Source organism: Pseudomonas sp. CG7 (genome assembly GCF_023701885.1).
GTDB classification, from domain to species: domain Bacteria; phylum Pseudomonadota; class Gammaproteobacteria; order Pseudomonadales; family Pseudomonadaceae; genus Aquipseudomonas; species Aquipseudomonas zanjanensis.
In genome coordinates this window covers 1-57,671 of sequence record NZ_JABAEE010000036.1, presented here as the reverse complement: position 1 = coordinate 57,671, position 57,671 = coordinate 1, and the positions used below count along the sequence as shown (strand labels likewise).

Annotated in this window: 37 protein-coding genes and 1 pseudogene (1 of these 38 running past the window's edge); 22 read left to right on the top strand and 16 right to left on the bottom strand. The window is 64.3% G+C overall.

Annotation, left to right across the window (positions count from 1 at the left end):
* Positions 1 to 405 carry the 5' end (the start) of a type VI secretion system Vgr family protein gene (locus HGO40_RS16225; protein ID WP_250963840.1) on the bottom strand. 1,821 nt of this gene lie to the left of the window's left edge, so the window shows 405 of its 2,226 coding nt (coding positions 1-405); the start codon lies at positions 403 to 405; the stop codon falls past the left edge of the window.
* A 418-nt stretch (positions 406 to 823) separates the two neighbouring features.
* On the opposite strand from HGO40_RS16225, the gene HGO40_RS16220 reads away from it, so the two are divergent.
* The 7 genes from HGO40_RS16220 (at position 824) to HGO40_RS16190 (ending at position 7,100) form a co-directional block, all read left to right on the top strand.
* Entirely contained in the window at positions 824 to 1,096 is a 273-nt protein-coding gene (locus HGO40_RS16220; protein ID WP_250963839.1) for a CopG family transcriptional regulator, read from the top strand.
* A gap of 218 nt (positions 1,097 to 1,314) precedes the next feature.
* Positions 1,315 to 2,019 carry a heavy metal response regulator transcription factor gene (locus HGO40_RS16215; RefSeq protein ID WP_250963838.1) on the top strand — a complete coding sequence of 235 codons (705 nt, stop codon included), beginning with the start codon at positions 1,315 to 1,317 and terminating at the stop codon, positions 2,017 to 2,019.
* On the top strand, positions 2,019 to 3,398 hold the full coding sequence (locus tag HGO40_RS16210; protein ID WP_250963837.1) for a heavy metal sensor histidine kinase: 1,380 nt from the start codon (positions 2,019 to 2,021) through the stop codon (positions 3,396 to 3,398). The genes HGO40_RS16215 and HGO40_RS16210 overlap by 1 nt, the downstream gene beginning before the upstream one ends.
* Positions 3,399 to 3,776: 378 nt before the next feature.
* Complete coding sequence (locus HGO40_RS16205) at positions 3,777 to 4,037, top strand: DUF2790 domain-containing protein (RefSeq protein ID WP_250963836.1); 261 nt, start codon at positions 3,777 to 3,779, stop codon at positions 4,035 to 4,037.
* 45 nt (positions 4,038 to 4,082) lie between these two features.
* Positions 4,083 to 5,138 carry an oxidoreductase gene (locus HGO40_RS16200; RefSeq protein WP_250963835.1) on the top strand — a complete coding sequence of 352 codons (1,056 nt, stop codon included), beginning with the start codon at positions 4,083 to 4,085 and terminating at the stop codon, positions 5,136 to 5,138.
* Between the two features lie 67 nt (positions 5,139 to 5,205).
* Entirely contained in the window at positions 5,206 to 6,594 is a 1,389-nt protein-coding gene (locus HGO40_RS16195; protein WP_250963834.1) for an NTP/NDP exchange transporter, read from the top strand.
* A 5-nt stretch (positions 6,595 to 6,599) separates the two neighbouring features.
* A complete protein-coding gene (locus HGO40_RS16190; RefSeq protein WP_250963833.1) occupies positions 6,600 to 7,100 on the top strand; it encodes a lipocalin-like domain-containing protein in 501 nt (166 codons plus the stop codon).
* A 210-nt stretch (positions 7,101 to 7,310) separates the two neighbouring features.
* Here HGO40_RS16190 and HGO40_RS16185 read toward each other — a convergent pair whose 3' ends face one another.
* From HGO40_RS16185 to HGO40_RS16125, 13 genes are read right to left on the bottom strand one after another with little or no spacing between them, the layout of a single operon-like run.
* Entirely contained in the window at positions 7,311 to 8,672 is a 1,362-nt protein-coding gene (locus HGO40_RS16185; protein ID WP_250963832.1) for an isochorismate synthase, read from the bottom strand.
* Entirely contained in the window at positions 8,669 to 8,977 is a 309-nt protein-coding gene (locus tag HGO40_RS16180) for an isochorismate lyase (protein ID WP_250963831.1), read from the bottom strand. Before HGO40_RS16180 ends, HGO40_RS16185 begins: the two co-directional genes overlap by 4 nt.
* A complete protein-coding gene (locus tag HGO40_RS16175) occupies positions 8,974 to 9,732 on the bottom strand; it encodes a thioesterase II family protein (RefSeq protein WP_502943302.1) in 759 nt (252 codons plus the stop codon). The genes HGO40_RS16180 and HGO40_RS16175 overlap by 4 nt, the downstream gene beginning before the upstream one ends.
* The gene (locus HGO40_RS16170; RefSeq protein ID WP_250963829.1) at positions 9,729 to 11,327 is read right to left on the bottom strand and encodes a (2,3-dihydroxybenzoyl)adenylate synthase; all 1,599 of its coding nucleotides are present in this window, start codon (positions 11,325 to 11,327) and stop codon (positions 9,729 to 9,731) included. The genes HGO40_RS16175 and HGO40_RS16170 overlap by 4 nt, the downstream gene beginning before the upstream one ends.
* Positions 11,320 to 12,039 carry a VOC family protein gene (locus HGO40_RS16165; RefSeq protein ID WP_250963828.1) on the bottom strand — a complete coding sequence of 240 codons (720 nt, stop codon included), beginning with the start codon at positions 12,037 to 12,039 and terminating at the stop codon, positions 11,320 to 11,322. Before HGO40_RS16165 ends, HGO40_RS16170 begins: the two co-directional genes overlap by 8 nt.
* Positions 12,036 to 13,181 (bottom strand): Gfo/Idh/MocA family oxidoreductase, encoded by a 1,146-nt coding sequence (locus HGO40_RS16160; RefSeq protein WP_250963827.1) that lies wholly within the window; start codon positions 13,179 to 13,181, stop codon positions 12,036 to 12,038. The genes HGO40_RS16165 and HGO40_RS16160 overlap by 4 nt, the downstream gene beginning before the upstream one ends.
* On the bottom strand, positions 13,178 to 14,890 hold the full coding sequence (locus HGO40_RS16155) for a class I SAM-dependent methyltransferase (protein WP_250963826.1): 1,713 nt from the start codon (positions 14,888 to 14,890) through the stop codon (positions 13,178 to 13,180). Before HGO40_RS16155 ends, HGO40_RS16160 begins: the two co-directional genes overlap by 4 nt.
* Entirely contained in the window at positions 14,890 to 15,921 is a 1,032-nt protein-coding gene (locus tag HGO40_RS16150) for a class I SAM-dependent methyltransferase (protein WP_250963825.1), read from the bottom strand. Before HGO40_RS16150 ends, HGO40_RS16155 begins: the two co-directional genes overlap by 1 nt.
* A complete protein-coding gene (locus HGO40_RS16145) occupies positions 15,918 to 17,021 on the bottom strand; it encodes a saccharopine dehydrogenase NADP-binding domain-containing protein (protein ID WP_250963824.1) in 1,104 nt (367 codons plus the stop codon). The genes HGO40_RS16150 and HGO40_RS16145 overlap by 4 nt, the downstream gene beginning before the upstream one ends.
* A complete protein-coding gene (locus HGO40_RS16140) occupies positions 17,015 to 18,760 on the bottom strand; it encodes an ABC transporter ATP-binding protein (RefSeq protein ID WP_250963823.1) in 1,746 nt (581 codons plus the stop codon). The genes HGO40_RS16145 and HGO40_RS16140 overlap by 7 nt, the downstream gene beginning before the upstream one ends.
* The gene (locus HGO40_RS16135; RefSeq protein ID WP_250963822.1) at positions 18,757 to 20,496 is read right to left on the bottom strand and encodes an ABC transporter ATP-binding protein; all 1,740 of its coding nucleotides are present in this window, start codon (positions 20,494 to 20,496) and stop codon (positions 18,757 to 18,759) included. The genes HGO40_RS16140 and HGO40_RS16135 overlap by 4 nt, the downstream gene beginning before the upstream one ends.
* On the bottom strand, positions 20,493 to 25,967 hold the full coding sequence (locus HGO40_RS16130; RefSeq protein ID WP_250963821.1) for a non-ribosomal peptide synthetase: 5,475 nt from the start codon (positions 25,965 to 25,967) through the stop codon (positions 20,493 to 20,495). The genes HGO40_RS16135 and HGO40_RS16130 overlap by 4 nt, the downstream gene beginning before the upstream one ends.
* Positions 25,968 to 26,003: 36 nt before the next feature.
* The gene (locus tag HGO40_RS16125) at positions 26,004 to 32,441 is read right to left on the bottom strand and encodes a non-ribosomal peptide synthetase (protein ID WP_250963820.1); all 6,438 of its coding nucleotides are present in this window, start codon (positions 32,439 to 32,441) and stop codon (positions 26,004 to 26,006) included.
* 326 nt (positions 32,442 to 32,767) lie between these two features.
* Between HGO40_RS16125 and HGO40_RS16120 the strand changes: the two genes are divergently transcribed.
* The 4 genes from HGO40_RS16120 to HGO40_RS16105 are packed head-to-tail and all read left to right on the top strand — an operon-like array spanning position 32,768 to position 38,901.
* Entirely contained in the window at positions 32,768 to 33,628 is an 861-nt protein-coding gene (locus HGO40_RS16120) for an ABC transporter ATP-binding protein (protein WP_250963819.1), read from the top strand.
* Complete coding sequence (locus HGO40_RS16115) at positions 33,625 to 35,613, top strand: hypothetical protein (RefSeq protein WP_250963818.1); 1,989 nt, start codon at positions 33,625 to 33,627, stop codon at positions 35,611 to 35,613. Before HGO40_RS16120 ends, HGO40_RS16115 begins: the two co-directional genes overlap by 4 nt.
* Positions 35,614 to 35,634: 21 nt before the next feature.
* Positions 35,635 to 36,720 (top strand): hypothetical protein, encoded by a 1,086-nt coding sequence (locus tag HGO40_RS16110; RefSeq protein ID WP_250963817.1) that lies wholly within the window; start codon positions 35,635 to 35,637, stop codon positions 36,718 to 36,720.
* Between the two features lie 33 nt (positions 36,721 to 36,753).
* A complete protein-coding gene (locus tag HGO40_RS16105) occupies positions 36,754 to 38,901 on the top strand; it encodes a TonB-dependent receptor (protein ID WP_250963816.1) in 2,148 nt (715 codons plus the stop codon).
* Positions 38,902 to 38,925: 24 nt separating this feature from the next.
* Here HGO40_RS16105 and HGO40_RS16100 read toward each other — a convergent pair whose 3' ends face one another.
* Positions 38,926 to 40,896, bottom strand: coding sequence for a TonB-dependent receptor (locus HGO40_RS16100; RefSeq protein WP_250963815.1), 1,971 nt, complete (start codon positions 40,894 to 40,896; stop codon positions 38,926 to 38,928).
* Between the two features lie 312 nt (positions 40,897 to 41,208).
* Between HGO40_RS16100 and HGO40_RS16095 the strand changes: the two genes are divergently transcribed.
* The gene (locus tag HGO40_RS16095) at positions 41,209 to 42,186 is read left to right on the top strand and encodes a helix-turn-helix transcriptional regulator (RefSeq protein WP_250963814.1); all 978 of its coding nucleotides are present in this window, start codon (positions 41,209 to 41,211) and stop codon (positions 42,184 to 42,186) included.
* Here the strand turns inward: HGO40_RS16095 and HGO40_RS16090 are convergent.
* Complete coding sequence (locus HGO40_RS16090) at positions 42,175 to 43,653, bottom strand: aldehyde dehydrogenase family protein (RefSeq protein WP_250963813.1); 1,479 nt, start codon at positions 43,651 to 43,653, stop codon at positions 42,175 to 42,177. The genes HGO40_RS16095 and HGO40_RS16090 overlap by 12 nt on opposite strands.
* A gap of 798 nt (positions 43,654 to 44,451) precedes the next feature.
* On the opposite strand from HGO40_RS16090, the gene HGO40_RS16085 reads away from it, so the two are divergent.
* The 10 genes and pseudogenes from HGO40_RS16085 to HGO40_RS16040 all read left to right on the top strand — a co-directional run bounded on the left by HGO40_RS16085 (position 44,452) and on the right by HGO40_RS16040 (position 57,426).
* Complete coding sequence (locus HGO40_RS16085; protein WP_250963812.1) at positions 44,452 to 45,777, top strand: NAD(P)/FAD-dependent oxidoreductase; 1,326 nt, start codon at positions 44,452 to 44,454, stop codon at positions 45,775 to 45,777.
* 370 nt (positions 45,778 to 46,147) lie between these two features.
* Complete coding sequence (locus HGO40_RS16080) at positions 46,148 to 46,816, top strand: haloacid dehalogenase type II (RefSeq protein ID WP_250963811.1); 669 nt, start codon at positions 46,148 to 46,150, stop codon at positions 46,814 to 46,816.
* Between the two features lie 36 nt (positions 46,817 to 46,852).
* On the top strand, positions 46,853 to 48,127 hold the full coding sequence (locus tag HGO40_RS16075; RefSeq protein WP_250963810.1) for an NAD(P)/FAD-dependent oxidoreductase: 1,275 nt from the start codon (positions 46,853 to 46,855) through the stop codon (positions 48,125 to 48,127).
* Between the two features lie 83 nt (positions 48,128 to 48,210).
* Positions 48,211 to 49,857: pseudogene (locus HGO40_RS16070) on the top strand (ABC transporter substrate-binding protein).
* A gap of 40 nt (positions 49,858 to 49,897) precedes the next feature.
* Positions 49,898 to 50,854, top strand: a complete 957-nt coding sequence (locus HGO40_RS16065; RefSeq protein ID WP_186728398.1) for an ABC transporter permease — start codon at positions 49,898 to 49,900, stop codon at positions 50,852 to 50,854.
* Positions 50,851 to 51,726 carry an ABC transporter permease gene (locus HGO40_RS16060; RefSeq protein WP_250963809.1) on the top strand — a complete coding sequence of 292 codons (876 nt, stop codon included), beginning with the start codon at positions 50,851 to 50,853 and terminating at the stop codon, positions 51,724 to 51,726. Before HGO40_RS16065 ends, HGO40_RS16060 begins: the two co-directional genes overlap by 4 nt.
* Position 51,727: 1 nt before the next feature.
* Entirely contained in the window at positions 51,728 to 53,569 is a 1,842-nt protein-coding gene (locus tag HGO40_RS16055) for an ABC transporter ATP-binding protein (protein WP_250963808.1), read from the top strand.
* A complete protein-coding gene (argE, locus tag HGO40_RS16050) occupies positions 53,566 to 54,723 on the top strand; it encodes an acetylornithine deacetylase (RefSeq protein ID WP_250963807.1) in 1,158 nt (385 codons plus the stop codon). The genes HGO40_RS16055 and argE overlap by 4 nt, the downstream gene beginning before the upstream one ends.
* A gap of 131 nt (positions 54,724 to 54,854) precedes the next feature.
* Positions 54,855 to 56,312 carry an NAD-dependent succinate-semialdehyde dehydrogenase gene (locus HGO40_RS16045; RefSeq protein WP_250963806.1) on the top strand — a complete coding sequence of 486 codons (1,458 nt, stop codon included), beginning with the start codon at positions 54,855 to 54,857 and terminating at the stop codon, positions 56,310 to 56,312.
* 34 nt (positions 56,313 to 56,346) lie between these two features.
* Positions 56,347 to 57,426, top strand: a complete 1,080-nt coding sequence (locus HGO40_RS16040) for a tartrate dehydrogenase (protein WP_250963805.1) — start codon at positions 56,347 to 56,349, stop codon at positions 57,424 to 57,426.
* The last annotated feature ends 245 nt before the right edge of the window (positions 57,427 to 57,671 follow it).

Sequence of the window (57,671 nt, the reverse complement as noted above, 5' to 3'; positions counted from 1 at the left end):
GTCTTCGAAATCGGAGAAGCCGAGGTCGCGGAACACCTGCTTGATGATGTCCGGCACCGTCTTGTTCTGGAAAATCCGGCAATCGGAGGTGCGCGTGAGCAGCCAGAACCAGGGGCGCAGGCTGACGCGGTAGCCAGCGAATTGACCGTGCCCGGTCAACTGCCGACAACTGCAGACGATGCCGTGGAAGTAGCGTTTGCCGCCGTCATACAGTTCCAGGGTCAGGCCCATCGGCTTGCCCAGCAATTGATCGAACGTGATCGCCCGATCTTCGGACGTCAGGTCCAATTCGTAGTGAAACAACCGCCCCAGTTCTTCGCTGCCTTCCATGCCCTGCAGCACCAGGACATCGCCGCCGAGCGGACTGTCGACCTGCACCAGACGGCTGTTTTGCGTGATTGCCATGAACGACTTCCTTTGGCTCTTGTTTGGGTGTCAGTGGGCCGTTGCAAGGAAGGTGGCGCCGTAAGGGTCGTCGCCAGGGGAGATGCCAGGGGAAATTGAATCCAATGATTGCTGTACATCCACCACAGGGGTGATCTCCTTATCGGTCTTGCGGTTTTCAATCAATGTGAACGTACGAGCGGATCCGTATCCTGCGGATGAACGTTGGTCCGGCGCCGTTTGATGGCGCCTCTGGGCCGTTGGGTAACGTTCCGGCGTCAGCCAGATTGGCAGATATTGAGGTCAAGATAGGTGACTGAAAGGTCATTTGCTTAGTTTCGTTAGCTATATCAATAATTCTAAATTCGAATAAAGAACGATGAACATGGCGATCCGCAGCTACACGAGGTGACTCAAATGAAAAATGGAGAGGCCAAGCATGACTACGTCGATCAAAACTGATGAGGATCTGACATCCCGTACCCAGCAATTGCCGAACACCCAGCAACGTTCAGTGCGCTGCTGTATGCGAGAAGTTCTTCCTCGGCTTGTAGCGCGAGAGGTAGTGCGGAAAAGCTTCAAGCGTGAGGCGTTGGTTTCGTGGAACGCCTACAAAGAAACGGGCGAGCATTTGACTGGTGCTGAGATTAGAAGTTGGCTGAAAACATGGGGAACTGAGGTAGCGTCGGATCTTCCTCCATTTCACGATTGATTGTTATCACTTGTGTCCGGGTCAAGGGGAGTACGGGTTATTGATAAGGCAGACGATTATTCCTGGAGCTTGCTCCGTCAACTCTGGCACGCCCCCCTGAGAGTGGTTAACAGTCTCTGAATGACTTTCTGACAAAAATGTCAGGAAGCCGTCAGCCTCCAGACACCTTCACTGCCTAGACTCACTGGGTTGCCTTGCTTCCGTAGAGGAGTCACCTGATGCGCCTGCTCATTGTCGAGGATGAAGAAAAAACCTCCTCCTACGTCCATCGTGGCTTGACCGAGCTCGGCTACATCGTCGACGTTGCCACTAATGGCATCGATGGCCTGCATTACGCGCTGGAATGGGATTACGACGTGGTGATCCTGGATGTGATGCTGCCGGGCAAGGACGGCTACGACGTGCTGCAAGGGCTGCGCCTGCACAAGAAAACCCCGGTCATCATGTTGTCCGCCAGGGGAACCGTGGATGACCGCATTCGAGGGTTACGCGAGGGCGCCGATGATTACCTGGGCAAACCATTTTCATTTGCCGAACTGGTCGCGCGCGTCCAGGCCTTGATCCGTCGCCGCGCCGGTGACACGGCCGACCTGACGCATTTGCGCATCGACGATCTGGAGGTCGACCTGCAAGCACGCAAGGTGACCCGGGGTGGGCTGAGGCTGGACCTGACGGCCAAGGAGTTCTGTCTGTTGAGCCTGTTGGCGCGACATCAGGGCGAGATTCTGTCCAAGCTGATGATTGCCGAGCAGGTCTGGGACATGAATTTCGACAGCGACGCCAATGTGGTGGAGGTCGCGATCAAGCGCGTGCGCGCCAAGGTGGACGCGCCGTATCCGCGCAAGCTGCTGCATACCGTCCGCGGCATGGGGTATGTGCTGGAAAGCCGGGAAGAACCTGGCAGGCAAAGTGGTGCGTCGTGATGAAGATTTCCATCGCCAAGCGGCTGGCCCTGATGTTTGCCCTCGCTGTCCTGCTGATCATGTCGATCAGCGCGACACTGCTGCGTTCGTCCTTGAAGCAATCGCTCGATGAACAGATGCAGAACGAACTGGTCCTGCGCCATTCGGTGCTGGACCCGGTGCTGGCGAAATACGATTCGCCGACGTTCTGGGTCGGCTTGCGCCAGAAGCTCGACGGCCTGACGCCCGCGGATGAACGGGTCCGTTATTGGATTCTGGTGGATAACCCGGCCTTCAGCTATGGCGGGGCGATGCCGGACGGCCAGGATTGGTCCAAGCGCGCCGATGGACTCTTCAGCCTCCAATTGCCTGGGCGAGAGCGTGAGTGCCCCATGATGGTTTTGCTCAAGACCATTCCCGCCATGGGCAATCGCCCGGAGCTGCGCTTCATCGTGGGATTGGACTCGACGCCGTTCAGGAAGACCCTGAACCATTTCACCAAGATACTGATCTTGACCTCGGCGTTGGGCATCGGCCTGGTTGCGCTGCTCGGTTACTGGATCGCGCGTTTCGGCCTCGGGCCGGTGCGGCGCTTGAGCCGTCAGGCCAATAGCCTGCCGCCGGGGGATTCGAAGCAGCGGCTGGACACTGAGGCGTTGCCCGCGGAATTGCAGGAATTGGCGGTGTCGTTCAACGGCGCCCTGGCGCGCCAGGAAGCGGCGTGGTGTCAGCTCGAAGGGTTCAACGCCAATGTCGCCCACGAGTTGCGGACACCCCTGACCAACCTGATCGGCCAGACCCAGGTGGCCTTGGCCCATGGACGAGATGTGGGTGAGCTCCAGGACTTGCTGCAATCGAACCTCGAAGAGCTGGAACGGATGGGCGGCATCGTCAACGACATGTTGTTCCTCGCCGGGGCGGAAAGCGGGCAGCGGGCCACCGAACTCAGTGATGTCTCGCTGTATGAAGAGGCGTCGAAGACGGTGGAGTACCTGGAGCCGGTGCTGCACGACAAACAACTGAGCGTGGTGATCGAAGGCGACATGCGCGTGAGCATCGACCGACGCCTTTTTCACCGTTCCCTGGCCAATTTGATACAGAACGCGGCGCGCCATGCGGTGCCGGCCAGCACCATCCAGGTCAGCCTGGTTGGCGACGGCACGCAGGTCGAGGTGAGCGTTTCCAATGCCGGCGAGCCCATCGACACGGTGCACCTGGAGCGTTTGTTCGAGCGTTTCTATCGCGCCGACGCCGCCCGGGCGCGAAGCGATGCGCACCATGGCCTGGGCCTTTCCATCGTGCGAGCGGTGGCGTCCATGCACGGCGGGCGTGTGTTCGCCCACAGCGAAAATGGCTTCAATACCTTCGGCTTTTCCTTGATGAACCAGGCGGCGCCTTAGTCGTCGCCCCCCGCGAGTAAAAGCCCGCTCGCGTTTGCAAGGCTGTTCTCTTAAGGCAATCGACAAACCCGTGGCGAGGGAGCTTGCTCCCGCTGGGCTCTGTAGGAGCTGGCGAAGGCTCGGGCCGCGTTCGGACGATCTTTTGATCTTTCGCTTGAGGTTCAAGTGTCTGGAAAAAGATCGCAGCCTCGCTCCGCTCGACAGCTCCTACAGGCCGAGCGGGAGCAATCTCTGGCCACAGGTCCATCATTTTTCTTAAGTGAACAGCATTGCGCCCGCGTTGACATCTTCCCGTCAGCCAGCAGTCACCTTGACGTCAGTCGCCCCCTCCTAGAGTGCTACGACCATCCCAACGAGGACCGTGTCGTGGAGCCCACTATGAATATTCGAAACCTGTCGATTGCCGGCCTGCTGGCCGTCATCTCCTTGAGCGGCTCGCCGCTGCTCGCCAAAGAACAAACGCAGATTCCGGCCTACGAATATGGCATGCCGCTGGACATCGCCAGGGTCATCCATATCGAGGAGGCGACATCGCCGGTGTGCGAGGTCGTGCAAGCCAAGATGACCTATTTGAACAGCCAAGGCATCAAGAAGCACGTCAGCTTTCTGCAGTTGGCCGAGGCGTGCTCCAAACAGTGACCGTCCGGCGATGCCGGTTCATTTCTTCAGAAAGGGACTATCACCATGTGGAATAACACAACAACACCCACCCTCGGCCGCGTGAGTGACAAGGGCCGGCTGGCGAGACGGGCGAGAACCCTTGCCGCCGGCATCGCGCTGCTCGCTTCAGTGAGTGTCGAGGCGTCCGATCGCGTAGCACCGAAACCGGACTGGTCGACCCATGACATGCCGTCCCAGAAAGGCCGGATTGTCCTGGTCACCGGCGGCACCAGTGGCATGGGCTACGAGGACGCGCTGGCGTTGGCACGTGCCGGCGCCGAGGTCATCATCGCCGCGCGCAACCCGGAGCGCGGCGCCCAGGCCATCGCGCGTATCCGTGAGTCCGTACCCGACGCCAAGGTGCAGTTCGAGAACGTGGACCTGGCCGATCTTTCATCGGTGCGCGACCTGGCCCAGCGTCTCAATCAGCGGCTGCCGCGCCTCGACGTGTTGATCAACAACGCCGCCGTCATGGCGCCGCCCGAGCGGGGCACGTCCGCCGATGGCTTTGAGCTTCAGTTGGCCACCAACTACCTGGGGCATTTCGCACTGACCGGCCTGCTGGTGCCGCTCTTGCGTCAAAGCCAGGATGCCCGCGTGGTGAGCCTGTCCAGCATTGCTGCGACCCGGGGCACGATGAACCTCGATGACCTGCAGAGCGAGCAGAAATACGACCCTTATGCGGCCTACGCGCAATCGAAACTGGCGGTCCTGCACTGGGCCTTTGCCTTGCAGCGGCGCAGTGACGCTGAAAATTGGGGCATTCGCAGCATCGCGGCGCACCCCGGCGTGGCGGTCACCGAGTTGGTCGAACGCGGCCCTGGCCTGGACAGCGAGTTCGGTCGGCGCTGGGCCAAGGACCGCGACGCGTATCACTCAGCGGCTCAAGGGGCGTTGCCGACGTTGTACGCCGCCACGGCTGCGCAAGCCGTGGGCGGAGCGTATTACGGCCCGACCGGGGACGCTGAAAGACGCGGTCCGTTGGGCTTCGCCAAGACGCCGCCCGCCGCAAGCGCGCAGGCGGATGCCGAGCGGCTCTGGGCCGTCTCCGAGCGCCTCACCGGCGTGACCTATCGCTGATGCGAGCCTGGGCGCGGGCGTCCGTCCCGCGCTTGACCTTTCTTATTGCCGTCTCCCTGGAGTCCCTATGAGTGCGCCTTCCTATTTGCACCGGCTGAGCCTCGCCCTCAACGCCCGCGACGGCGAGTTGCGTCCGGCGCTGTGCGGGTTCCTGCTGTTCCTTTGCCTCTTCACCGGTTACTTCATGCTGCGCCCGATCCGTGAATCGATGGGCATCGCGGCGGGAGTGGAGAATTTGCAATGGCTGTTTACCGCGACCTTCCTGGTCATGCTGGCGGCCGTGCCATTGTTCGCCTGGCTCAGTGCCCGAGTGCCACGCCTGCGCCTGATCGACTGGGTGTACGGCTTCTTCGGCTTCAACCTGCTGATGTTCGTCGAGCTGTTCCAGTTCCAGCCGGACAGCGTCTGGCTGGCCCGGGTCTTTTATGTCTGGATCTCGGTCTATAACTTGTTCGTCGTCTCCGTGGCCTGGAGCCTGATGGCGGATGTATTCGACAGCGAGCAGGCCAAGCGTCTGTTTGCCTTCATCGCCGCAGGCGCCAGCGTCGGCGGCCTGTTGGGGCCGGCCCTGAGCGCGTTGCTCATCGGTGCGCTCGGCGCTTCGGGGTTGATGTTTCTGGCGGCCTTGTTGCTCGGCGTCACGCTGGTGTTGAAACGGGCGTTGATGGCATGGCGCGAAAAGGGCGGGGCTGGCCGTCTTGGCGCCGCGCCGACGCAAAATCCCCGGCAGCCCTTGCAGGGCAACCCGTTCAGCGGTTTGACGGCCGTGCTCGGGTCGCCTTACCTGTTGGGCATTGCCGGGTTTGTCGTGTTGTTGGCGACGGTCAGCACTTTTCTCTATTTCGAGCAGGCGCGCCTGGTGGCCGAGCATTATCCGGATCGCGAAGCGCAAGTGCGCATCTTCGGCACCATCGACATCGTCGTGCAGGCCGGGGCGTTGCTGTCCCAGCTGTTCATCACCGGCCGTATCGCGCCGAAGCTGGGGGTGCGCGCCTTGCTGGCCATCGTGCCGCTGCTGATGTGCATCGGCTTCCTGGGCCTGGCGTTGGCGCCGGGGTTCGCGCTGCTGGTGGCGCTGATGATCGTGCGGCGGATCGGCGAGTACGCGTTCGTCCGACCGGGCCGGGAAATGCTGTTCGCGCCACTGGATGCCGAGAGTAAATACAAGGCCAAGAACTTCATCGCCACCGTGGTCTATCGCGCGGGTGACGCCATGAGCGGCTGGATCAAGAGTCTGCTTGACCTGCTGGGGCAAGGCGCCGGCCCGGTCGCTGTGGTGGGCGCGGGTTGCGCGTTGCTGTGGGGCTACTTGGGTTGGCAACTGGGACGACAGGCCGATTATGCCGCTTCCAGGGAACAGCGCTTGGCGGTCATCGCGGCCAGGGATAAAGACCGAGCCGACCAGGAGGAATCCCACTCTATTGTCCATGGCGTTGTTGCGGCGAGTGAAAGGTGATGCGGATGAGTGTGAAAGATAAGGTACTGGCAGTCGGTGCGATCGTTGCCTTATCGGCATGCTCCAGCGTGTTTACGGGCAAAGAAAACGCTTTGGTCGGGACATGGCGCATGGTCAGTGCAACCGTTGAGAGCCAGGGCAGCAAGGCCGATGCTTACGGCCCCGACCCTCATGGCTGGCTCGTCTTCACCCCAGAGCTGACGTTTGTCGAAGTGCTCACTGACCCCCGCGTGCCGGTGTTTCGTTCCAATGTGCGTGGTGAAGGCACCGATGAGGAAAACCGGGCAGCGATGGCGGGGAGCATCGGTTTCTTCGGGCGATATACCGTCGACCAGAACGGTGATTTCTCAGGCAACATTGTCAAAGGGTCTACGTTCCCGAACTGGGTGGGCGCTGTGCGTACCCGGGATGACCTGCAGTTGAAGGTCGACGGCGACCGGATGGTGGAAGACTTTCGCCGTCCCGATGGGGCGAAGGTGCACATCGTCTTTGAGCGTGTACGGTAACGCTGTTCACTTAAGGCAATCGACAAACCCGTGGCCAGGGATTGCTCCCGCTGGGCCTGTAGGCGCTGTCGAGCGAAGCGAGGCTGCGATCTTTCCCCCGGCACTTGAGTCTCAAGGGAAAGATCAAAATCAAAAGATCGCAGGCTTCGCCAGCTCCTACGGAACCCAGCGGGAGCAATCTCTGGCAACCGGTTCATCATTGGCTCGCCGTTAGCGTGGAGCGAGGTGCAAGGCCTGCTCCATGCTCGCCAGTTTGATTTGGGTTTCCTCGTATTCATCGGCCGGTCGAGACCCCTGGACAATCCCGCAGCCTGCGAACAAGTGGCAATGCAAAGGCGTCATCAGTGCCGAACGCAGGGCCACCAGGAAATCGCCGTTGCCCCGGGAGTCCAGCCAACCCACGGGCGCGGCGTACCAGCCGCGGTCGAAGCCCTCGTGCCGGCGAATGAAGCCCATGGCCGTCGCCCCTGGCAAACCTCCAACCGCTGGGGTGGGGTGCAAGGCCTGGATGCCGTCCAGCAAACCACACCCCTCTACAAGCCGGGCGCTGATCGGGCTGCTCAGATGCTGCACCGTGGCCAGTTTCAGCAGTTCGGGTCGGGTGGCCGCTTGCAGGTCGCTGACGATGCCACTCAAGCCTTGCAGGATGGTCTGCACCACCAATTGATGTTCATGCAGTTCCTTGGGGTCCGCCAACAAGCCTGCGCCCACTTGCTGGTCTTCCTCGGGCGTTGGGGCGCGGCGCGCGCTACCGGCGAGGGCATGGGTGCTCAGGTGGCCTTCCCGACAACTGAGCAGCCGCTCCGGGGTGGCCCCCATGAAACAGCTGCCTGCGCGGTGCAAGGCGAACAGATGGGATGAGTTGCGCCGCTCGTGCAGCCGGCGCATGACGGCGCCGCTATCGAGGGCGGCGTCCAGCTGATATTCGATATGGCGGGCGAGCACCACTTTGCTCAGCTCGCCGCTGTCGATGGCCTGCAAGGCGTTGGCGACCTTGGCGTGCCACTGGGGCGCGGGCAATGCGGTGCGCTCGATCACCTCCGGGTGCGATGCGAGCGAGCGTGGCGACGCGAAAAGCTGTTGGTGCGCCGCCAGGCTGGCGCGCGCCAATGCAGCCGGATCGCTGCCGGGTTCCACCACGCATTGGCAACGCAGCCAGCGGCCGTCACCGTCCTCGCTGAGCAGCCATTGGGCCAGGTGAAAGCTGGCATCGGCGAATGGCGCCCAATGCGGCGCGCAAGGTTGTTGCGTGTCGAAACGCATGCCGCCCAGCAGCAGCGGTGGATGGCGGCCGGCGATCACCGCGTCGGCACACAGCGCGAACCATTGGCGGTTCACCTCGGCCAATCGCAGGGGGCCCGTGGCTTCGAGCTGCCAGGCGCAGCCCAGACCGAACAGAGCCAGGTCCGGCGAGTGAGCACGCCAGAAACAGCCCTGCCGGTGCGTTTCGTAAAGCGCCAACGGATCAAGGTACGGTGCGGGGCGCGAACTCACGGCGACAACGGGCCGCTGATGCTTCAGGGCGAGCTGGTGCGCAGCTTCGAACACACTCATTAAGGCTGCTTCGATCATACGGCCGCGCTCTTTTTTTGCAGCCAGAACGCCGTTTGTTCCGCGATGTACCAGTGGATGACCTGATTGAACAGACCCTCGACGAATTCACCGTCCAGCCCGGCCTCCTGCGCCCACTGCCGGCGCTGTGGCAACATCGCCGCGACGCGGTCCGGTGCGGCGATACTGGCCTGGTCGGGTTTGAACGACGAGGCCGCCTTGACGTACTGCATGCGCAGCCCCAGGGCATCGATGATCTGCCGGTCGAGGGTGTCGATGGCGTGGCGAATGTCCGGCAGGCCGGTGCAGTGTTCCGGGGTGTTCATACCGTGTCTCCTTGAAGGTAGGCCGTGCGTCGCAGCAAGTGATGGATCACGGGGCGCGGCTGTTGCTTGAGGTAAAAATGATCGCCGTCGAACTGGCGGATATCCGGGGTGTGTTCGCTCAGGTCCGCCCAGGCCCGGGCCTGGTCAAGGCTGACATCGGTGTCGGCCCGGGCCAGCAGTACGTCGATGGGTGCCGCCAAACGGTCAAGCCGCGCCGGTTGCCAGGTTTCGATGGCCTGGTAATCGCTGCGCAGGGTCGGCAGGAACAACCCGCGCAGTTGCGGGTTGCCCCATAGGCTCGTGGCCTCGGCGTCCTGGCGCAGGATGTCGGCGATCAGTGCGGCATCGTCCTGGCGGTGCAGGTCACTGGTTGGTTGCCGGTGCGGAGGCGGGTGGGCCGAGACAAACACATGCTCGGCACCGACGCCTGCCGCCTCCAACTGCACACCGACGGCGTAGGCCAGCGCCGCGCCCATGCTGTGGCCAAACAGCCACAGCGGGCGGGAGGGCAAACTCAACAGGGCCTGGCTGATGTGTTCAGCCAGGCGGGCCAGGCAGGCAATACGCGTCTCGTTGAACCGTTCTTCTCGTCCGGGATATTGCACGGCCAGCAAGTCGATATCCCCCGGCAGGTGCGTCAGCCACGGACGGAAGAAACTCGCGCTGCCTCCGGCGTGGGGCAGGCACACCAGGCGGGCCCGGGGTTGGTCGCCCTGACGCAGCACGCGTAACCACGGTGACATTTCGCTGCTCATAAGGCCTGCACCTGTTCCGCCAGGGCCTTGCGGTTGACCTTGCCCAGGCGCGTCAGCGGGAACTCGCGCAGCACCTGCAAGCGGTCCGGCAGTTTGTAGGCGGCCAGTCCACGCTCGCGCAGCCAGGCGTTGATCGTGCCCAGTTCGACCTGTTCGCCATGGGCCAGCACACAGGCGCAACTGCGCTCACCCAGCAGCTCATCGGCCAAGGCCACCAGGGCGACATCGCGAATCAACGGATGGCCCAGCAACAGATTCTCGATTTCCTCCACCGGAATTTTCTCGCCGCCGCGATTGATCACATCCTTGGTCCGCCCCTCGACGATCAAATGGCCCTCGGGCAAACGCCGCACTAGATCGCCGCTGCGGTAGAAACCGTCGGCGGTGAAGGCGCGCAGATTCTGTTCGGCGGCGTTGTAGTAACCGCGAATGGTGTAGGGGCCGCGCACCAGCAGTTCGCCCACGGCGCCTGGGGCGACTGGCACGTCATCGGCGTCGACGATGCGGATCTCATCGTCGGCGGTGAGCGGCAGGCCCTGGGTTTCGAAGATGCGTGCTTGTGGATCATCCAGCGGCGTGAAGCACAGCAACCCTTCGGCCATGCCGTAGACCTGTTGCAGGCCACAGCCCAGGGTCGGGCCGATACGCGCGGCGATCTCGGCCTTGAGCCGCGCGCCACCGACCGGTAACCATTGCAGGCTGCTCAGGTCGTGTTCGGACCATTGCGCCATTTCCAGCCACAGCAGGACCAGCGGCGGAATCAACGCGGTGTGGGTGATGCGTTCGCCTTCGATCAGTTCGAAGGTGGTGTCCGGGCTGGGCTCCGGCGCCAGCACGAGGGTGGCGCCGCCACTGAACACCCCGAACGCGCCGGGTGAGGCCAAGGGGAAGTTATGGGCCACGGGCAACGCCGCCAGGTAGCGGGTGTGGCTGTCGAAGCCGCAGGCGCGGGCTGCCAGGCGCGCGTTGCAGGCATAGTCGTCATGAGTGCGCGGGATCAGCTTGGGCAGGCCGGTGGTGCCACCGGACAGCAGCAGCACGGCGACTTCCCGTGAGTCTGGCGCCGGCAGCGGACGCGGGTCGGCAACGCAGTCGCCCAGGGCGACGAACGCCTCGGCCGCCCCGACCACAAAGACCTGTTGCAGGCTCGGCGCTTGTTTACACAGGGCCCGTGCCAGCGGTCGATAGTCGAAGCCCAGGTGTCGATCGACAATCACATAGGCCACGGCCTGGCTCAGATGGGCCAAGTGGACCAGTTCATGTTCGCGATGGGCCGGCAGGGCGAACACCGGAATCACGCCCAGGCGCAACAGGGCGAACGTCAGGCTGAAAAATTCAGCGATGTTGGGCAGTTGCACCAATACCCGTTGGCCAGCGCGCAGGCCTCGGTCGGCGAGCCCGGCGGCCAAGCGGTCGGCCTGCAGATCGAGCTCGGCGTAACGCCAACGTCGATGGCCATCCACCAGCGCCTCTTTGTGCGGCGTGCGCAGCGCCTGCTCGCGCAACAGCTGGCCCAGGGGCACGCCTTGCCAATAACCGTGTTCGCGATAGCGGCGAATGAAGTCGTCGGGCCAGTCGGTGCATCCATCAAGCATGGCAATCTCCTTGAACGGTCGGGCAACCCAGTAAACGGGCGCCGTGCAGAATCAGCGGGTGCGCCAGGCCGGCGATTCGCACCGCCTGTACGCCGGTGTATTCGGCCGCCTGGATACGCAGCAACGGGTCGTCGCCGGTCAGCAAGCTGAGGGCGGTGTGGTCGGCGGGATGGACGCCCATGTGGATTGCCGCCAGGCCCGTGGCGCCGTTGGGGTGAATCATTTGGGGCGGATGCTGGGCCGGCTCATAGGGCGTGACCAGGAAGGGCAGGCGGTCGTGGCGTGGATAGACGAAACGAAATCGGGTCTGGCGGCCATCCACGCAGGTACGCCGCCAGCTCACCGTGCGACCCATGGCCACGCCGCAGCCCGCCAGGCCCTTGAGGCGCAGCGCCAGGGCCGGGGTGTCGCACAGCAGCGCCAGGTCGCAGAACCCTTCGCCCTGGGCGGCCCAGCGCAACATCCGCCGCCCGGCGCCACGGCCGGCCAGGCAGTCGATGGGCCACTTGAACAGCCAGGCGTGACGCGGTGTGGTGAGCAACTCGATGATCGGCCCCTGGCTGAACCAGATGTGCGCGTGTTGCGCGCGCGCCTCGGCAGTGGCGTAGGTGACTTCGAAACCGGCGGCGCGAAAATTCGCCACGGCCTGGTGCAAGTCGCGCACCCACAGCAACACGTGGCTGCAATTGGACAAAGGTTGGGCAGTGTTCAAAACGGCAGCGCTCCGAGCAGTTGGGCGGTGTCGTCACCGCAAGGGGGTTGCACGGCGTCGACCAGCGCCTGGAGTTCGGCCAGGGGCAGCGCGCGGGGCACGGGTGGCTCGATCAAGGTGGGCATGCCGATCAGGTTGTTCATTTCGCGCCAGGCCATGGACACCTCGGTGGCCCAGACGCCGCTGTGCAGGCGCCGCGAAGGTTCGTCGATGTCGCGGCATAACGCGTCCAAGGCGACGCTGACCGCGTCGGGCCAGACCTGGTTGAACACCTGCCGGTAGCTCAGGGGCACCTGCGGATCGAGCAGCACCATCGTTGGCCCGGCCAGCCGTTCGCTGCCGGGGCCGGCCATGATCAGTCGGGCAGTGCTGTCCCTCGGTGCGTGCAGGCGCGGATTCCACAGCACAGGGCCGTGGGTGTCCCCCAGGCTCAGCACCCCGGCTTCGCAGCCGACTTCGAGGCGATGCAGCAGGAACGAGTGGGTGTCCGGGTCCTTGGGGTGCACCTGGTTCTGTATTCGCAAGCTGATGGGGACGCCATTGAAACGGGCATCGAGCCGGGTGAACGGATGTTCCCCGGCCGTAGGGGCCGGGGCCGCGAACGACCAGGGCCGTAGCCCACCGGCCAGGCGCCCGAGAATATCCAGCAGCGGGTAGGCGACCTGGCTGTTGCAAGCGGCTTCGATGTACGCCAGCCCCTGTTGATCGCGCAGGTAGGCGGCCACGGCGAGAAAGCGCCGGATCGCCAGAATATTCGGGTACAGCGTGTTCACTGCATAGGCGGCCTGGCCCTGGCGCGCGGCCTGCATGCACGCGGCGATTTCGCGGTGGTGCACCGGATGCTCCTGCAACACATGGATGCCGCGGCGCAAAAACTGTTGAGCCAAGTCACCGCCGGCGCCCCCGGTTGCCCCGGAGCGCACCACCACGCAGGCGATATCGACCTCATCCGGCACCTGTTCGACGGTCTCGTACAGCGCCACCCCGTAATGCTCGGCGCAAGCTTTCGAGTAGGCGTTGCCGCGGGACAGGATGCCCACCAGTTGGTAGCGATCGTGGGCGCGGGCCAGGGCTTGCAGGTAGATGCGGCCGAACGCGGTGCCGGCCACGATCACGCGTTTGCGCGCAGGGGCGCTGTTCATGGGCAAGTCTCCGGGAGGCGAGCCCACTGGGCCAGCGTAGGGTCGTCGGGCAATTGGTCGAGTAGTTCAAGACCCAAGACCGGCTCTTCAAGGTGCGCGGCCAGTGCCGCGCGGCTCAGGCGATGGGTGGGTACCTGGGCGACGAAGACGCGATGGCCCAGGCGCGCCAGTGGGTGTCCGACGGCGGGCAGGCTGCGCTTGCCGTGGAATCCGCTCCTGGCCAGCGCGGTTTGCCACTGGGTGAGGTTCAGGAAGGTGGTGCTGCTGACCTGACGTTCATCGTCGGCCTGGTTGAGCATGAAGGCCTGGGAGGCCATCACCCAGAATTCCTCTTGCGTGGGTTCGCTGAATACCAGCCAGCCGCCTGGCTTGAGCAGGACGAGCAGGTTCGCCAGGGAGCGCTCGGTATCGCGAGCGGCATTGAGCACGCCTCCGGCGATGATCAGGTCCCACTCCTGGCTGCGGTAACCCTGGGCCAGGGCAGGGCGGTCGATGTCGAACACGCCGTGGCGAACCCACGGCCAGTCTTGCAGGCGCTCGGCGGCCTGCTCGCTGAAATAGCGCGACACGTCGGTGCACAGGTAGTCCACCGGAGCATCGGCCAAGGCCGGCAACACCGCCTGGGTGGTGGACCCGGTGCCGGCACCGACTTCGAGCACGCGCAACGGCACATCGGCGCTCTGGCGTGCGGCCCAGGCGCCAACCCAATGGGCTACGGCGCGATGCTGGTACTGGGCCGCCAGGCTTTCGCGGTACAACGCTGCCGCGCGTTCGGTGCGCCCCTCGGGAAACAACAGGTGCACCGCCGCGCAGTCGCCGCGCATCAGCGCCGGTAATTGACGGGCATTGTCCCGTGCATAGTCGAGGGTGCCGCTGCCGCCGGTGTTGCGCGCCCAGTCCAGGGTCAGTTGCGTCCAGATGCCTTCGAGGGCTTCGTCGCTCCAGGCGCTGGTGTCGAGGGTCGGGTGCAGGCGGGTGCCTTGGCGGCGCAACAGACCTTGCCCCTGCAACACGTCCAGCCAGCGCGCGATCAACGGCCGATGACCCGGCGCGATGCCCCCATGGGCCAGCCCCTGGGCGACATCGTTCAACGGGGCGGGCAACAGACCACAATGGTCCAGGCCGTTGAGCATCGACAGCAACGCGGCGTGGCCCAGCCGATCATTGAGCCGTACCGCTTCGACGAGTTGCTCGCTGGAAAACTGCAGGTCGAGGGCCGCTTCGGTCGCATCGAGGTGATCCTCGACCCAGGTGGCCTCGCAAGGGTGAGGCACGGCGAACAAGGTCTGGCCGTGCAGCGCGACACTGCTCACGTCGGGATGCCCGAGGGCCCGCTCGCGCCAACGTTGATGTTCGAGCTTGACGCTGGCCAGGTCGCGCCATTCGCCGAGGGCATCCGTAAACCCCTGGACGCCGCAATTGAGCTGTGCCGCCGCCCGCTCGGCCAGTTGCCAGTCGCCCGGTTGCGCCGTGATGAACAGCACCTGTTCCAGGTAGCTCAGGTCGGTCAATGGCAACGCGGGGAAGTCCAGCAGCCGTTCCAGCTGTTCGGCGTTCATGACCGCCACGGCGGGGCGTTGGCGTTCGATCACCGCCATCAGGCGTGCCGGGGAGCGCTGATGTATGCCCAGGTCCGTCAGGGCCGGTAAATGCCAGGGAAATGCGCCGGCGGGTAGCTCGATCAGCAGGATGTCAACGTGCAGCGTCATCATGAAACTCCTACGGCGTGAAACAAACGTTGCCCGGCGGCCGCCAGCGGGTCGGTGGCCGCGGGCCAAACTTCGAGTAATTGGAAACCCTGGGCCTGCAAGGCCTGGCGCCATGCATCAGGCGGGATGAACACTTCATCGGCACTGCGCAACGGCGCACCGGCGGGCGGCGACAGCAGCAGGTGCATGAAGGTCAGCATCGCCGGGTTGTCCGCGATGGACTCACTGAACAACAAGCTCCCGCCGTCCCGCAGGCAGGCGCGTATCCGCCCGAGGCTGCGGGGCAAGTCACGGGCGTTGTGCAGGACGTTGCCAGCGCCCACCAGGTCCTGGCTGCGGGCCTCGATGCCTTGCTCGGCGAAGTCCCGGACCAGGTCGAGCAAACCGACGTGCATCCCCGGTGCCCGGCGAAACTCCCGCTGGGCTGCCCCGGTGAAACGCGAACTGATGTCGGTAAAGCGATAGTCCTTTTCCCGCGCTGGCACCGCTGCCAGCACGGCGCGGGTGGTGCAGGCCGCGCCACCGCCCAACTCCAGCACCCGCAGTACATCGCCGAGGGCACGGACTTCGCTTGCCCGTGCGGCGAGGGCTTGATTGATCGCCGCGGTGAAGTGGTTGCGCTGGTAGGCGCCCAGCACCGCGACGGGGTCACCCGATTGCACCAACAACGGTGCCAGGGCGAGTTGGTCGCGCAGCAGGTCGGGCAGGCACTCGATGACCTGGCGGTGCAGGGGCGCCATGCTGGCCGGGAAGCCCAGTTCGGCGTACAGCCCGGGCAAGTTTTCGACCGCGGCCGGGGGTGGCGTGCCTTGCCAGGCGAGGCGTCCGGCGTCTTCGCGCAGCGCACCGGCGCGGGTCAGCGCCGCCAGCCAGCGCCGCACGATCCAGGCATGGCGGGGCGCCGTGCCCAAGGCCTGGTTGATCTGATCGGCGCTGCGCCAGACTTGCACCGGCAAAGCCTGGGTGTGCAGCAACACCTGGGCCATCCCCCCCAGGCTCACGTGTTCGAGTTCATTCAGGGCGCTGTTCATAGGCAACCTTCTTCAACGGTGTGCAGGTGATCGAGCGGGCCGGGCAGCAGATTCAGGGCACGGATCGCCGAGGTGCGTTGCAGGCGTTCAAGGCTGGCGGCGGGTGGCAACACCTGGGCGGCGTAATGGCAGCCAGTGCTGATCTCACCGTTCGCCACGCTGACCACCGTGGCGGCGGCCTTTGCTCCGGTCAGCGACGCGTTGCCTGTGCCGCTGAGCACCAGGCTGCGGGTGCGTGCCTGCCCGTCCCACACCCCGTCGAGTTGCAGCAGCAACGTGACGAAAGGGGCCTGGCCACTGAGGTCCAGCCGGCTGGCCTCGCACAACCGCTGCACCGCATCGGCGCGCGGCAGGCTGTGGGCCAGGTCCAGGGCCTTGAGCACATGTCCATCAGTGATCACGTTGAACCAATGGCCGACGTCCAGGCGCAGGTCCATGGCCAGGCATTCGCCTTCCCGATTCAAATAGGGCAGCAAGTGAACCTGGCCGGGGAAACACGGCAGCAGCACATCCCGGCTGCGGCGCAGCGCCCGACTGCAACGTCCGTTGCGCCAGGCCGCCAGGGGTTCGCTGGTGCCGTCCACCGCCCCTTGCAGGAAGTCGTCGGCGGCCACGGCGGTGAATTGGTCACGCAGGCCGAAATAGCTGGTCAGTCCCTGGACCCCAGAGAAAGCCTGCTGGGCCAGCCAACGGGGCAGCAACCCGGTAAGCCCTGGTTGCAGGCCGGCTCCGAGGACGGCGCAACGGTTGTGCCACTGGCTCGGCTCAAGTGCCACCTCGCCGGCGGCATCCACGTAGTGCGCATCGGTTTGCAACGCCGCCCGGGCGGCCCGATCTTCCAATCGCCAAGAAGGACCGGCGCAGTTGAGCATTACGTCGCAGCCATGGGCGAACCCGGCCAGGGCAGCCGCATCATTGAAGTCCACCGCGGTCCAGTGCAGGCGCGCGTCGGGCCATTGCTGCTGGAGCGATGCCAGGCAGCGGGCCCCGTTGCGGGCGTCACGCCCGCCCAGGCGCAGTTCGTTCACGCCCAAGCTCAACAGCGCCCGAGCGCTGGCCAGACCGACATCGCCACTGGCACCCAGCACCCCGATCAGCATGGCTGGGCCTGCGCATTCAGGCGCCAGCCGCCGGCACGTTGGCGATCACGCCAGAACCCGGCGTAACGCCCATCGAGGGCCAGCAGTTGCGAGTGAGTGCCTGATTCCACCAGGCGGCCCTGGTCCAGCACCAGAATCTGCTCGGCGGCCATGATGGTCGGCAGGCGATGGGCGATGACCAATACGGTCGAGCTTTGCTTCAGGCTACGAATCGCCGCTTGTACAAAGGCTTCGTTCTGGGGATCCAGGGCGGCAGTGGCTTCATCCAGCAGCACGATTGGGGCGCGCTTGAGCAAGGCCCTGGCCAGGGACACCCGCTGGCGTTCCCCGCCGGACAGTGAAGCGCCGCCTTCTCCCACCGGGGTGCGCCAGCCCTGGGGCAGGCGCGCGACGATTTCATCGACGCCGGCCAGTCGCGCCGCTTCAGCCACCTGCTGCGCACTGGCGTCCGGCCTGCCGACACGGATGTTGGCTTCGAGGCTGTCGTCGAACAGGTAGACGTCCTGCATCACCAGCGACAATTGCGCCATCAACGCTTCGTTGGACAGTTCGCGCACATCGACGCCGCCGACCTTGACCCTGCCTTCGATCGCATCGAAAAACCGCATGAGCAGGCGCGTGACGGTGGTCTTGCCCGAGCCCGAGGCGCCGACAATCGCCGTCATCGAATGGGCCGGTGCAGTGAAGCTCAGGTCGCGCAGCACCGTCGGGCCGCTGGCGTAGGCGAAGCTGACGTGTTCGAAGGCAAAGCTGCCGGGGGCGGTCAACGGCTGACTGACAGTGGGTTGCGGCAATGGCGACTCGCGCAGGATGCCGACCAGTTGCTCCAGGTCATTACCGGCCATGCGCAGCAGGCCGCTGCGCGCCGCTGCCTCGGCCAGTGGCCCGACAAAACGGGCCGCCAGGGCCAGCAACGCGACCAGTTGAATGGCGTCGATGTCACCGCGAACGGCCAGGGCGACGCCCACACCCACCAGCAGCGCAAAGGCCAATTGCACGGGCAGGCCGCCGGCCAGCAGTTTGGGAAAGGTCTGGGCCAACATCGAACCACCGGCCTGTTTCTGCGCCAGGTTGGCTGCCTGCAAGGGCGCGTAGCCATCCTGGGTCCGGCCAAAGGCGCGCTGCACTTGCTGGTAGCGGGCGAACTCGCCCACGCGGTTACCGGCCACGGTCGCGGCGGCTTCGACCCGGGCGTCGTTATTGCCGAGGGCGGCAGCGGACCAGTGGGGGGTGAAGTAGATCAGCGGCGCGCACAGCACCGCGGTCAGGCCCAGGCGCCAGTCGAAGATGAACAAGGTCAGCGCGACTGTGGCCGGCACCACCACTCCGGACACCACCGGCCCCAGGTAATGGGCGAACAGGCCGGTGACCATCAACGTGCCGCTGGTGGCACTGCGCGACAGGCGGCCGATTTTTTCCGAATTGAACCAGCCCAGGGGCAGGCTGGCCAGGTGTTGGCCGAGGCGATCATGTAGGGTGGTCAGCACCACCAGCGCCAGGGCAAAGCCCTTCATCGCCTGCTGGTAATGGGCGATGCAGGTCAGCACGGCCATCGCCGCCAGGCCGGCCAGCCAAGCCAGCGCCGTGGCTGGATCACCGGCAAACAGCGCGCGCAGGATCGGCACCAGGAAAGCCACGGCCAGGCCTTGCAGCACGGCGCTGGTCACCAGCCACGCGAGGTATCGGTAAAGGCGGGCGGCATGCGCCGGCCCCAGTAACGTGACAAGACTGCGGATCACAGGGACATCTCCAACTCGGGGACGGAGTGCTTGGCGCCGGCGCGCCACAGCTGGGCATAGGCGCCGTTGGCTTGGAGCAGGGATTCATGGCGACCGCTTTCAAGCACGCGGCCCTGATCGAGGACGACGATCTGGTCCACGCCGCTGATGCTGGCCAGGCGGTGGGCGATCACCAGCACCGTACGGCCCCGGGCCAGGGCCGACAGGGCGTCCTGGATCAACGCTTCGGATTCGGGGTCGGCGTGGGAAGTGGCCTCGTCGAGGATCAGCACCGGCGTGTCGGCCAGCAGCGTGCGGGCGATGGACAGGCGTTGCGCTTCACCGCCAGAGAAAATCGCATCCTCGCCGATCACCGACTGATAGCCACGGGGCAGGGCCTCGATGCGCAGGTGAATCTGCGCCGAGCGGGCCGCCATCTCCACCTCCGCGTCGCTGGCCTCGGGGCGGCCCAGGCGCAGGTTGTCGGCCACCGTCCCATGCACCAGTTGCGCGTCCTGCAAGACGAAACCGACCTGCCGATACAGCTGGCGCGGATCGATGTCCCGCACATCGACGCCGCCCACCCGCACGCAGCCAGCCTTGACGTCGTGAAAGCGCGGCACCAGTTTGGCCAGGGTCGACTTGCCCGCACCGGACGCACCGACCAGGGCGGTCACGCTGCCAGCCGGACAGTGCAGGTCGACACCGTTGAGGATCGGGTGCTCGGGGTCGTAGCCGAACTGCACATGTTCAAAGGTGATGTCACTGCCCTGGGGCTGCTGGCCGACTTTCGGCGCGGGCAGTTCTTCGACCTTGAGCAGTACTTCGATGCGGTCGGCGGCCGCCAGGGCGGTGCGTTGGGCGGTCAGGCTTTGATTGATCACCACCAGCGACTGCGGAATCACCACCGCCACCAAGGTCTCGGCGAACACTTGCAGCGGCGTGATCCAGCCTTTGGCCAACAGCAAGGTGCCCACCCCCAGGCTCACCAGCAGAATCACCGGGACGCTCAAGGCCATCGAGGAAAACGCCTCCAGGCGCAGCAGCGGTCTGACCCAACCGGCGTATTGCTCGCTGAACTGGTTGACCGCCTGCTGATAGCTGCGATGGGCCTGGCCCACCTGGCCGAACGCCTTGACCACGGCAATGCCATGGACAAACTCGACGATGGCGGCGCTGACCCGGCTCATGCTCTTGTCCAGCAACTGCATTTTCGCGCCGAAGCCGCGCATCATCAGGGCGTAGGCCAGCGCATACACCGGCAAGGTCAGTACCGCCAGCAGCGCCAGGCGCCAGTTCAGCGTGACCAGCCACACCAGCCCCGCCACGGGCATGACGATGGCCGCGGTAAGTTCCACCGCGTGGTGGGCGACCAGGTGATGCAGGTCTTCCAGATCGTCCTGCACCACTTTGCGCACCGCGCCCGAGGTGGTGTCGGTGTACCAGCCCAGGGGCACGCGTCCCAGTTTGCGCACCATGGCTTCGCGCAGGCTGGCTTGCAGGCGGTGGTCCGCCAGGTGGGTCAACCACAGGGCCACGCCGTTGGCCACCCAGCCCAGGCTCAAGGCGATCACCACCAGCGCCGCCCAGCGCCACAAGGCTTGAGTGTCGACGCCACCGGCCAGCAGCAACCGGCCCAGCTCGGTCAGGCCGATGAAGGGCACCAGGTTGACCAGTGCGCCGACCGCGGCAAACGCTACGCCTAAGTGAATCAGGCGGTTGACCGGACGTTTCAGGGTATCCAGAGCGGCGGTCATGAGTTTTTCCGTAGGGCGTCCAGCAGGTGCGCGGTGACGGTGTGGACGTGAGGCGGTTCGATCACGCTGAAGTGATTGCCCGGCACATCGATCAAGTCGAATCGTCCCAGGCACGCGTCTTCCCAGAACGGTGCCGCCAGGTGGCCAACGCCGCCGGTGATGCCGAACGATTGCTGCTCCAGGCAGCGCAGGTAGGTCATGTTGCCGAGGAACGGCGGCGGGTCGAACCGTGCCGCGCGCATGCTGTGGCGGCAGACGCGAAACAACGTCGGCACCAGCTCCGGGCCGATGGGCACCCCGGCCTGGCCCGACGCCAGGCGCGCATATTCGGCCAGGCGTTGTTCCTGGCTGCGCGCCGATTGTTGTCTCACCGCCAGCGCCAGGGCTTCAAGGCCCGGGTCGCCGCTCAAGGAAGCCATGGCCCCGGCGGGCACGCGGCGATTGTCACGGGCCATCAGCAGATCGATGGCGCGGTACACGTCATAGTCTTCGATGTGCGGGCCGAACACGGTTTTCACCGGATCCAGGTTCAGGTTGGGCACGAAGATCGCCTCGTAGGCCAGCTCTTCGTCGGTGTCGATGAACATCGGAATGCTGTCGATCAGGCTCAGGTCCACCACGTCCATGCCCCGTTCAAGCAAGCGCCGGGCGACCTCGGTGGCGAGCAGCCCGCCCAGGCAGTAACCAATCAGCTGGAAGCGCTGGTGACCGTCGGCGATCAAGCGTTCTGCGTAATCCTGGGCCACGCTTTCGATCAGGCGCTTGGGCTCCAGGGCCAGGTAACGCTCGGTGTCGGCCACGGCAAAGCCGATCACCGGGCCGGCCTGTTGCTCGGCCAGGGCGCGCCCCAAATGCTGGAAGTAATCCAAGGTGCCGAGGGCGGCGTGGAACATCACCCGCACCGGGCCGACCTCGCCACCGCCAAACGGCACCACCAACGCATTGCTGCTGGAGGCACGCTGGGCTTCGCCGCCCGCCGCCGTGGGCACTGGCGCGGCTTCGCCGTGGGTGCGCCGGCGCGCCAGGGCGGTGACAGTCGGCTCGTTGAGCATCTGCCGCAGCAGCGTGTCGTAACTCAAGGCCTGGGCCTGGGGCAGTTGTTCACGCAGTTGACCGGCGACACGGGCGAGGATCAGTGAATCGGCGCCTTTTTCGTAGAAGCTGTCGTCGACGCCAATTTGCGTCAATCCCAAGGCCTCGGCCCACAGCCGGCACAGCTCGGCGGTGAGGGGATCGGTCGGCGTCGCCTGGCCCGCGGACACGTGGGCATCAACGGCGGGGCGCAAGCCGGCCAGGGTCTTGCGGTCGACCTTGCCATTGGCGGTCAGTGGCAAGCGGTCGAGCACTTGCAGGTGCGCCGGCAGCATGTATTCCGGCAAGCGCTGGGCCAGGGCGCGGCGCAGGCTGTCGACGTCCAGGCGCTGGAACCCGGCCTTGAAACGGGCGGCGAACACCTGCATGCCGAGGGCCGCCAGCGGGTGATCGGCCGGGGGCAGGGCGGGCAGGCATTCACCGCCCAACGCCTGGATTCGCGCCTGCCAGGTCTGTGCGTCGCGTAGCCCGCTACGGCCCAGGTCGTGGTCGTCGTTGACCGGGGTCATCATGAAGCCCTGGGTCAACAGGATCGGCGGCCATTCGCCGGTGGGTTCGCTGAACACCAACCAGCCCCCGGGGCTGAGCAGCTCGGGGATTTGGCCGAGGGCTTTGTCGATGTCCTTGACGCTGTTGAGCATGCCGGCACACAACACGACATCGACGCTGTTGCTGGCCAGCCCTTGGGGGCGGATGTCCTGCTCAATATCGAGCACGCCGTAGCGCACCCAGGCGTGCTCGGCAAACCGTTGCTTGGCCGCCGGCAAGAAAAAAGCGGTCATGTCGGTGAACAGGTAATCGACGTCCAGGCCATCGAGCAGGCCGATCACTGGCGCGCTGGTGGCCCCGGTGCCGGCGCCGATCTCCAGGATGCGCAGCGGCCCGTCGCCTTCATGGTGGGTGGCGAGGCGGTTGATCAGGGCCGCGATGCTGTGATTGTTGTAGCGCGAGACGGCGTCCCCGCCGTACAGCTGCAATGCCAGATCCTGTTGGCCTTGGGGAAACAGCAGGTCGAACGGGTTGACCTCGCCCTTGAGCAACGGCGGCAATTGCCAGACGTGGTTGAGTTGATAGTCGAACAGCGCCTGGCTGCACAGCCCCGAGGCGACGGCCTGTTCCACCCGGCCCCAGGCCCGCGCCGGCTCGGGTGCCGGTTGCGCCAGGCGATAGCGCGATTGTTCGAGTTGCAGCAGGCCCGCCTCGCACAGCGCGCCCAACCAGCGGCGCACCAGCCAGTGATGGCGCGGCTGTGCCTGCAACGCGTGGAGAATGGCCGGGGCATCGGGTTCAGCCAGCTCGCCGCTGAACAAGCCGGCCTTGAGCATCACCTCCAGCATCGAGCTCAACGCCGCGGCACTCAGGTCTGCCTGGTATTCGCCAACCTGTTGGGCGTCAAAGGCGCCGACCTGGTTGTCGGCATAACGATTGATCGTCGTGAGCAAGGACGCGTCCGGCAACGGTGTTGGCGATGTCCGCGCGGCAGTGACAAAGGCCAGCAGGCTGCGCTCCCCGGTGGCTTCGCCGGTGACCAGGCTGATTGCGTTGTCCACGCCGGGGATGGCGAGCAATGCAGCGTCGATTTCACCCAGTTCAACGCGATGCCCACGGATTTTCACCTGGCCGTCTTCACGGCCGAGGAACTCCAGTTCGCCGCCGGGCAGGTAGCGACCCCGATCGCCGGTGCGATACAGGCGCTGGCCATCCACGGGATGGGCGAAGAACCGCGCGTCGCTCAGTGCCTGGTCGCCAAGGTAACCGTTGGCCAGGCCGCCCCCTGTGATGTACAGGTCGCCAGGCACCCAGGTCGGGGCGTCGCGCCATTGGCTGTCGAGCACGCGAAAGCCCTGGTTGGCCAAGGGCAGGCCATAGGGAATGCTGCGCCAGGCCGGGTCAATCTCGTCGATCGGGTGCAGGTTGGACCAGATCGAGGCTTCGGTCGCGCCACCGAGACCCACCAGGGCCAGGCCGGGCAAGAGATGTTGGAGTTGCGGCGGCAGGATGAGCGGGATCCAGTCACCGGACAACAACGCCAGGCGCAGGCTGTCCAGTGGCCGGGGCTCGGCATGCAGGTAGTGGGCGAGCATGTGCAGTTGCGCAGGCACCGAGTTCCACAGCGTCACCTGATGCCGCTGCACCAGTTCGGCCCAGTGCGACGGGTCGGCGCCGCGTGCCGGGTCGGGCAGCACCAGCGCGCCGCCCACGGCGAGGGGGCCGAAGAGGTCGTACACCGACAGGTCGAAACTCAACTGTGCCAACCCCAGCACGCGATCCTTGGCGTTGACGTGAAAACGCCGGTTGATGTCTTGCACGGTATTGAGGGCTGCGCGATGGCTGATCATCACGCCTTTGGGGTCGCCCGTGGAACCAGAGGTGAAAATTACGTAGGCGAGGTCATCGGGGTTACTGTCAACCGCTTGGAAGTCGGCCGCTGCTGGCGCCAGACAATCCACCGCATGCCAGTGCAACCCATCGGGCAGCGGCGTATCGGGCAGGCTCTGGGACTGGCCAAGTACATGACGCACCTGGGCGCTGCGCAGCACGCGGTCGCGGCGGGCGGCCGGGGCATTGCTATCGAGTGGCAGGTAGGCGGCCCCGGCAAGTAATACACCGTAGGCCGCCACGACCTGGTCGAGGCCTTTGGGCATGAGGATCGCCACCGGTTCCTGGGCGCCGCAACCGGCCTGGCACAGGGTGGCAGCGACGGCCAACGCGCGCTCGACGAGCGCGGCATAGGTCAGGCTGCCGTTGGCATCGATCACCGCCAACGCTTGCGGATGTGCCTTGGCCATGGCCAGCAGACCGTCGTGCAAGCGACCGGTGGGCAGCGGCGCGGCGGTGGCATTCGCCGCCAGGCGCTCTCGCTGTTGCCAGGCCGGCAGCGGCACCTGCATGGGTTGTTCCCAGGCGGCCGGGTCCAGGGCCAATCGCTGCAACTGCGCCAGGAACGCCTGCTGCATGTCGTTGACCAAGCCGTCGGGGAACACGCCTTGGCGCACGTCCCAATGGATGTGCAAACCATGACGGTCATCCATCACCTGGCAGTCGAGGGTGACTTGCGGGGTCTGGGTAATGCCGTGGCCCACCCGGCGCTGGCTGGCCGCCAGGGGTTCGATCGCCAGGCCGATGGCGCTGGTGAACACCACCGGCATGGCCGCCGCTTCACGGCCACGACGGCGGCCGATTTCACGCATCACTTCAATGCCGGAAAACAGCCGGTGCACCAGGTCGGCGAACAGTTGGCTGCCCAGTTGCCGGGCCTGCCGGGTGAAGTCCTGGCCTTGAGGATCGTTGACCTGGAGCAGGCTCACGGAGGTGAAGTCCCCCACCAGCCGATCCACTTGCGGGTGCAGTGGCAAGCGGTTGAGCAGCGTCAGGTTGAGGCTGAAGGCAGGGCGCTGGCTCCAGCGTTGCAAGGTTCCGACGTAGGCGGCGAGGACCGCAATGGAAGGGGTCAGGCCGCGTTCGTTGGCGGCTTTTTTCAGGGCGTTCCATGGCTGCTGATCGAGCTGGGCCGAATGCCGCTGGAAGCGCGGCGGGGCCGTGTCTTCACCGCTCAGGGGCGCCGGCAGTTGCGGCGCGGCGGGCAAGTCATCGACGCGCCCCAGCCAATACTCACGGTCGCGTTGGTGGCGGCTGCCTTCGAGCAAGCCACGCTCCGCCAGCAGGTAGTCGCGGAAGGTGAGGTCCAGGGGCGGCAGGGTGGCCTGGGGATCGTCCAGCAACTGTTCCAACTCGTTGAACAACAACTGTGCGCTGGCCCAGTCGGCAATCAGCGAATCCATGGAGAAATGCAGGGTGTCGCCGCTGTCGCTGCGGCTCATGCGCAATTCGAACAGCGGCCATTGATCGGTGGGGTAGAGCTTCTGCTCCATGGCCTGGCGGATCTGTTGCACGCCGTGCCGGTGCTGTTCAGCCGTGACGCCGCGCAAGTCCGCGACGGCCAGCGAGTAGTGGGCAACATTGACCAGGACGCATTGGGAACCCTCGCTGGCGATCACCGCGCGCAGCATGTCGTGACGCTCGATCAGACGGTTCCACGCCTGTTCCACCCCCTGCGGATCGAGCCGCGGCCAACTCAGTTCCAGATAACCGTGGCAGGCGACGTTGCCGTAGCCAAAGGAAGATTGGCGGCCCAGGAGGTAAGCGTTCTGCACGTCGGTGAGCGGGAAGGGCGCGTGGTGGTTCGCCGGGTCAGCCTGTACCAGTGGCCGTTCCTGTGTTTCGAGCAGGTGCAGGATCTGTTCTTTGTGCTCACGCAGTTGTGCCAGGCGCTCGGCATTGAGCAGGCCTTGGGGTGCGCGGAATTTCAGTTGTCCGTCCTGGGGCCAGAGTTCAACGCCCAGGGACTTGAGTTCACTTAGCAGTTTGGCGGCGGGCATGGGTACAGCTCCTGGAGAAAAGAGGGGTTGTGGGCATCAGATGACGCCCTCTTCAACGGTGTCCGAGGCAGGTTGGCGCTCAAGGATCTGCGCCACCTCCGTCAAGGTGGCGGCGCCGAACAACTGGCCCATGGGCAGTTCAAGGCCCACACGGCTACGCAGCATTTCGAGAAAACGCGTGGCCAGGAGGCTGTCGCCCCCGAGGCGGAAAAAGTTGTCGTGACGCGACACGCTCGGCACGTTGAGCAATTGCTGCCAGAGCTCGGCGATCAGTTGTTCTTCCGGGCGCAGCGGTTGCTCGTCCGCCACCGGGCGCGACTGGGCGGCGTCGGCCAATCGCGCCTGCAATGCCCGGCGATCGATCTTGCCGTTGCTGCTCAGGGGCAAGTGTTCCAGCACCAGGACGTGTTCCGGGCGCATGTACCCCGGCAAGCACTGCTCCAGGTGTCGTGCCAAGACCTCTGCGTCGGTGCTGGCCGTCACGGCGGCCATCAGCCGGTTGTCGGTGACCAGCGCCACGGCCCTGGTGACGCAGGGGTGGCGAGCGAGGGCTGCCTCGATTTCGCCCAGTTCGATGCGATGGCCACCAATCTTCACCTGGCTGTCGGCGCGCCCGTGAAACTCCAGCAGGCCATCGGGGTGGTAGCGACCCAGGTCGCCGGTGCGGTACCAGCCGTCGACAAAGCGCTCGGCATTCAACTGTGGCGCGTGGCGATAGCCGCGGGCGACGCCGGCGCCACCAATCCACAGCTCACCGGTGCCCCAATCCGGACAGTCGCGGCCCAGGGCGTCGACCACTCGGTAAGCCTGGTTGGCCAGTGGCACACCGTAGGGGATCGAGCGCCAACCCGGCAGCGCTTGCTCCACCGGGTAATGGTTCGACCAGATCGCCGCTTCGGTGGCGCCGCCCAGGGCGATAAAACGACAGTCAGGGGCCTGTTGCCGCAGGCGCTGGGGCAGGTCGAGGCCAATCCAGTCGCCCGACAGCAACGCCACGTTCAGGCCCAGTGGCTGGCGGTCATGGGCATTGGCTTCCAGCAGCATGTCCAGCAAGGCCGGCACGCTGTTCCACAGAGTCACGCGATGGTGTTGCAACGCGTTGAGCCAGGCCCGGGCATCGCGGCGCTGGTCCTCCTCGATCAAGACCAGCGCACCGCCCACCGACAGCAGGCCGAACAGGTCGTACACCGACAGGTCGAAATCCAGCGCTGACAAGGCCAGCGTGCGGTCGCTGGCGTCGATTCCATAGCAGCGATTGATCTCGGCCACGGTGTTCATCGCGGCGCGGTGGGTGATTTCCACACCCTTGGGCTGGCCCGTGGAGCCGGACGTGTAGATCACGTAGGCCAGCTCCGCGGCCGAGACGGCGAGCGGCGCCGAGAGCGGTTCAGCGTCCAGCGCGTGGAGCGGGTCGAGGTGTTTGACGCTGGGCAATTGCGGGTCATGCCCGGCCAGGATCAGGGTGACGCCGGCCTGCTGCAGGATGCGCTGGCAACGCTGCAGCGGTTGGGCGACCCCGCCCGGCAAGTACGCGGCACCCGCGGCCAGGATGCCCAGCACGCTGGCGATCTGTCGTGGCCCCTTGGCCAGGGACACCGCCACCAGGTCGCCCGGCACCACGCCGGCGTCCACCAGGCTGCGGGCAATGCGCAGCGCCTGCTCGGCCAACTCGCCATAGCTGAGCATGTCGTGCTCACCCCACAACAATGCCGGGCATTGGGGCGCTTGGCGTGCCTGTTCGAAGAAGCCCTGGTGCAAGGTCGGGTCACCCGGCACGCTCGGGCCCGGGGCATTGAGCTGGGCGCGCAACTGCGCCTGGGCTTGGGGCAGCAGGTCGGGAGGTGGGTTGTCCCAGGTGTGCTCGGCCAGCCAGTTCAAGCTGTACAAGTAGGCATCGAACATCGCTTCGACCAGGCCTTCAGGAAACAGACCGACCACGTAGTCCCAGTTCAAGGCGATGCCGCCGTTGGCTTCCACCACCTGATGGTCGAGCCAGACCTGCGGGGTTTGGGTCAGGCCAAAGACTTGCCGGGCAAACGGCCCGTCCACCGGCGCGGCCGTGCCATCCGGGACCCCGAGCGCACTGGTGAACACCACGGGCATGCTCACCTGTTGCTCGCCATTGCCCCGGGCCAGCTGGCGCAACAGGCTGACCGAGCCAAGGCAACGATGCTCCAGTGCCTCGCCCAGGGTGCGCTGGGTGCGCCGGGCGCGGTCGACCCAGCGTTCGCCGGGCAGCGGAACATAACCGAGCAGCGTCAGGGAGGTGAAATCCCCCATGACCTGATCGATCTGGGGATGCAGCGCCCGACGATCGAACAGCGTGAGGTTGAGGCTGAGGTCGGGGCGTGCACTCCAGCGGCCGAGGGTTTCGGCAAACGCGCAGAGCAGTACGGCCGAGGCGGTGAGGCCCTGTTGTTGGGCCTTGGCCAGGATCGCCCGCCAGGCTTGGGCGTCGATTTGCCCTTGCAGGCGTTCGAAGCGCGGTTGACCCAGGCTGGCGGGGTCAACCGCCAGCGGCAGTTGCGGGTGCGGCGGCAACTCGGGCAGACGTTCTTGCCAGAAGTGTTGCGCGGCTTGCAGCTCGTCCGCGTCCACGGCGGATTGCAGTTGATAGTCGCGGAACGACAGTTCCAGCGGCACCAGCGTCAACCCAGGGTCACGGTAAATGGCATCGAGTTCTGCGTAGAAGCGCAGGATGCTCAGGGCATCGAGGATCAGGTTGTCCAGGCTGATGGCCAGCCGTGTGCAGCGGCCATGAGTCACGGCCTGCACATCGAACAGCGGCCACTGGCCCGGATCGAACACGCGATGGGCGCAGTGTTCGCGCAAGTCGTCGAGGTGGGTGTAGCCCTGGCCGATTTCAAAGGACGGCAGCTGTTGCAGGGGCAGGATGCGCGCCTGGCCGCATTGATCGAATACGGCGCGGAGCATTTCGTGGCGCTCGATCAAGCGCTCCAGCGCGGCCTGCAGGCGCGGCAGGTCGAGGTCCTCGACGTCGTACTCGCGATAGAAGTGGCAGCTGACGCCGCCCAGTACCAGGCTCGGGTCGCGGCCCAGCCAATAGGCCTGTTGCACCTCGGTCATGGGGAAGGGCGCATGGCGTTGCGGCAGGTCGGGCACAATCGTGTGCCGTGGTTCGGCCTGGGCCTGTCGATGCAAATCGGCACAAAAATGCGCCAGCACCGGTTTGGCGAATACCTGGGCGATCCGCGCGCCTCCCAGCCCTTGCTCTGCAAGCAAACGCACCAGGCGGGTAGCGCTCAGGGAGTCGCCGCCCTGGGCGAAGAAATTGTGTTCTCGGCAGACCTCGGCGCAGCCCAGTAACTGCTGCCAGGCATGGGCCACCAGGGTTTCGATGTCGCCGCAGGGAGCGGACAGGTTGGCCTGCACCGGGGCGCTGTTGGCCGCCAGCCAGTCGTTCAGTACCTTGCGATCCACCTTGCCGTTGCCGGTCAAGGGCAACTGCGCGCAGCCCAGGATAGTGCTGGGAATCATGTAGCTCGGCAGGCGCTCGGCCAGATGTTCGGCCAGCCCCTGTGGGTCCAGGCGCGTGGGCATCGCGGGGGCGTTCGTCAGGCGTACCACTGCAGCCAACTGCTGGCCGGCCAGCAGCGCCACCGCCTGCTCGACGCCGGGCCAGGCCAGCAAGGCGGTTTCGACTTCCCCGGCTTCGATGCGGTAGCCATGCAGTTTGAGTTGGAAATCGGTGCGCCCGAGGAATTCGACGTTACCATCGGGGTGATACCGGGCACTGTCGCCGGTGCGGTACCAACGCAAGCCTTGATAGTCGACGAAACGTTCAGCTGTGCGCACCGGGTCGCCGCGATAACCCTCGGCAACACCAGCGCCACCGATCCACAGTTCGCCGGCCACCCAGTCGGGGCAGTCGTGGCCGTGTGGGTCGACAATGCGCAAGCGGACATTGTCCAGCGGGGTGCCATAGGGCAGGCAGTGCCAGAGTAAGGGTTGGCCGGGCAGCACTTCGAACAGGGTCGAGTGAATGGCGGTTTCGGTGGCGCCGCCCAAGGCCATGAAACGGCAGCCGGGGGCTTGGGTCCACAACCGTGGCGCCAGGTCCGGAGCGACTTTGTCGCCGCCAAGCAATACCGCGCGCAGGGGCAGGCTGGCACCGGCGGGGGCGCAACCGAGCAGCATGTCGAGCAACGCTGGCACGCAGGTGAGCACGCTGGCGCGATGCCGCAGGGCCAGTTCACGCCAGCGTCTGGCATCACGCTGGGCCTCGGGCTCGATACCGATCACCGCCGCCCCAGTCGACAGCGCGGCAAACAGGTCGAATACCGATAAGTCGAACTCCAGGGCCGACAGCGCGAGGATTCGATCGTCGCTGTTCAGTTGCAAGCGCCGTTGCAGGTCTTCCAGCGTGTTGGCAGCGGCCTGATGGCTGATTTCCACGCCTTTGGGTTCACCTGTGGAACCGGAGGTATAGAGGATGTACGCCAGGTCGCTGATCGCTCCGGGCCGGGGGGCGTCCAGCGCCGTGCTGGCGGCGGGCAGTTGCGTGAGCAATAAGCGCGCGCCCGACGAATCACAGATTTTCCGGCACCGCGCCGCCGGTTGATCGACGCTGATGGGCAGGTACGTGGCGCTGCACGCCAGGATGCCCAGCACCGCGATCACCTGCTCGGATCCCTTGGGCAGTTGCAACGCCACCACGTCACCGCGTCGCACGCCTTGGCCTTCCAGGTAGGCCGCCACGTGTAGAGCACGTTCGGCGAGTTCGCCATAGGTGATGACGGGATGATCGCCGTGCAGCAACGCGGGCAGGGTGGGTGTCAAGCGCGCCTGGGCAAAAAAGGCTTCGTGCAAGCGTTGTACCGGCAGCGGCGCGGCCTGGCCCTGGACGCCATTGCGGACGTCAAGCTGGCTGGCAGGGATCAGCGCCGGAGGCGACAGGTCCCAGGCCGAAGCTTCAAAACACAGGCGCTGCAACAGCCCGGTATACGCCTCGAACAACCCATCCAGTACACCGTCGGCGAACAACCCTTCACGGGCGTCGAGATTGACCAGGACACCGCCATCCAGCTCGGTGACCTGGGCGTCGAGCCACACTTGCGGGCCTTGGGAAATGATCCAGGCCGGTTGGCCGAAACACGCTTGCACGCCCTCGGCGAACAGTTCCCCCAACCCCAGGGCGCTGGTGTACACCACCGGCGCCAACACTTGCTCACCCCGTTGCCGGGACAGTTCGCGCAACACCTCCAGGCCGGAAAACGCGCTGTGTGCGGCATCGCTGTGGAAGCGCCGTTGCAGGGCCGTGGCACGGGCGGCGAACGTGCCGCTGACGTGACCGTCCCATGCCAGCAGGATCGATGAGGTGAAATCGCCAACCAGGCGCTCCACATCGGCATGCAGTGGCGTGCGGTTGAACAGCGGCAAATTGAGCAGCAGCTCGGGCGTCTCGCACCAGGCGCCAAGGGCTTCGCAGAACACCGCCGCCAAGGCCATCGCCGGCGTCAGGCCGTGCTCCCGGGCGTGGCGCTCGAAGCCCTGGCGCTGGGACGGCGGTAGCCAGTGGTGACGGCGTCGCACCTGGCGATCGTCGCCCTGGGGCTTGATGGGCAAGCGCGGGGCGCCGGGCAACCGGTCCAGGCGCTGCAACCAATAGTCACGGGCCTGTTGATGAAGCGCACGTTGCTCGGGGCTGGCGTGTTCACGGCGCAGGTCGGCCAGGTAACGGGCAAAGCTGTAGTCCAGCGCGGCCAGGGGCTGTTGGCGATACAACTGCACCAGGTCGCCGAGCAGGGTGCGCAGGCTCAGGGCATCGGCGGCGAGCATGTCGAGGTTCAAGTGCAGGCGCGTCCCGTCGGGCAGCAACGACAACTGGATGTCCAGCACCTGCCCTTGTTCAACGGCCAGTTGGCGGTGGGATAACTCAGTGCGCAACGCCGACAGCCGTTGTTGCTGTTGCTCGGCGCTGGCCTGGCGCAGGTCATGCATCTTCAATCCCGGCCAGGGGCTGCGGGCGAGGATCCGCTGGCGACCGTCGTCGAGAAACTGCGCGCGCAACATCGGGTGGCGCGCCAGCAACGCCCGTACGGCGGCTTCCAAGCGGATCGGGTCGACGTCGCGGCCATCGAATTCGTTGTAGAAGTGCGCGGCGACACCGCCCAGCTGCTGGCCGGGGGCGCGTCCGATCCAATAGGCGTGTTGCATCGGCGCCAGTTCGAAAGGCTGGCCGTCGTCCGCCGGCGCGGTGACCGCCGCCGGGACTTGGGGGGCCACCTCAAGCATGGCCAGCCAGGCTGACAGGCGCGGGTCGGCGATCAGGTCGGCAAAACGCGCGGCCAGGCCATGGCGGCGCCATTGGCCGGCGAGGCGAATCAGGGTGACGGAATCCAGCCCCCATTCGATCAGGTTCGCTTCCAGGGGAATCTGGTCGGCGGGCAGGTCGAGGGCCTGGGACAGGGATTGGCGCAGCAGTGTTGCGGTTGAGGTGCTGGGAGTGGCCATGGCTCAACGTCTTCTCATTGCTAGGGCCCGGACCGGGGTTGGCCCAGGCGCTGGGGGCAGGCAGTTGCTTGGGGGAAGATGCTAGTCATTCTCATTTTGCCAACTACCCGGATCGAATCGTTTTTGCCCCGTATCCGCGTCTCGCTCACCGGTTGCAGTGCCGTGGTGGCTACGCACAGCGCCAATCGCCCGCAGGATGCGGTTGGAAAATGACTTGAATCGGGTAGAGCCCGCCCCATGGCCTTGACTACCGTCGCTCGCCGCCCCTTGCCGGGCCTGTGTCCCTCTGATTGGAGTTACGGATGTCTGTCGATTCGGGTTGACAAGTGCGCGGCCTGCGCAAGCGCTACCCCAACGGCGGCGAGGCGCTGCGTGGCGTGGACCTGAGTGTCGGCCCCGGGATGTATGGCTTGCTGGGGCCCAATGGAGCGGGCAAAAGCAGCTTGATGCGGACCCTGGCGACACTGCAGCAACCCGACGCCGGCAGCATTCACCTGGACGGGACGGATGTGTTGGCCGATTCCGATCATTTGCGCCGCCGCCTGGGTTATCTGCCGCAGCAATTGGGTGCGTATCCGGGCGTGAGCGCACGGGACTTGCTCGATCGTTTTGCCTGGCTCAAAGGGCGTACCGACAATCGCCAGCGCCGCGAGGAAATCGAGGGCCTGCTGGACAAGGTCAACCTCCAGCAGGCCGCCCATCGAGCGCTCGCCACCTATTCGGGCGGCATGCTGCGCCGGTTCGGCATCGCCATGGCGTTGGTGGGTTCGCCACGCTTGCTGATCGTCGATGAGCCCACGGCGGGCCTCGACCCGGCGGAGCGCAACCGTTTCCATCGGGTGTTGGCCGATGTCGCCGCCGAGTCCATCGTGTTGCTTTCGACCCACATTGTCGAAGATGTCGAAAACCTCTGCAGTCGGCTGGCCGTGCTGGCCGCTGGGCAGATCATTGTGGAAGGGAGCCCGGCACAGTTGCTGGCGGCCGAGCAGGGCCGGTTGTGGGAAGCGTCCTTCGACCGTGGCGAGTCGCTGCCCGCTGCCTTGCATGTGGCCGCCAGCCCCCAGGGCAGCCGCGTCATCGTCCATGGCGAGCGTCCTGCCGATCCACGTTTCGTGCCCCACGCGCCGCGCCTGGAAGACATCTATTACCTGGCCCTGGCCCAGGCGGGTGAGGCGCTCGACGCATGAATACCTTTGCTCTGCTGATGCGCGAGGCCTGGGTGGAAGTGCGCGCCGGGTTGCGCAGCGGCATTCCGTTGCTGGTGTTCCTTGGCCTGACCGGCTACCTGCTGATGGCCCTGACCAATGCCGACTATGTGCAGAAGAGGGGCGCTAGCGATATCGCCCGCAATGCGCCGAGCCTGATTTACCTGATGTCGTGCGGCTGTATGTTCTTCCTGTTTTTTGCCTGGGCCTGGGTGTTCGCCCAGCCGGCCCTGAGGGACCGCAAGGCGCAATTGGAAGAAGTGCTGTTGGCCTTGCCGTTGTCCCTGCCGGCGCTGCTGTGGGGACGTTTTATCGGCGCGGCGTTGGTGGGTGGCTTGCTCGCCAGTTCATTGATCGTCGGCTTTCTCGTCAGCCCGGTGCTGGGCTGGCTCGGCTGGGTGCCGGCGGCGAGCATCGGCGCACCCATGTGGTCGGCGCTGGGGTTTGCCTGGGTCGCCTTGCTGTTGCCAGTGAGCACCGGGATTGGCGCGTTGTATTACTTGCTGGCCTTGCGCAGCCGAGGCCTGGCCGCACCGTTTGCCTTGGCGACGGTGCTGATGCTGTTGTGGATGTTCGCCGTGGTGGTGCTCAAGGGCGGGCACATCAACCCGCTGTTGGCGGCCAGCCTCGATCCGTCACTGTTCACCTTTGCCCAGGCCCAAGTGGAAACCTGGAACGCCGCGCAGAAATCCCAATCGCTGTTGGCGTTGACCCCGGGGTTCTGGCTTAACCGCGCGCTGTGGTGTGGGTTGCCGTTGCTGCTGCTGGCCGTCGTCCTGGCCCGCACCAGCCGCCAGGGCTTGATGGGCCACCGCGGCGGCGCCGTGTTGGCCGAGCCGCCGATGCTGTTGGCGAGCCACGTGCGCTTGCCTGGCCCGTTACCCGCCAGCCGCTGGCCGCGGGCGGTGTGGTGCGAGGGTCGCTGGCAGGTGCGGCAGTTGTTTGCCCGGCGCATCGGCTGGGTTGCCCTCGGCTTGTTGCTGGCCATGGGCATACTCAGCGGGTTTGTTCATCTCGGGTGGCAGGCGCGCGGGCCGATGGTGCCGCGACCGGACCTGATCTTGCCGTTGTTATCGAGCGCGTCGTTCCTGGTGATCGCCTTCATTGTCGCGGCGCTGGTGGGGCTGGTCTGCCGGCGCGATGACGTGGAAGGCCTGGGCGCAATGCTACAGGCCACCCCGGCGCCGGCGTGGCTGCGTTTGTTGGGACGGGTGGCCTGCGTGCTGGTGGCGACGCTGGCCTTGGCGCTAGTGCCGGGGGTTGCCAGCCTGGTGATCAGCGCGCTGGTCGCCCCCGACAACTGGGCACCGGGCTTTGTGCTGATCTATCAGACACTGGTGTTCGCGCCGCCGTTGCTGGAACTGGCGATGCTCACGGTGCTGGTGCATGCCTTGATCCGTCGTTCCGGCCTGGCGTATGCGACGTCCATGCTGTTGACGTTTTTCCTGGTGCTCAACCATGAATTGGGGCTGGTCAGCTATCCCGCCTATGCCATGGCGATACCGGCCCACGTGGCCTTGTCGCAACTGACGGGCTGGGCGCCCTGGCTGCCTTATCTCGCCACGTTGACCAGCTGGAAACTGGCCGGCTGCCTGATGATGGTCGCGGTGGCGGCGTTGGCCTTGCCCCGTGGGCCGGAGCGACGCCGTCTGAGGGATGTGCGCCGCAGCCTGCAGGGCTTGCCCGGTGTGTTGCTGGTGTTGGGGGCCGTGGGTTTGCTGGGCAGCGGCACGCTGTTGCATCGGCATCTGGTGGAGCAGGGCGACTATCGGTCGGTGGCCGAGGAACGGGCCGAGCACGCCGAATGGGAACAGCGATGGCTGACCGGGGCGGGCGCATGGCAGGTGGCGGACGGGCGCTTGCACTTGCGCATCGACAGTGTTGCGCGACGTGTTGACGGCGAGTGGACGCTGGGAACCGTAATCGCCGCCAAGGAGCACCTGGACGCAGAGTTGCCGCCGGGGTAGCACGTCACGGCGGTGAGCGTCATGGGCCGACCGGTCATTTATGAACAGGCGGCGGGGCATTTGCGTGTGCCTTTGGCGGAGTGCGCGGCGAGTGGCTGCAGCGTGCAACTGAACTGGACGCTGGACGCCGCCGGCTGGCCGGTCGAAGGTGACGCACACTGGCTGGGGCCGCGAGGGGTGTGGCTGCAAGCGCGCCGCGTGATGCCACGCCTGGGCCTGGACAGCGAGCGCCTGCTGCGCGCGCCGGCCCACCGTGCCGAAGCCGGCTTGCCGCCGCAGGTGCCAAGTTTGCCGGTGGGAGCGGCCGTCGCCGTGGACGCGGTGGCACCGGCGGGGTCGTGGCAATGGCTGATCGAGGTGGATGGCCAGGCGTTCAATGGCCAAAGCGCGGGACCACTGGACTTCGCCTATCACACGGCCGCGACACAAGACCTCGACGGTGTGCACGGGCTCGCCGATGCCGGCCGGCAGCAAGCCGCCCGTGAGGTGCGCGAAGACCTGGAGGTCATGTCCGCCTGTGTGGCTCGCCGCCTGGGCAGTGGCCCAACCGTCGAGGCCCTGAGCCAATGGCCGACCGGCATGGGGGCCAGTCATCTGAGCCAGGCCCATCTGGTGCTCAGCCAGACGCCGGATTGGGATGTGGCGCAGGCAGGTGTCGGGCGCTGGACGCGCCGTGCCCATATCGCCGAACTGCTCGCGCGGCGAATGCTGAGCGATGCCAGCGACCTGCGCCAGGCCCCGGGTTACCTCTGGCTGAGCCAGGGTGTGGCGGGCGCGATCGGCTTGCTGTGTGTTGGTGACGTCGACGGCGTTGAGGCCCGCTCGGCCTTGGTGAAGTTGATGGCCGATGATCTGACCCGCGCCTTGAGCAATGACGGCGAGCCCGTCGGCACCTTGGCCACTGCCCGGGAACAGGGCTGGGTCGCGACGTATGCACCGCTGGCCAGCCTGGACTGGGTGGCCGGACAAAGCGCCGAACAACTGGCGGCAATGACCGCAAGCATCCGAAATGGCCAGGGATGGCCCGCCGCGATCCAGCACCTGTTGGGCGCGCCCTCTGACCAGGCGATCACCGCAGCGCTCAAGCGCTGGGGGCCTGCGCAATGAATTCGAACCATCCCTTTTGCCTGGAGTTGTTCCATGTCAGCACCGCTGTCGATCAAACCGCTGCGCCGTCCCCTCGGCTGGCGGGAGAATGTCTTGACCCAAACCCTGGCACTGGCCTTGTCCAGCCAGATGTGCGCGGCCTATGCCGCTGATTATCAACCTGTCGCCAGCACGGAGGTGATCGAGCTGGCTCCGTTGATGGTCAGCGCTCGGTTGAACGAAGAAAGTGCCAAGGACATTCCCTTCGGGCTTACCGTGATCGACGGGCAAACCCTCGAAACCCGGCGCTTGCGCACCCTGGAAGACGCCTTGCGCACCACACCGGGGGTGGATGTGAATTCCTGGGGCGGCGCTAACGACGCCAATGTGCGCATCCGCGGTGTCGGTTCGCTGAACCAGATGAGCATGGACGATGGCTCGGTGGTGCTGAATGTGGACGGGGTGCCGATGTCGGTGCGCAACGCGGCGATGGCCACCCTCGACGTGGAGCAGGTGGAAGTGCTCAAGGGCCCTCAGGGCACGTTGTTGGGACGGAACAGCGAGGCGGGCGCGATCAACGTCACCACGCGCAAGCCGACCCGCGAACGGGAAGGTTATGTGCGCGGCGAAGTCGGCAGCCAGGGCAAGTTCATGACCGAAGGCGCCGTGGGCGGGCCATTGACCGAGTCCCTGGCGGGGCGCGTTGCCGTGCGCCGCAGTGGCTTCGACAACTGGGTCGACGACCAGCAGGATGGCGATCCGTTGACCCAGCCACGCGACCTGGCCCTGCGCGGCAGCCTGCTGTGGGACAACGACCAAGGCACGACCGGCCTGCTGACCGCCGAGCGCCAGCGCGCCGAACACTATGCCGGCCTGGAGATGCTGCGCCCCTTTGGCAACCGTCCCAGCCTGGACTACACGCCCGGCACGTTCGATGGCAACCAGAAGACCAACGAGCGTTATTCCTTCGAACTCAACCATGACCTGGCGCAGTCGCGGATCACCTCGATCAGCGCCTACACCAGCACCGATCTCAATGCGGTCAAAGGTTACGACCGCAACATCACCGAGGCGCTGTACGGCTCACCGTTCGAATACCTGATCGAGGATTCTGCCAAAGAGCGCGTGTGGAGCCAGGACCTGCGCTTGGGGTCGCTGGCCGATGCCGATGTGTTCTGGGTGACCGGGGTGAACCTGTCACGCTCCGAGCGCAGTTTCGATTCCGACAACTTCACCAACGGCGCACAACAGAGGCGCGATTTCAGCACCAACAGTTATGCCGCCTACGGCGAGGTGACGTACCCGATTGCCGAAGACTGGAAACTCACCACCGGCCTGCGCCACACCTGGGACCGCAAGACCTATGGGGGCGACTATTCCAGCGGCGGCAATACCGTTGACGACAACCGTCGGTTGCAGGACAGCTACAGCACCGGGCGCGTGGCGCTGAGCTACACACTGACGCCGCAGACGAACCTGTACGCGGTACTGTCGCGAGGCTATAAATCCGCCGGTTTCAACGATTACGCCACCTCGGTCAAGGACAGCGAACCCTACAAGGCCGCCAAGGTGAACGCTGTCGAAGACGGCTTCACGCACGAAAGCGCCGAGGGAGCCTTGAGTCTCGAGGGGGCGTTGTTCCTGACCCGCGTGCAGGACGATCACCTGTTGGGGTATGACTTCAACACCCTGGCGGTCAGCGCCGTGAATGCCGACACCCGCAGCAAGGGCGCCGAGCTGTCGAGCACCTGGCATGTCACGGATGAGCTGACAGTGGGCAGCGCCATCAGCTACACCAACGCGGTGGTGACCTCCGATGCGCCGGGGGTGTCTGGCGGCGATGTCGCGGCGGGAAGTCGCGTGCCGGATGTGCCGCTGTGGAGCGGAAACTTCAGCGTCGCCTGGCAGAAAGAGCTGGGCGCGTTCCTGGGCTTGCCGGCGCCGCGCCTGAATACGTTGCTCAACTATCGCGTGCAGAAAAATCGCCCGGCCGACCCGCAGAATCACTACGACCTCAAGGGCTACGCCAAGCTGGACCTGCACCTGGGCCTGGAAAGTGGTGGTTCGGAAGTCTACCTGTGGGGCGATAACCTGCTCGATGCGCGCTATGACTTGTATGGTTCGTATTCCACCGATCAGGTGCTGACCGGCATGCCGGGCCGAGGACGCTCGGCCGGCGTGGGGTACAGCTATTCGTTCTGAGTGCCCCTTGAGTCAAAGGGCAGGTTAGAACTGATAGGTGTAGCCGACCCCCAAGGTGCGCCGCCGTGCCGGCGCACCGTAGGCCACCGGGTCGCTGTAGAAACCATAGGTGTCGTAGGTTTGGTTCAGCAGGTTGTCGGCGAAGACATAGACTTCGCCGAAGCGGCTTTCCAGGCCTGCGCGCAGGTCGAGTTTCTCGTAGTTGTCCAGGTTGAAATGGTTCTGCGGATCGGCGGCGCGTTCGCCCACCAGGCGGTAATTGAGGCTGGTGTTCAGGGTGGTTTCGCCCAGGCTGGCGAAGGTGCCCAACGGGTGCTGCCAACTGATGTTGAAGTTGCCGCTCCAGCGCGGCACATCCGGGGTACGGTTGCCGGCGGCGATGTCGCCGGCCTGGATGCCGTGGACGGCGCTGGTGATCTTGGCGTCGAGGTAAGTGGCGCTGGCGGCCAGGGTCAGGCCGTGGTCGAAATGCCAGGTGCCTTCCAGTTCGGCGCCGCGGGTGCGGGTATCGGCATTGAACGCATTGGTCGCGAAGGTGGCCGCGTTGTAGCCCAGCAGGTGGTCATCGTGTACGCGGGTGTAGAACAGCGCACCGTTCAAGCTGCCACGGCGGCCTTCTGTTTCACTTTTGAAGCCGAGTTCGGCGGCTCTGCTGACGGCGGCCTTGTAGGGCTCGCTGTCGCTGACCTGCGACGCATAGTCATTGAATCCCCCGGATTTATAACCTCGCGCCAGTTGCACGTAGACGTTGGTTTGCGGGGTGAGCGCGTAGCTCAGGGCCACGCGGCCGGTGCCGTAATGGTCGGTCAGCTTGCGTGAATCATCCACGGCGCTGGCACCATTGATGTATTGGCCATCGTAGGTCTTGCGATCCCAGGAATGGCGATAGCCCGTGGTGAGTTTGAGGCGCTCGCTGAGCGGGAAGGTGACTTCGCCGTAGCCGGCATAGGTGGTGGTGGTGAAATCGCGGAACCTGGCGCTGTCAGTGCCATAGGTGTTGCGCGGGGTGTCGTAGCTGCGCTCGTTGCGGCTGGCGGCAAGGCCGGCGATCCAGAATGTCTCGGAATCGGGCAGCGAGCTCAAATGCAGGTCTTGGCTCCAACTGCGCTCGAAGGATGTGTCCACCACCCAATACTCGCTGGGCGTGCCGTACAGGGCGCCCATCAGCTTGCTGTCATAGGCGATCAAACCTTCGAAGTCGGCGGTGGAGGTGGCGGTCGTAGAGGTCAGGCGACTGTTGGCGAATTCATGATCGACCTTGACCGTATAGCGTTCGGTGGTCTTGTAGTTGTCGTCGAACAGGCCGGGCGTCAGGTCCAGGCTGGGGTCGCTGCCGTAGGGGCGCAGCACCAGCGAGTTGGTGGCGCGCTCGGTTTTCTGGCGTTCGGCACTGAACAGCACCTGGGTCTCATCGTTGAGCTCCCAGAGCAGGCTGGCGCGATAAGCCTCGTTGCGCGGCTGGGTGATGGGATCGTTGTTCCGGTCATTGTCGATCCAGCTGTCATAGCCGGCACGGCGCACCGCCAGGCGGCCGCTGAGGTTGTCGCTGATCGGCCCGCCTATGGCCCCTTCGCTGAGGAACTGGCCCTCCTGGCCGACTTCGCCACGCACATAGCCCTCCAGTTCACGGGTTGGCTGGCGGGTGGTGATGTTCACCGCACCCGCCTGGCCAATCGCACCGGACATCGTGCCCTGGGGCCCCTTGAGCACTTCGATGCGGTCGATATCCAGGGTGCCGAAGCCGAGGCTGCGGGAGGCGACTGGCACACCGTCGATGTTGAAGGCCACTGAGCTGTCATCCATCGACATCTGGTACAGCGAGCCGACGCCACGGATCAGCACGTTGAAGTCATTGGGGCCGCCGGATGAATTGACATTGACCCCGGAGGTATTGCGCAGGGCGCTTTCCAGCGTGTCGAGGCGCTGGGTACGCAGTTGCTCGCCACTGATCACGCTAAGGCTGATGGGCAGGCTCTTGGGGTCTTCCTGCTCCATGCGCGCAGTCACCGTCGAAACGGGCAATTCAAGGATTTCGCCGGTGGCGGCAAGGACTGGACTGGCCAGTGTGCAAGTTAAAACTATTGTTATAGTATTACACTTATAGCAAGATCGAGGGGGCGTCGTCGTGTTGCGTCGTGCAGACATAATGGGGCCTTGACTGAGGGTTTTGAGCGGTGCGCGTTAGCGTCGGCAGTCACGAATAAGCGCAGCGTGTGCGACGCGCCAGATGCTAATAATTATCAATTGCACAACTCTACCCCGATGTGATCTGATTCGAGCCGTATCCGGTCAACCAGGAGATTCACGATGTCAGTCGTTCAAGGAGGCGCAGGAGAGCCGATGCCGGTCTCGCGAATCATTACGGGGGAATATGGAAGCGACCTCGGACCCGGGGCGCATTGTCGGGTGACGCGCATGGCCCTGCAGGACGGACTCGACATCGTGCGCTGGCAAAGCAAGTTCGAGCAGCCAATCGAATTGCCCCTGCAGGATGACAGCGACTGCATTCATTTCAGCTTTACCAACTTGCTCAAGGGCAAGGCCGCCTGCAGTTTCCGTGACGGTCGTCGGCAGCGCCGCTATGTGATTGACGAAGGCGCGGGTTGCATCAGCTACGGCCGTCGTCGCGATGGCCTCTACCACCAGCATGGCGAGATCGACAACATCACGGTCATGATCCGGCCCGAGGTGCTGTCACAGTGGGAGTTGAAACTCGACCCGCTGCTGAACAAGGCACTGGCCTGCGATCATTGTTTCCTTGACGGTCACCGCAGTGGCGAAATGAGCGCGACCGCGCATCTGTTGTGCAAGGCCATGGACCCGAGCCCAGACTTGCCGATGGGCCAGCCCCGAAGCGGCCTCTGGCTGTATGGCCAGAGCGTGACCCTGGTCAGCCTGTTCCTGGAAGCACGTCGTAACGTGGAATGCACCTGCCGTGTCAGCCACATCGACCGCCAACGCCTGTTGCGTGCGCGCGAACGCCTGCTGGCCGACCTGGGCAAGGCACCCAGCTTATCGGAGCTGGCGCGCGAGTCGGGCATGAGCCAGCCCAAGCTCACCCGCGGGTTCCGCCAGCTGTTCTTCAACAGTGTCTACGGCGTCTTCCAGCAAGCGCGGATGATCCAGGCCCGTAGCCGCTTGTTGAACGGCGATGAGTCGGTGATGCGAATCGCGTCGGACCTCGGCTATGCCAATGCCAGCCATTTCGCCACCGCTTTTCGCAAGCAATTCGGGATCAACCCTTCGCTCCTCAAGCATGGCGGAAGAAACAAGCTATCGATCTAGGTCAGGGCCACCAAAGCCAATGATCGCCTTGGTTTCCAGATATTCCTCAAGGCCGAAGACGCCGTACTCACGACCATTGCCCGAACGCTTGTAGCCACCGAATGGCGCCATGGGATCCCAGGCCGGGTAGTTCAGGAGCACTTGCCCCGCGCGGATACGAGAAGCCACCGCGCGCGCCAGATCAAGGTCCTGTGACTGTACATGAGCACCCAGGCCATAGATCGTATCGTTGGCGATAGCGACTGCCTCATCGATGGTTTCGTAGGCAATGATGCACAGCACCGGCCCGAAGATTTCTTCCTGGGCGATCCGCATGGCGTTATCCACCTCGGAGAAAACCGTCGGGCGGGTGTAGAAACCCTTTTCCAGACCCGGCACGCGCCCCAAGCCGCCGCACAACAGTTTGGCGCCCTCATGCAGGCCGGCCTCGATCATGGCTTGCACGCGATTGAACTGGGCTTCATTGGCGATGGGGCCGAGTACCGTTTCCGGTGATTGCGGATCGCCGACGATGATCGCGTTGGCGGTGGCGGCCGCCAGCGCTTCGACCTCCGCCAGCCGGGCCTTGGGTACGATCATCCGGGTGGGGGCGCTGCACGATTGCCCGACGTTGCGAAACGCCGCCATGACGCCCAGTGGGACGGCTTTGGCAAAGTCGGCATCGGGCAGCAGGATATTCGGGGATTTGCCGCCCAATTCCTGCCCGACCCGCTTCGCCGTCGGCGCGGCCGCCTGGGCCACCCGCGCACCTGCGCGGTTCGAGCCGGTAATGGAAAGCATGGCGACACTCGGGGGTGCGGCCATCGCCGCGCCGACCACATGGCCGCTGCCGTTCACCAGGTTGAAGACGCCCGGTGGAAGGCCCGCGTCATGGACCACCTGCGCGAACAATAGAGCGCTGAGCGGCGACAGTTCACTGGGCTTGAGCACCACCGTACAACCGGCCGCCAGCGCCGCGGCGACTTTTGCGGTGATCTGATAAAGCGGCCAGTTCCACGGCGTGATGAGGCCGCAGACGCCGATAGGTTCGCGTTGGATCGCGGTGCCGTTCTCGACGGCCTGGAAACGATACGTGGCCAGCAAGTCGCGGGCGACCCGAACGTGTTCGGCCGCCAGGGGCACTTGCATCGCCCGTGCAGAACCGATGGCGGCGCCCATCTCCAGGGAGATCGCCTGGGCAAACGCCTCTTTGCGCTCGAGGATAAGCTCATGGATCTTGTCCAGCACCCGCGCACGCACCGCTGTGGAAGTGACAGACCAATCGGCAAACGCGGCACGCGCCGCCGCGACCGCCCGATCGACATCCTCGGCAGACCCGCTGGCGACCTGTGCAACGATTTCCTCGGTTGCCGGATTGACCACCGGCAGACTGGCCGGGCTGACCGGCGCCGACCAACCGCCATTGATGTAGAACAGATGGGCGGTTTGCGGATCAACGCTGTAGCGATTTGAAGATTGGGTAGTCATCCAGGCGGTCCTTTAAAGCAGCATGTCGAGTCTGCTTAATAAGCTAACAAAGCAGCCCGGAGAAAATATGCCGTTCTTCAAGGGCGCAAAGGAGAATCTGCCGTATCTGCCTGTTTAACTGGTCATTAGCGTGTGGCGAGGGAGCTTGCCCCCGCCTGATCGTCACTTTGGAAGAGGCATGAAAGGGTGAGCAGCGAAGTCCACCGCGAGGCGGGCTGATAGCCAACCTGGTTCTTGGTGGGACCGCGTTCCTCCTGTGGGAGCGAGCCTGCTCGCGAAGGCGGTGTGTCAGTTTGCGGTGATGTTGGAGGTGCCGGCCTCTTCGCGAGCAAGCTCGCTCCCACAGGGGGTCTGTGTTGGATATAAATTCTGGGGCCACTGAAGACCGAATGTGGGAGCGAGCTTGCTCGCGATAGCGGTGGTTCAGTCAATGAAGATGTTGGATATTCTTCCAAAAGTGACCCGCCGTCAGGGCGGAACCCTAAGTGGCCGTTACCGCAGCAACGGATATACACACGCAACCACGTCTCCAAAGGAACAAATCCAAAAGCCTCCCCGCAAAGTCTGCTGAACACATCCCGCAAAACGGTGCTTTGTACCAGCCGACCTATACTTTTAACCGTTTATGCACGGTTTCTTGGTGTTGTAATAAACACCAGATTCAGCATGGCACTGATGCTTCCAGAACGGAGTAGCGGCTTGCCCTGGTCATACATCCTCAGTACAAGCCCGATGCACCCGACCGGCTGAAGAAGATGCTTTTTTAAACGCCCCCGGCCCTCAATGGACATCCTGAAAATGCCAGCACCGTTAATCTCCGTAGAGACGCATTCTGAACTTCCGATACACGCTGACGTTGTCGTGATCGGCGGCGGCATTATCGGGACCTTCACGGCCTATTACCTGGCCAAGCGCGGCATGAAGGTCGCACTGGTGGAAAAAGGCCGCGTAGGGGCAGAGCAATCGAGTCGCAACTGGGGCTGGTGCCGCCAGCAGAACCGAGACGCCCGCGAGTTGCCGCTGTCGACCAAGAGCCTGGATCTGTGGGAGCAGTTCGCCGCAGAGACTGGGGAAGACACCGGATTCAGGAGATGTGGCCTGCTCTATCTGAGCAACAACGAGAAAGAGCTGGCCGGTTGGGCAAAATGGGGTGAGTTCGCCCGTACCGTCAATGTGGAAACCCATATGCTGACGGCGGAGCAGGCCGCCGAACAGGGTCGGGTGACCGGCAAGCCATGGAAAGGCGGGGTCTTTTCACCAACCGACGGTACAGCAGACCCATCCCGTGCCGCGCCGGCGGTGGCGCGGGCCATCATCAAGCTGGGCGGCACCGTGCACCAGGGCTGCGCCGCACGTGGCCTCGAGACAGAAGGCGGTCGGTTGTCGGCCGTCGTCACCGAGAAGGGCACCATTCGCACCCAGCTCGCGGTGCTCGCCGGTGGCGCCTGGGCCTCCTCTTTCTGCCGGCAGTACGGCATTCGCTTTCCCCAGGCGTCCATTCGTCAAACGATCCTGTCGGTGTCCAAGGGCGCCAAAGAAATACCGGATGCGCTCCATACGGATGAAATCTCCATGACCCGTCGCGCCGATGGCGGGATGACGTTGGCCATCAGCGGCAGAGGGCGCGTCGACCCGACCTTGCAACTGCTGCGGTTCGCCCCGCAGTTCCTGCCAATGTTTCAGCGCAGGTGGCGCAAGCTGGCTCCCGGTGGCCTGGAGGGTTTCCAGTCGGGACACGAAGGCTTGGGCCGCTGGCGGCTGGACCAGCCAACGCCGATGGAGCGCATGCGAATCCTGGATCCGAAAGCAGACGCCTCGACGGTTGAGTTGACTTACAAGCGCGCGGTAGACCTGATCCCGGCGCTGAAGGCGTCGTCGGTCACCGCAGCCTGGGCAGGTTATGTGGACAGCACGCCGGACGGCGTCCCCGGCATCGGCGAGATGGCCAGCCTACCTGGCCTGGTGCTGGCGGCGGGGTTCAGTGGTCATGGCTTCGGCATCGGCCCGGGGGCGGGCCACTTGATCGCCGACATCATCTGTGACATGACCCCACTGGTCGATCCGCGGCCTTATCACCCGGACCGTTTCCAATCTTCGTCCTGGGGCAAGGTGGCGGAGTTCTGAGCAAAGGATCTCCAAGCCACGACACCATGAACGGGCGCCTCCTGAAAGGGATGCGCCCGTTCTCGTTCTTGCAGGGGCAGTGCGGGCGTAGATTCTGCCGCACACAGCGGTTCACGTGTTTTTTTGCGCACCATTTGCGCCCGTAAATCCCTTGAAAACGGCGCAAATGCCCGCGCTTGGCGCATCCCGCACAGTCTGCTGAGCAGGCCCCGAAAAACGGTGGTTTGTGCCAAGCGACCTATACTTTTAACGGTTTATGCACGGTCTCATGATGCTGTAATAAATCCGTGATGCAGCGTTGCACCCAGGCTTCCAGAACGGCGCAACTGCTTGCCCCTCATGACCTCAACCATCACTCAGGACTGCACTCATGAGCTTCCTTCGCCCCAAGTTCATTACCTTTGACTGCTACGGCACGTTGACCAACTTCCAGATGGGCACCATGACGCGCGAGCTGTTCGCCGATCGGGTCCCTGCCGAGCAGATGGACCAGTTCGTCAAGGATTTCTCGGCCTATCGCCTGGACCAGGTGATGGGTGACTGGCGGCCATATGATGAAATCCTCAAGACTGCCTTGTCCCGTGTCTGCAAACGCTGGGGCGTCGAATACAAAGGCGAAGGCCAGCTCTACTACGATGCCGTACCGACCTGGGGCCCCCATGCTGATGTACCGGCAGGCCTGTCGAAAATCGCCGACAAGATCCCCCTGGTGATTTTCTCCAACGCGATGGACGAGCAGATCATGTCCAACGTCGACAAGCTCGGCGCGCCTTTCCATAAAGTCTTCACGGCTCAACAAGCCCAAGCCTACAAGCCGCGCCTGGCCGCCTTCGAGTTCATGCTCGATAACCTCGGCTGCGGGCCGGAAGATGTGCTGCACGTGTCCTCGAGCTTCCGTTATGACCTGATGCCAGCCGACGACATGAAGATCAAAAACAAAGCGTTCGTGGCTCGCGGTCATGAACTGCCTGGGAACGTGGGCTACAGCTACCACCAGATCCCGGACATCGGCGGATTGGCCGGTCTGGTCGGTCTCTGAGTCTCTTGGCACTCTTCAAGGCATAAGGGGTTAGACATGGGCAGTGAGTCTTACTGGCTCGATACCGCACCGGCATTCACCGGTGCCCAGCTCGGTGCGTTGCCCGGGCAGGTCGATGTGGCCATCGTCGGGGGTGGTTTCACTGGCCTGGCCGCGGCCCGGGCCCTGGCCTTGAAGGGCGCCAATGTGGCGGTGCTGGAAGGCGGGCGGGTCATTGGCGAAGCCTCGGGGCGCAATGGCGGCCAATGTAATACCGGCGTTGCCCAGGACTACGCGGCACTGAGCGCCAGTCTCGGCGCCGATAAAGCACGCGCCTATTACCAGGCCTATGAAAGCGCCGTGCAAAGCGTTGTCTCGCTGGTGGAGCAGGAGCAAATTGCCTGCGACCTCAAGCGCAATGGCAAGCTCAAGCTGGCGGCCAAGCCGCTGCATTACGAAGGCTTGGCGCGCACCTGCGAATTGATCCGGCGGGAGGTCGATACCGAGGTCGAGTTGCTGTCTGCCCAGGAGACCCGCGCTGAAGTCAATTCGGCCCAGTTCCACGGTGGCTTACTGCAACGCAACGGCGTGCAGATGCATGCCGGGCGCGACGGGGGCGGGTTGGCCGAAGCCGCAGCCCGTCACGGCGCGTTGAGCTTCCAGGGCGTGTCCGTCACGGACTGGAAAGCCAGCGCCGGTGGCTATCGGGTCAATACCACCAAGGGTTCGCTCCACGCCACGCAGGTCCTGCTGGCCACTGGCACCTCCCAGCAGGGTGGATTGGGCTGGTATCGGCGGCGGATCGTGCCCGTGGGCTGTTTCGTAATCGCCACCGAGGTGTTGCCCCAGGCGCTGATCGACAACTTGCTGCCGGCCCATCGCTCCTATGTCACCAGCCGCATGATCGGCAACTACTTTCGCCTGACACCGGACAACCGCCTGCTGTTTGGCGGGCGTGCGCGGTTCGCCATGTCTGACAGCGAGTCGGATGCCAAGAGCGGCAAAGTCCTGCATGCGGCGATGGTGCAGATGTTCCCGCAGTTGGCTCCCGTGAAGGTCGATTATTGCTGGGGGGGACTGGTGGACATGACGTCCGACCGACTGCCCCGGGCCGGCCAGCACGGTGGCATCTATCACTCCATGGGCTACAGCGGCCATGGCGTGCAGATGTCGGTGCACATGGGCCAGGTCATGGCCGACGTCATGGCCGGCAAGGTCGAGGCCAACCCTTGGCGCGAGCTCGATTGGCCAGCCATCCCCGGACATTTTGGCAAGCCTTGGTTCCTGCCCCTGGTCGGTGCGTATTACCGCCTTCAAGACTATTTGCATTGAGTTGCGGGGGACGCTTCACGTTTCAACACATTGCGTTAATCGCGAGCCATCGAGCCTTATCACTTCCGAAAGGTAGAACTGACATGACTGACAAGAAAAACAGTATCGACACCCAGCTGATAACAGGTACGGAAAGTCTGCGCATCTTCGAAGGGCTCAATCGCGGCATGTCGCGCCGCAATGCTTTGCAAATGCTCGGATTGGCCGGGGTGACGGTGGCGGGCGCGGGTAGCCTGTTCGGCGCCGCCGGCAAGTTGTTCGCCGATGAGCAGGCCGCAACCCCTGGCAAAGGCAAGCCTGGCGGTCGCATCCGTGTCGCAGGCTCGACCAGTTCCACCGCCGACACCTTGGACCCGGCCAAAGGTTCGTCGTCCACCGACTATGTGCGCCATTACATGTTCTATAACGGGCTGACGCGTTTCGACAGCCACATGGTGCCGCAACTGGAACTGGCCGAGCGTATCGAAACCACCGACGCCACGCTCTGGGTGATCAGCCTGCGCAAGGAAGTGACCTTCCACAATGGCAAGGCACTGACCGCCGCCGACGTGGTGTTTTCGTTGTTGCGGCACAAGGACCCGATCACCGGCTCCAAGGTCTTGCCGCTGGCGTCGCAGATCGCCGACGTCAAAGCCGTCGGCACCCATGAAGTGCAGATACAGTTGACCGGCCCCAACGCTGAATTGCCGTCGGTGCTTGCCGTTTCTCACATGCTGATCGTTCCCGAAGGCACCAGCGATTTCAGCCAGGGCGTCGGTACCGGTCCGTTCAAGGTCTAGGAGTTCAAGCCTGGGGTGCGTTCCATTGGCGTTCGCAATACCAATTACTGGAAACCCGGCTTGCCGTACCTGGACGAAATCGAATTCATCGGCATCGCCGACGAATCGTCGCGGATCAACGCCCTGTTGTCGGGGGACGTGCACATCGTCAACGAGGTCAACCCGCGTTCGACCACTCGCATCAAGGCCAGCGCCAAGCACCAGGTCATCGACTCACCGTCGGGCAACTACACTGACTTGATCATTCGTCAGGACCAGATGCCTGGCAAAAGCCCGGAATTCACCCAGGCCATGAAGCTGCTGCTGGATCGGGAACAGATCAAGTCGGCGATCTTCCGGGGGTACGCCAGGGTCGGCAACGACCATCCGATCGCCCCCGGCGCACGCTTCTACAACGCCGAGTTGCCACAACGGGCCTACGATCCGGAACAGGCCAAGTTCCTGCTCAAGAAGGCCGGCATGGCAGACATCAGCATGCCGCTGATGTGCTCGCCAGCGGCGACCGGCTCGGTGGACGTCGCGGTGTTGCTGCAGCAGTCCGCCAAAGAGGCCGGGCTCAAGCTCAACGTCAACCGCCTGCCGAGCGATGGCTATTGGTCCAACCACTGGGCCAAGCACCCGCTGAGCTGTGGCAACATCAACCCACGGCCGAATGCCGACATGCTGTTCTCGCAGTTCTTCCAGTCGAGTGCGCCGTGGAATGAGTCCGGCTGGAAAAACGAACAGTTCGACCAGCTGTTGATCCAGGCCCGCGGTGAAACCGACGAGGCCAAGCGCGGCAAGATGTACGGCGACATGCAAGTGCTGGTGCATGAGCACTGTGGTATTGGCGTCCCGGTGTTCATCAGCAACATCGACGGTGCCGATCAGCGAGTCAAGGGCTACGGCGCCAACCCCCTGGGCGGTTTCATGGGCTACATGTTTGCCGAGCAAGTCTGGCTGGACGCTTGATGAACGTCGGGTTTTGGCCATATTGCATGAGGGTCGGATGATGAACAGCAACACACTCTGGTTGATTGGCCGCCGCCTGGGGGCGGCGGTCGTGACCTTGTTGATTGTCTCCATGGTGGTATTCGCCATCACGGCGGTACTGCCGGGAGACGCGGCGCAACAGGCGCTGGGGCAGTTCGCCACGCCAGAACAAGTGGCGGCCCTGCGGACGAAAATGGGTTTGGACCAGCCCGGTGTGTTGCGTTATCTGCACTGGCTGACGAGCCTGCTCAGCGGTGACCTGGGCATGTCGATGTCCAACGCCATGCCGGTCATCGATCTGATGGCCGGCCGGGTCCCCAACACGTTGATGCTGGCGGCTGCCACCGCGTTGGTGTCGGTGCCTGTGGCCTTGGCCCTGGGCATCGGCTCGGCTATGGGCCGGGGCGGGCGCATCGACAGCTTCCTGAGTTTCTTCACCTTGACCATGGTGGCGGTGCCGGAATTCCTGGTCGCCACCTTGGCGGTGCTGATCTTCGCGGTGAACCTGGGCTGGTTGTCGGCGCTGTCCTACGCCAGTGACATCACCTCACCCTGGCAATTCATGCGCACCTACGCATTGCCGGTCATGACGCTGTGTTGCGTGATTGTCGCGCAAATGTCGCGCATGACCCGGGCGGCGGTGATCGATCAGCTCGACAGCCCTTACGTGGAAATGGCCCGGCTCAAAGGCGTGAGCAATATCCGCATCGTACTTCGGCATGCCTTGCCCAATGCCATCGGCCCCATCGCCAATGCCATCGCCCTGAGCCTGTCCTACTTGTTGGGCGGGGTGGTGATCGTCGAAACGATCTTCAACTATCCCGGCATCGCCAGCCTGATGGTCGATGCCGTGACCAACCGCGACATGGCCCTGGTCCAGGCCTGCACCATGTTGTTTTGTACGGCGTACCTGGCATTGGTCTTGATTGCCGACCTGTGCGCGATACTGTCCAATCCGAGGCTGAGAAACCAATGAACAATCTCATTGTGAAGTCCCCGACGGCGGCCGTTGCGCTGGGGTTGGGCAAAGATGCCCACGCCAAGTCCTGGCTGGGGCTGGTCGGTGCTGCGATGTGTGTGATCTGGTTGCTGGTGGCCATCTTCGGCCCGTGGCTGGCGCCACATCCGGTGGGGGAGGTGGTCTCCGACAACGTGTTCGACAGCCTCAGCGCAACGTACCCGTTCGGCACCGATTACCTGGGCCGCGACATGCTCAGCCGGATCCTCGTCGGCGCGCGCTTCACCGTCGGCCTGGCGTTGGTGGCCGCGGTGTTGTCCAGCACCCTGGGGACCAGCCTGGCACTGCTGTCGGTGGTGTCGCCGAAATGGCTGGATGAGTTGATCAGTCGCCTGATGGATGCGTTCATTTCGATCCCCAGCAAGATGCTCGCGCTGATCATGGTTTCGGCCTTCGGCTCTTCGGTCACCTTGCTGATCTGCACGGCGGTGTTGAGCTACACCCCCGGCGCGTTCCGCATCGCCCGCAGCATGGCGGTGAATATCGAGGCCCTGGAATACGTGCAAGTGGCCCGTACCCGGGGCGAGCGTCGGCTGTACATCGCCTGCGTGGAAATCCTGCCGAACATCCTCAACCCGGTGTTGGCGGACCTGGGCCTGCGCTTTGGTTTCATCGTGCTGCTGCTCAGTGGCATGAGTTTCCTGGGGCGGGGCGTGCAACCGCCAGATGCCGACCTGGGCTCGCTGGTGCGCGAGAACATCGGTGGGCTCAATCAAGGGGCACCGGCCATCGTGATTCCAGCACTGGCCATCGGCACCCTGACCATCGGCGTGAATCTGTTCATCGACCGGTTGTCGTCGCGACGTAGCCGACGTTCGGGAGGTCATTGAAATGAGCGAGTTGATTCGAGTACAGGACCTGCGCGTGGTCGCCTGTGGCGAGCGTGGTGAGGTGGACATCGTCAAGGGCGTCAGCTTCTCCCTGCAAAAAGGCGAAGTGCTGGCGTTGATCGGCGAGTCCGGTTCCGGCAAGACCACCATCGCCCTGGCGCTGCTCGGTTATGCCCGACGCGGGTGTCGGCTGGCGGGTGGCGTCGTGCAAATCGGCGAGCATGACATGCTGGCGTTGGGCGAAAGCCAGTTGCAGAAGTTGCGCGGCAATCGGGTGTCCTATATCGCCCAAAGCGCCGCCGCGGCGTTCAACCCGGCGAAAAAACTGCTCGATCAAGTGGTGGAGGGCGCGCTGATCCATGACTTGGGTAGCCGGGCCGTGCTTGAGGCCAAGGCCATCGAGTTGTTCCGCGACCTGGCCTTGCCAGACCCTGAGCGCATCGGCCAGCGCTATCCCCACCAGGTGTCCGGCGGACAACTGCAACGGGTGATGGCGGCCATGGCGCTGATCAGCGATCCGTTGCTGGTGGTGCTCGACGAGCCGACCACGGCCCTGGATGTGACGACCCAGATCGATGTGCTGCGAGCCTTCAAACGGGTGGTGCGTGAACGGGGGGCCACGGCCGTCTATGTGTCCCACGACCTCGCGGTGGTGGCGCAGATGGCTGACCAGATCGTCGTGCTCAATGGCGGCGAAATCTTCGAGCACAGCGCCACGGCGCCTTTGCTCAAGGGGCCGGCCCACGAATACACCCGCAGCTTGTTGGCGGCGGCGCGGCCGGACACGACGATCCGCCCACCGAGCGACATCGCCCAGGACACGCCACTGCTGACCATCCAAGGGCTGACCGCCGGCTACGGCAACAAGAATGCCCAGGGCATGCCAGCGATTCGGGTGCTGGAAGACATCGACCTGACGGTTCGCCGAGGCCAGGCCATTGGCGTCATTGGCGAGTCGGGCTCTGGCAAATCGACCCTGGCACGGGTCGTGGCCGGATTGCTGGTGCCGGCCCTTGGCGGGCTGACCTTTGATGGCCAGCCCCTGGGGGGCAGCCTGTCGTCGCGCACCCACGAACAGTTCCGACGCATTCAAATGGTCTTCCAGAATGCCGACACGGCCCTCAACCCGATGCACAGCGTCAGCACGATCCTGAGCCGTCCGCTGAAGATGTACTTCGGCCTCAAGGGCGCGGCGTTGCGCGAGCGTATCGGCGAATTACTGGACCTGGTGCGTTTGCCGCGCACGATGGCGGACCGACGCCCGAACGAACTGTCCGGCGGCCAGAAGCAACGGGTCAACCTGGCCCGGGCCTTGGCGGCCAAGCCGGACCTGATCCTCTGCGACGAAGTGACCTCGGCGCTGGATACCGTGGTCGGCGCGGCGATTCTCGAACTGCTGCGCGACCTGCGCCAGCAACTGGGAGTGTCCTATCTGTTCATCAGCCACGACATCTCCACCGTGCGCGCCTTGTGCGACGACATCGTGGTCATGTACAGCGGACACAAGGTCCAGGCCGGTAGCCGCCAATCCTATGCCGAGGCGCCGTTCCATCCGTATACCGACCTGTTGATTCATTCCGTACCGGAGCTGCGCCAGGGCTGGCTGGAAACCTGCGGGGCAACGACCTGCCAGACGCTGCCGCCCGTTGGCCCGAAAGCCAACGTGCCCGGGCTGTGTACCTTCCTCAGTCGCTGCCCGGTACGGGTAGACGGGCTGTGCAATTGCGTCGCGCCGCAGCGGCGGATGATTGTCGGCGGCAGCGAAATCCTCTGCCATCACGACAGCGCCGAACTGATGAAAACCCAGCAATCGAACAACCTGACCGTGGCGGCGTACGCATGAAACCCCGTGTATTGGAGATTCTCAAGCGGCTGATGGCCTTCGATACCGTCTCTTCGGAATCGAACATGGCCTTGATCGAGTATGTACGCGATCTGCTGCTGACCAAGGGCATCGAGTCGCTGATCGTCCAGGATGAAAGCGGCCAGAAAGCCAATCTGTTTGCCAGCACCGGACCCCGGGACGTGCCGGGGGTCCTCCTGTCCGGTCATACCGACGTGGGGCCGGCGGCGGGGCAGGCCTGGACTGTCCCGGCGTTTGAGGCGACGGTGCGGGACGGGCGGATCTATGGTCGGGGCAGGTGCGACATGAAGGGTTTTATCGCACTGGCCACCGACGCCATGCTCGATGCCAGCGAACAGCCATTGAGCCGGCCATTGCAACTGGCGTTGTCCCATGACGAAGAGATCGGGTGCGTGGGGGTGCGTCGTTTGCTCGATGTGCTGCACCTGGCACCGGTTCGGCCGTTTCTGTGCGTCATCGGCGAGCCGACCAATATGCAGTTCGTGCTCGGGCACAAGGGCAAGGGTTCCTACCGCACCTACTGTCGCGGCCTGGAAGCGCATTCTTCACTCGCACCGCGTTCGGTCAATGCGATTCATGTGGCCTGCGATTTCATCGCCGCGCTGCGCCAGAGCCAGCAGCAGTTGCAAGAGCAGGGGGCACGGGATACCGATTACGACGTGCCCTACAGTACGGTGCATGTTGGCCAGATTGTCGGCGGCAAGGCGCTGAACATCGTGCCCAATCTGTGCACCCTGGATTTCGAGGTGCGTAACCTGCCGGCGGACGACCTGGACGGATTCCTCGAACAGATGCGCGAGCGAGCCGAACTGATCGTGAGCGAAGCCAAGAAGCTTTCCAGCGTGGCCGCCATCGAAATCGAGACCTTGAATGTCTACCCGGGCCTCGACACCCATCCGAGCATCGAAGCGGTGCGTTTCCTGAAAGACTTTGCCGCCCCGGACACCGGCACCGCCAAAGTCTCGTTCGGCACCGAGGGCGGGTTGTTCAAGCAACGTTTGGACGTGCCGGTGGTGGTCTGCGGTCCAGGCTCGATAGAACAGGCGCACAAGCCTGACGAGTTCATCGAGATCAGCCAGCTCGTCGCTGGCGAGCGTTTTCTGCAGGGGCTGTTGGGCTCGATGCGCGTTTGATCGCGTCACGGTAAAGCCTGCCGTCGAAGACTGATTTTCAGCATTCGACGGCTGTAGGACCGGCGTTTTCAGCATCCTCATCCATGGCGACTCAATAGACTGGAGACTGTCTCAGAACAGGACTCCACGCCATGCTCAAGACTCGCCTGAAAGACCCCAGCCTGCTGGTGGAACTCGCTTACATCGACGGTCAGTGGGTCGGTGCCGATAACGCCGCGACCCTGGACGTCATCAACCCGGCCACCGGCGAAGTGCTCGCCCGGGTACCGGCAATACAAGGCAGCGAAACCCGGCGCGCCGTCGAAGCCGCCGACCGTGCCTGGCCGGCCTGGCGTGCACGTCCGGCAGCAGAACGGGCGGCGCTGCTGGATCGTTGGTATCAGGCCATGATCGACAACCTGGACGACCTGGCGTTGATCCTGACCTGCGAACAGGGCAAGCCGCTGACGGAAGCCCAGGGCGAGATTCGCTACGGTGCCAGCTTCGTCAAATGGGTTGCCGAAGAAGCCCGACGGGTCTACGGCGAAACCATCCAGGCCCCCAGCGGTGACCGCCGCTTGCTGACCCTCAAGCAACCGGTCGGCGTTTGCGCCGCGATCACCCCGTGGAACTTCCCCAACGCGATGATCACCCGCAAGTGCGCGCCGGCCTTGGCCGCCGGTTGCACGATCGTGGTCAAACCGTCGGACCTGACCCCACTGTCGGCCTTGGCCCTGGCCGTGCTGGCCGAGCGGGTCGGCATTCCCGCCGGGGTGTTCAATGTCGTCACTGGCATGCCTGTCGGCATCGGTGAAGAGCTGACCGGTAACCCAACGGTGCGCAAGCTGTCCTTCACCGGTTCCACCGCGGTTGGTCGACTGCTGATGCGCCAGAGCTCGGAACATATCAAGCGCTTGAGCCTGGAACTGGGCGGTAACGCGCCATTCATCGTGTTCGACGACGCCGACCTGGAACAGGCGGTGACCGGCATCATGCTCAGCAAATTCCGCAACGCGGGACAGACCTGCGTCTGCGCCAACCGAATCCTGGTGCAGGATGGGATCTACGAGCGCTTCGCCCAGCGCCTGGTGGAGGAGGTGGGCAAGCTCAAGGTCGGCGATGGCCTGCAGGACGGCGTAAACATAGGTCCCCTGATCAATGCGGCGGCGGTCAGTAAGGTCGCTCGACACATCGACGAGGCGTTGAGCCAGGGCGCGCGTCTACTCTGTGGTGAGATCCCCCAGGGCGGCAGCCAGTTCGTCCAGCCGACGGTGCTCGGCGAAACCCATGCCGGGATGCTGCTGGCCAACGAAGAAACCTTCGGCCCAGTGGCACCGCTGCTGCGCTTTCGCACGGAAGAAGAGGCGCTGGCCTCGGCCAACGCAACGCCTTATGGCCTGGCCGCGTATTTCTTCACCCAGGACCTGCGCCGCTCATGGCGGTTCGGCGAGGCGTTGGAGTTTGGCATGATCGGTCTCAATACCGGGCTCATTTCCATGGACGTCGCGCCCTTTGGCGGGATCAAGCAATCCGGCCTGGGGCGTGAAGGCAGCAAGTACGGCCTGGACGAATTCCTTGAAGTCAAAGCCTTCCACATGGGTGGGTTGTGACCCGGTCAGCGTTTGAAGAGAGGAGGCACGGTTGATGAGCAAACCATTCAGAATCGCCGCGATTGCCGGCGACGGCATTGGCAAGGAAGTCTTGCCACAAGGGCTGCGGGTATTGGAGCAGGCCGCGAAGAAATGGCAATTGGATTTGAGCATTGAAGTGCTCGACTGGGCCAACTGCGATTATTACCTGGAACACGGGCAGATGATGCCCGACGACTGGTTCGAGCAGCTCAAGGACTTCGACGCGATTTATTTTGGCGCCGTGGGCTGGCCGGACAAGGTGCCGGATCATATTTCCCTGTGGGGTTCGCTGTTGAAGTTTCGTCGGGACTTCGACCAGTACGTGAATATCCGTCCGGTGCGATTGTTTCCCGGTGTGCCGTGCCCGTTGGCAGGGCGCGAAGCCGGGGACATCGATTTCGTGGTGATTCGCGAAAACACCGAGGGCGAATATTCCTCGATTGGCGGCAAGATGTTCGAAGGCACCGAGCACGAGTTCGTGCTGCAGGAGTCGGTGTTCACCCGCCGTGGCGTGGACCGGATTCTCAAGTTCGCCTTCGACCTGGCTCAGACCCGGCCGCGCAAGCGCCTGACCGCAGCGACCAAGTCCAACGGCATTTCCATCAGCATGCCGTACTGGGACGAACGCACAGCCCTCATGGCGCAGCAGTACCCGGACGTCACCTGGGACAAGCAACACATCGACATCCTGTGTGCGCGCTTCGTGCTTCAGCCTGATCGTTTCGATGTGGTCGTGGCGTCGAACCTGTTCGGCGACATCCTGTCCGACCTCGGGCCGGCCTGCGCTGGCACCATCGGCATCGCCCCCTCGGCCAATCTCGACCCGGAGCGACGTTTTCCTTCGCTGTTTGAACCGGTTCATGGTTCGGCGCCGGATATCTATGGACGGAACATCGCTAATCCGATTGCGATGATTTGGTCTGGGGCCTTGATGCTGGATTTCCTTGGCAATGGCGATGAGCGTTATCGTGCGGCTCATGATGGGATTCTCAGGGCTATCGAGCAGGTTATTGCCGAGGGGCCGATTACGCCTGATCTGGGCGGGCAGGGTTCTACTCAGGAGGTTGGTCAGGCTGTGGCGATGGCGCTTTGATTGGCTTGCCCGCGATGAGGCCGGCAAGTCCAACATCCATGTGACTGAACCACCGCCATCGCGAGCAAGCTCGCTCCCACAAGGGGGCTGCGGTGTACCCGAAATTGGTGTACGCCACCGATCCCTGTGGGAGCCGGGCTTGCCCGCGATGAGGCCGGCAAGTCCGACTGAGGTGGTCAACTTTTTCCGGACACCTCAATCGGTGTTTTCAGGCTGTTTGCCGCTCGTACTGATTGGGCGGCAAA

Excerpts from the sequence above, each read along its gene's own strand:
- HGO40_RS16220 (WP_250963839.1), top strand. The coding sequence starts at position 824 with ATGACTACGTCGATCAAAACTGATGAGGATCTGACATCCCGTACCCAG.
- HGO40_RS16215 (WP_250963838.1), top strand. The coding sequence starts at position 1,315 with ATGCGCCTGCTCATTGTCGAGGATGAAGAAAAAACCTCCTCCTACGTC.
- HGO40_RS16210 (WP_250963837.1), top strand. The coding sequence starts at position 2,019 with ATGAAGATTTCCATCGCCAAGCGGCTGGCCCTGATGTTTGCCCTCGCT.
- HGO40_RS16205 (WP_250963836.1), top strand. The coding sequence starts at position 3,777 with ATGAATATTCGAAACCTGTCGATTGCCGGCCTGCTGGCCGTCATCTCC.
- HGO40_RS16200 (WP_250963835.1), top strand. The coding sequence starts at position 4,083 with ATGTGGAATAACACAACAACACCCACCCTCGGCCGCGTGAGTGACAAG.
- HGO40_RS16195 (WP_250963834.1), top strand. The coding sequence starts at position 5,206 with ATGAGTGCGCCTTCCTATTTGCACCGGCTGAGCCTCGCCCTCAACGCC.
- HGO40_RS16190 (WP_250963833.1), top strand. The coding sequence starts at position 6,600 with ATGAGTGTGAAAGATAAGGTACTGGCAGTCGGTGCGATCGTTGCCTTA.
- HGO40_RS16185 (WP_250963832.1), bottom strand. The coding sequence starts at position 8,672 with ATGATCGAAGCAGCCTTAATGAGTGTGTTCGAAGCTGCGCACCAGCTC.
- HGO40_RS16180 (WP_250963831.1), bottom strand. The coding sequence starts at position 8,977 with ATGAACACCCCGGAACACTGCACCGGCCTGCCGGACATTCGCCACGCC.
- HGO40_RS16175 (WP_502943302.1), bottom strand. The coding sequence starts at position 9,732 with ATGAGCAGCGAAATGTCACCGTGGTTACGCGTGCTGCGTCAGGGCGAC.
- HGO40_RS16170 (WP_250963829.1), bottom strand. The coding sequence starts at position 11,327 with ATGCTTGATGGATGCACCGACTGGCCCGACGACTTCATTCGCCGCTAT.
- HGO40_RS16160 (WP_250963827.1), bottom strand. The coding sequence starts at position 13,181 with ATGAACAGCGCCCCTGCGCGCAAACGCGTGATCGTGGCCGGCACCGCG.
- HGO40_RS16155 (WP_250963826.1), bottom strand. The coding sequence starts at position 14,890 with ATGACGCTGCACGTTGACATCCTGCTGATCGAGCTACCCGCCGGCGCA.
- HGO40_RS16150 (WP_250963825.1), bottom strand. The coding sequence starts at position 15,921 with ATGAACAGCGCCCTGAATGAACTCGAACACGTGAGCCTGGGGGGGATG.
- HGO40_RS16145 (WP_250963824.1), bottom strand. The coding sequence starts at position 17,021 with ATGCTGATCGGGGTGCTGGGTGCCAGTGGCGATGTCGGTCTGGCCAGC.
- HGO40_RS16135 (WP_250963822.1), bottom strand. The coding sequence starts at position 20,496 with ATGACCGCCGCTCTGGATACCCTGAAACGTCCGGTCAACCGCCTGATT.
- HGO40_RS16130 (WP_250963821.1), bottom strand. The coding sequence starts at position 25,967 with ATGCCCGCCGCCAAACTGCTAAGTGAACTCAAGTCCCTGGGCGTTGAA.
- HGO40_RS16125 (WP_250963820.1), bottom strand. The coding sequence starts at position 32,441 with ATGGCCACTCCCAGCACCTCAACCGCAACACTGCTGCGCCAATCCCTG.
- HGO40_RS16115 (WP_250963818.1), top strand. The coding sequence starts at position 33,625 with ATGAATACCTTTGCTCTGCTGATGCGCGAGGCCTGGGTGGAAGTGCGC.
- HGO40_RS16110 (WP_250963817.1), top strand. The coding sequence starts at position 35,635 with ATGGGCCGACCGGTCATTTATGAACAGGCGGCGGGGCATTTGCGTGTG.
- HGO40_RS16105 (WP_250963816.1), top strand. The coding sequence starts at position 36,754 with ATGTCAGCACCGCTGTCGATCAAACCGCTGCGCCGTCCCCTCGGCTGG.
- HGO40_RS16100 (WP_250963815.1), bottom strand. The coding sequence starts at position 40,896 with ATGGAGCAGGAAGACCCCAAGAGCCTGCCCATCAGCCTTAGCGTGATC.
- HGO40_RS16095 (WP_250963814.1), top strand. The coding sequence starts at position 41,209 with ATGTCAGTCGTTCAAGGAGGCGCAGGAGAGCCGATGCCGGTCTCGCGA.
- HGO40_RS16090 (WP_250963813.1), bottom strand. The coding sequence starts at position 43,653 with ATGACTACCCAATCTTCAAATCGCTACAGCGTTGATCCGCAAACCGCC.
- HGO40_RS16085 (WP_250963812.1), top strand. The coding sequence starts at position 44,452 with ATGCCAGCACCGTTAATCTCCGTAGAGACGCATTCTGAACTTCCGATA.
- HGO40_RS16080 (WP_250963811.1), top strand. The coding sequence starts at position 46,148 with ATGAGCTTCCTTCGCCCCAAGTTCATTACCTTTGACTGCTACGGCACG.
- HGO40_RS16075 (WP_250963810.1), top strand. The coding sequence starts at position 46,853 with ATGGGCAGTGAGTCTTACTGGCTCGATACCGCACCGGCATTCACCGGT.
- HGO40_RS16065 (WP_186728398.1), top strand. The coding sequence starts at position 49,898 with ATGAACAGCAACACACTCTGGTTGATTGGCCGCCGCCTGGGGGCGGCG.
- HGO40_RS16060 (WP_250963809.1), top strand. The coding sequence starts at position 50,851 with ATGAACAATCTCATTGTGAAGTCCCCGACGGCGGCCGTTGCGCTGGGG.
- HGO40_RS16055 (WP_250963808.1), top strand. The coding sequence starts at position 51,728 with ATGAGCGAGTTGATTCGAGTACAGGACCTGCGCGTGGTCGCCTGTGGC.
- argE (WP_250963807.1), top strand. The coding sequence starts at position 53,566 with ATGAAACCCCGTGTATTGGAGATTCTCAAGCGGCTGATGGCCTTCGAT.
- HGO40_RS16045 (WP_250963806.1), top strand. The coding sequence starts at position 54,855 with ATGCTCAAGACTCGCCTGAAAGACCCCAGCCTGCTGGTGGAACTCGCT.
- HGO40_RS16040 (WP_250963805.1), top strand. The coding sequence starts at position 56,347 with ATGAGCAAACCATTCAGAATCGCCGCGATTGCCGGCGACGGCATTGGC.